Annotated in this window: 51 protein-coding genes (2 of these 51 only partly in view); 24 read left to right on the forward strand and 27 right to left on the reverse strand. The window is 60.7% G+C overall.

Annotated features, from left to right (window positions below; genetic code table 11):
- Positions 1–11 carry the beginning of an AI-2E family transporter gene (locus H045_RS13345; protein ID WP_003238829.1) on the reverse strand. Its footprint begins 1063 nt before the window's first position, so only the first 11 of its 1074 coding nucleotides appear in the window; its start codon is at positions 9–11; its stop codon lies off the left edge, out of view.
- 36 nt (positions 12–47) lie between these two features.
- A complete protein-coding gene (locus tag H045_RS13350) occupies positions 48–1088 on the reverse strand; it encodes a DUF2066 domain-containing protein (protein ID WP_003238830.1) in 1041 nt (346 codons plus the stop codon).
- Between the two features lie 356 nt (positions 1089–1444).
- Between H045_RS13350 and purM the strand changes: the two genes are divergently transcribed.
- The 4 genes from purM to H045_RS13370 all read left to right on the forward strand — a co-directional run bounded on the left by purM (position 1445) and on the right by H045_RS13370 (position 4440).
- The gene (gene purM / locus H045_RS13355; protein ID WP_015372614.1) at positions 1445–2503 is read left to right on the forward strand and encodes a phosphoribosylformylglycinamidine cyclo-ligase; all 1059 of its coding nucleotides are present in this window, start codon (positions 1445–1447) and stop codon (positions 2501–2503) included.
- Entirely contained in the window at positions 2503–3153 is a 651-nt protein-coding gene (gene purN, locus H045_RS13360) for a phosphoribosylglycinamide formyltransferase (RefSeq protein WP_003238833.1), read from the forward strand. Before purM ends, purN begins: the two co-directional genes overlap by 1 nt.
- 8 nt (positions 3154–3161) lie before the next feature.
- On the forward strand, positions 3162–3875 hold the full coding sequence (locus H045_RS13365; protein ID WP_003238835.1) for a DUF3108 domain-containing protein: 714 nt from the start codon (positions 3162–3164) through the stop codon (positions 3873–3875).
- Positions 3876–4251: 376 nt separating this feature from the next.
- Positions 4252–4440 (forward strand): hypothetical protein, encoded by a 189-nt coding sequence (locus H045_RS13370; RefSeq protein WP_003230518.1) that lies wholly within the window; start codon positions 4252–4254, stop codon positions 4438–4440.
- A 98-nt stretch (positions 4441–4538) separates the two neighbouring features.
- On the opposite strand, the gene H045_RS13375 is transcribed toward H045_RS13370, so the two are convergent.
- The 8 genes from H045_RS13375 to H045_RS13410 form a co-directional block, all read right to left on the reverse strand.
- On the reverse strand, positions 4539–5084 hold the full coding sequence (locus H045_RS13375) for a DUF2058 domain-containing protein (protein WP_003230516.1): 546 nt from the start codon (positions 5082–5084) through the stop codon (positions 4539–4541).
- A 25-nt stretch (positions 5085–5109) separates the two neighbouring features.
- Positions 5110–5943: a nucleoside triphosphate pyrophosphohydrolase gene (gene mazG, locus H045_RS13380; protein ID WP_003230514.1), complete on the reverse strand. Its 834-nt coding sequence runs from the start codon at positions 5941–5943 to the stop codon at positions 5110–5112.
- Positions 5944–6084: 141 nt separating this feature from the next.
- Positions 6085–8328, reverse strand: a complete 2244-nt coding sequence (gene relA, locus H045_RS13385) for a GTP diphosphokinase (RefSeq protein WP_003230512.1) — start codon at positions 8326–8328, stop codon at positions 6085–6087.
- A gap of 121 nt (positions 8329–8449) precedes the next feature.
- Entirely contained in the window at positions 8450–9802 is a 1353-nt protein-coding gene (rlmD, locus tag H045_RS13390) for a 23S rRNA (uracil(1939)-C(5))-methyltransferase RlmD (RefSeq protein ID WP_015372615.1), read from the reverse strand.
- The gene (gene cysM, locus H045_RS13395; RefSeq protein ID WP_032869707.1) at positions 9802–10704 is read right to left on the reverse strand and encodes a cysteine synthase CysM; all 903 of its coding nucleotides are present in this window, start codon (positions 10702–10704) and stop codon (positions 9802–9804) included. Before cysM ends, rlmD begins: the two co-directional genes overlap by 1 nt.
- A gap of 107 nt (positions 10705–10811) precedes the next feature.
- On the reverse strand, positions 10812–16748 hold the full coding sequence (locus H045_RS13400; protein WP_015372616.1) for a dermonecrotic toxin domain-containing protein: 5937 nt from the start codon (positions 16746–16748) through the stop codon (positions 10812–10814).
- A 55-nt stretch (positions 16749–16803) separates the two neighbouring features.
- The gene (locus tag H045_RS13405; protein ID WP_015372617.1) at positions 16804–17400 is read right to left on the reverse strand and encodes a tRNA-uridine aminocarboxypropyltransferase; all 597 of its coding nucleotides are present in this window, start codon (positions 17398–17400) and stop codon (positions 16804–16806) included.
- A 3-nt stretch (positions 17401–17403) separates the two neighbouring features.
- Entirely contained in the window at positions 17404–18300 is an 897-nt protein-coding gene (locus H045_RS13410; protein WP_015372618.1) for a LysR family transcriptional regulator, read from the reverse strand.
- Between the two features lie 154 nt (positions 18301–18454).
- Between H045_RS13410 and speB the strand changes: the two genes are divergently transcribed.
- Complete coding sequence (gene speB / locus H045_RS13415; protein ID WP_015372619.1) at positions 18455–19405, forward strand: agmatinase; 951 nt, start codon at positions 18455–18457, stop codon at positions 19403–19405.
- Positions 19406–19560: 155 nt separating this feature from the next.
- Complete coding sequence (locus H045_RS13420; protein WP_015372620.1) at positions 19561–20943, forward strand: sodium:solute symporter family protein; 1383 nt, start codon at positions 19561–19563, stop codon at positions 20941–20943.
- A gap of 50 nt (positions 20944–20993) precedes the next feature.
- On the opposite strand, the gene H045_RS25635 is transcribed toward H045_RS13420, so the two are convergent.
- The 4 genes from H045_RS25635 to H045_RS13435 form a co-directional block, all read right to left on the reverse strand.
- Positions 20994–21116: a PA1414 family protein gene (locus H045_RS25635; protein ID WP_015372621.1), complete on the reverse strand. Its 123-nt coding sequence runs from the start codon at positions 21114–21116 to the stop codon at positions 20994–20996.
- Between the two features lie 163 nt (positions 21117–21279).
- Positions 21280–22722 (reverse strand): NCS1 family nucleobase:cation symporter-1, encoded by a 1443-nt coding sequence (locus H045_RS13425; RefSeq protein ID WP_003230495.1) that lies wholly within the window; start codon positions 22720–22722, stop codon positions 21280–21282.
- A gap of 197 nt (positions 22723–22919) precedes the next feature.
- Positions 22920–23318: a DUF2177 family protein gene (locus tag H045_RS13430; RefSeq protein WP_003230494.1), complete on the reverse strand. Its 399-nt coding sequence runs from the start codon at positions 23316–23318 to the stop codon at positions 22920–22922.
- Between the two features lie 112 nt (positions 23319–23430).
- The gene (locus tag H045_RS13435) at positions 23431–24267 is read right to left on the reverse strand and encodes a CvfB family protein (protein ID WP_015372622.1); all 837 of its coding nucleotides are present in this window, start codon (positions 24265–24267) and stop codon (positions 23431–23433) included.
- Between the two features lie 324 nt (positions 24268–24591).
- Between H045_RS13435 and H045_RS13440 the strand changes: the two genes are divergently transcribed.
- The 3 genes from H045_RS13440 to H045_RS13450 all read left to right on the forward strand — a co-directional run bounded on the left by H045_RS13440 (position 24592) and on the right by H045_RS13450 (position 26630).
- Entirely contained in the window at positions 24592–24771 is a 180-nt protein-coding gene (locus tag H045_RS13440; protein ID WP_003193095.1) for a hypothetical protein, read from the forward strand.
- A gap of 207 nt (positions 24772–24978) precedes the next feature.
- Positions 24979–25701 (forward strand): TorF family putative porin, encoded by a 723-nt coding sequence (locus H045_RS13445; RefSeq protein WP_003230490.1) that lies wholly within the window; start codon positions 24979–24981, stop codon positions 25699–25701.
- A gap of 65 nt (positions 25702–25766) precedes the next feature.
- Positions 25767–26630, forward strand: coding sequence for a DUF6279 family lipoprotein (locus H045_RS13450; RefSeq protein WP_015372623.1), 864 nt, complete (start codon positions 25767–25769; stop codon positions 26628–26630).
- 33 nt (positions 26631–26663) lie between these two features.
- Here the strand turns inward: H045_RS13450 and H045_RS13455 are convergent, their stop codons facing one another.
- Together H045_RS13455 and H045_RS13460 are read right to left on the reverse strand one after the other, a co-directional pair.
- Entirely contained in the window at positions 26664–27065 is a 402-nt protein-coding gene (locus H045_RS13455; protein ID WP_015372624.1) for a hypothetical protein, read from the reverse strand.
- A 181-nt stretch (positions 27066–27246) separates the two neighbouring features.
- Complete coding sequence (locus H045_RS13460; RefSeq protein WP_015372625.1) at positions 27247–28593, reverse strand: DEAD/DEAH box helicase; 1347 nt, start codon at positions 28591–28593, stop codon at positions 27247–27249.
- Positions 28594–28787: 194 nt separating this feature from the next.
- Here H045_RS13460 and H045_RS13465 point away from each other — a divergent pair, with 194 nt between their 5' ends.
- The gene (locus H045_RS13465) at positions 28788–30068 is read left to right on the forward strand and encodes a mechanosensitive ion channel family protein (protein WP_015372626.1); all 1281 of its coding nucleotides are present in this window, start codon (positions 28788–28790) and stop codon (positions 30066–30068) included.
- 43 nt (positions 30069–30111) lie between these two features.
- Here H045_RS13465 and H045_RS13470 read toward each other — a convergent pair whose 3' ends face one another.
- Positions 30112–30978: a carboxylate/amino acid/amine transporter gene (locus H045_RS13470; RefSeq protein ID WP_003230480.1), complete on the reverse strand. Its 867-nt coding sequence runs from the start codon at positions 30976–30978 to the stop codon at positions 30112–30114.
- A 400-nt stretch (positions 30979–31378) separates the two neighbouring features.
- On the reverse strand, positions 31379–31693 hold the full coding sequence (locus tag H045_RS13475; protein WP_015372627.1) for a hypothetical protein: 315 nt from the start codon (positions 31691–31693) through the stop codon (positions 31379–31381).
- A gap of 49 nt (positions 31694–31742) precedes the next feature.
- Between H045_RS13475 and H045_RS13480 the strand changes: the two genes are divergently transcribed.
- The 4 genes from H045_RS13480 (at position 31743) to aqpZ (ending at position 36225) form a co-directional block, all read left to right on the forward strand.
- Complete coding sequence (locus tag H045_RS13480) at positions 31743–32666, forward strand: PA3225 family LysR-type transcriptional regulator (RefSeq protein WP_003230476.1); 924 nt, start codon at positions 31743–31745, stop codon at positions 32664–32666.
- 178 nt (positions 32667–32844) lie between these two features.
- On the forward strand, positions 32845–33408 hold the full coding sequence (locus tag H045_RS13485) for a peptidylprolyl isomerase A (RefSeq protein ID WP_015372628.1): 564 nt from the start codon (positions 32845–32847) through the stop codon (positions 33406–33408).
- Positions 33409–33490: 82 nt separating this feature from the next.
- Positions 33491–35323 (forward strand): ABC transporter ATP-binding protein, encoded by a 1833-nt coding sequence (locus tag H045_RS13490; protein WP_015372629.1) that lies wholly within the window; start codon positions 33491–33493, stop codon positions 35321–35323.
- 200 nt (positions 35324–35523) lie between these two features.
- The gene (gene aqpZ / locus H045_RS13495; RefSeq protein WP_032869702.1) at positions 35524–36225 is read left to right on the forward strand and encodes an aquaporin Z; all 702 of its coding nucleotides are present in this window, start codon (positions 35524–35526) and stop codon (positions 36223–36225) included.
- A gap of 14 nt (positions 36226–36239) precedes the next feature.
- Here aqpZ and H045_RS13500 read toward each other — a convergent pair whose 3' ends face one another.
- Positions 36240–37364 (reverse strand): GNAT family N-acetyltransferase, encoded by a 1125-nt coding sequence (locus tag H045_RS13500; RefSeq protein ID WP_015372630.1) that lies wholly within the window; start codon positions 37362–37364, stop codon positions 36240–36242.
- A 288-nt stretch (positions 37365–37652) separates the two neighbouring features.
- Here H045_RS13500 and H045_RS13505 point away from each other — a divergent pair, with 288 nt between their 5' ends.
- Positions 37653–38975, forward strand: coding sequence for a putative porin (locus H045_RS13505; RefSeq protein ID WP_015372631.1), 1323 nt, complete (start codon positions 37653–37655; stop codon positions 38973–38975).
- Positions 38976–38983: 8 nt separating this feature from the next.
- Here the strand turns inward: H045_RS13505 and H045_RS13510 are convergent, their stop codons facing one another.
- The 7 genes from H045_RS13510 to aceK all read right to left on the reverse strand — a co-directional run bounded on the left by H045_RS13510 (position 38984) and on the right by aceK (position 49046).
- Complete coding sequence (locus H045_RS13510) at positions 38984–39217, reverse strand: anti-sigma factor family protein (RefSeq protein ID WP_015372632.1); 234 nt, start codon at positions 39215–39217, stop codon at positions 38984–38986.
- Positions 39211–39825, reverse strand: coding sequence for an RNA polymerase sigma factor (locus H045_RS13515; protein WP_003230462.1), 615 nt, complete (start codon positions 39823–39825; stop codon positions 39211–39213). The genes H045_RS13510 and H045_RS13515 overlap by 7 nt, the downstream gene beginning before the upstream one ends.
- A gap of 54 nt (positions 39826–39879) precedes the next feature.
- Positions 39880–41001 carry a beta-ketoacyl-ACP synthase III gene (locus H045_RS13520; RefSeq protein ID WP_015372633.1) on the reverse strand — a complete coding sequence of 374 codons (1122 nt, stop codon included), beginning with the start codon at positions 40999–41001 and terminating at the stop codon, positions 39880–39882.
- A 484-nt stretch (positions 41002–41485) separates the two neighbouring features.
- Positions 41486–45397 carry an ATP-dependent RNA helicase HrpA gene (gene hrpA / locus H045_RS13525; protein ID WP_003230459.1) on the reverse strand — a complete coding sequence of 1304 codons (3912 nt, stop codon included), beginning with the start codon at positions 45395–45397 and terminating at the stop codon, positions 41486–41488.
- Between the two features lie 75 nt (positions 45398–45472).
- Positions 45473–46039, reverse strand: a complete 567-nt coding sequence (locus H045_RS13530; protein WP_236277546.1) for a DUF4276 family protein — start codon at positions 46037–46039, stop codon at positions 45473–45475.
- An 8-nt stretch (positions 46040–46047) separates the two neighbouring features.
- Positions 46048–47235, reverse strand: a complete 1188-nt coding sequence (locus tag H045_RS13535; protein WP_041931630.1) for an AAA family ATPase — start codon at positions 47233–47235, stop codon at positions 46048–46050.
- Between the two features lie 101 nt (positions 47236–47336).
- Positions 47337–49046: a bifunctional isocitrate dehydrogenase kinase/phosphatase gene (aceK, locus tag H045_RS13540; RefSeq protein WP_015372637.1), complete on the reverse strand. Its 1710-nt coding sequence runs from the start codon at positions 49044–49046 to the stop codon at positions 47337–47339.
- A gap of 160 nt (positions 49047–49206) precedes the next feature.
- Here aceK and H045_RS13545 point away from each other — a divergent pair, with 160 nt between their 5' ends.
- Both H045_RS13545 and H045_RS13550 read left to right on the forward strand, forming a co-directional pair.
- Positions 49207–50106, forward strand: a complete 900-nt coding sequence (locus H045_RS13545) for a DMT family transporter (protein ID WP_003230456.1) — start codon at positions 49207–49209, stop codon at positions 50104–50106.
- Between the two features lie 53 nt (positions 50107–50159).
- Positions 50160–51725 carry a methyl-accepting chemotaxis protein gene (locus tag H045_RS13550; RefSeq protein WP_015372638.1) on the forward strand — a complete coding sequence of 522 codons (1566 nt, stop codon included), beginning with the start codon at positions 50160–50162 and terminating at the stop codon, positions 51723–51725.
- Between the two features lie 98 nt (positions 51726–51823).
- Here H045_RS13550 and H045_RS13555 read toward each other — a convergent pair whose 3' ends face one another.
- Positions 51824–52516, reverse strand: a complete 693-nt coding sequence (locus H045_RS13555; RefSeq protein WP_003230454.1) for an alpha/beta family hydrolase — start codon at positions 52514–52516, stop codon at positions 51824–51826.
- A 309-nt stretch (positions 52517–52825) separates the two neighbouring features.
- Between H045_RS13555 and ccoN the strand changes: the two genes are divergently transcribed.
- The 7 genes from ccoN to ccoG form a co-directional block, all read left to right on the forward strand.
- Positions 52826–54268: a cytochrome-c oxidase, cbb3-type subunit I gene (gene ccoN / locus H045_RS13560; RefSeq protein ID WP_015372640.1), complete on the forward strand. Its 1443-nt coding sequence runs from the start codon at positions 52826–52828 to the stop codon at positions 54266–54268.
- Positions 54268–54876, forward strand: coding sequence for a cytochrome-c oxidase, cbb3-type subunit II (gene ccoO, locus H045_RS13565; RefSeq protein ID WP_003230451.1), 609 nt, complete (start codon positions 54268–54270; stop codon positions 54874–54876). The genes ccoN and ccoO overlap by 1 nt, the downstream gene beginning before the upstream one ends.
- A 4-nt stretch (positions 54877–54880) precedes the next feature.
- Positions 54881–55066, forward strand: coding sequence for a CcoQ/FixQ family Cbb3-type cytochrome c oxidase assembly chaperone (locus H045_RS13570; protein ID WP_003230448.1), 186 nt, complete (start codon positions 54881–54883; stop codon positions 55064–55066).
- Positions 55063–56067 carry a cytochrome-c oxidase, cbb3-type subunit III gene (ccoP, locus tag H045_RS13575; RefSeq protein WP_015372641.1) on the forward strand — a complete coding sequence of 335 codons (1005 nt, stop codon included), beginning with the start codon at positions 55063–55065 and terminating at the stop codon, positions 56065–56067. Before H045_RS13570 ends, ccoP begins: the two co-directional genes overlap by 4 nt.
- A gap of 122 nt (positions 56068–56189) precedes the next feature.
- On the forward strand, positions 56190–56444 hold the full coding sequence (locus H045_RS13580; protein ID WP_015372642.1) for a type II toxin-antitoxin system Phd/YefM family antitoxin: 255 nt from the start codon (positions 56190–56192) through the stop codon (positions 56442–56444).
- Positions 56444–56854: a type II toxin-antitoxin system VapC family toxin gene (locus tag H045_RS13585; RefSeq protein WP_041931512.1), complete on the forward strand. Its 411-nt coding sequence runs from the start codon at positions 56444–56446 to the stop codon at positions 56852–56854. Before H045_RS13580 ends, H045_RS13585 begins: the two co-directional genes overlap by 1 nt.
- Before the next feature lie 15 nt (positions 56855–56869).
- Positions 56870–57671: the 5' portion of a cytochrome c oxidase accessory protein CcoG gene (gene ccoG / locus H045_RS13590; protein WP_015372644.1), read on the forward strand. It continues 602 nt past the right edge of the window; the window shows 802 of its 1404 coding nt (coding positions 1–802); its start codon is at positions 56870–56872; its stop codon lies beyond the right edge, outside the window.

Consider the following 57671-nt stretch of genomic DNA (forward strand, 5'->3'; position numbering starts at 1 on the left):
GTATCCGCCATACACCACTCCAATTGCTTCTATATAAGGAAGAATATTTACCAACGAAAACGCAGTTGCGCCTGAGGTTCAGGTGCCGCTGCGGGTTGCGTGCCATCGACTGCGGGTGGCTGGACCGGGGCTTCACCTGCGGGCACTTCCTGCAACCTGGCCAGGCTCAGTTGGGTCCGCAATTGATCGGCACTGCCGTTGACGCGATACACAATGCGATTACCGTCCACCCACTGCGGCTGCCCCCCAAAGGGTTCCAGCAGGTGACCCAACGTGGCATAGCGCTCCAGGTTCATGCCCTGCACTTCCAGCAATTGTTCGGTGGTCACGCCCGGCTTGACGGCAAAGCGCGGCGCGAGCTTCTGGCTGACGGCCAGCAGCACTGCGTCGGCGACTGCAGCGGTGTCGGCGCCTTGCGCGGTGCCCTGCTCGCTGCTATCGCCCAGCCACAGCCGCCATTTGGCCTGCCACTGGCTGCCTTCCTGACGCGCGTGCACCGCAAGCAAAGCGTCGGCGCCGTAACGCTCGGACGCGGCGCGCAACGGCGTGGCGTCGGCGCTTTCCAGATTCGGCGCGGTGGCGACCACCTGCTCATTCAGATCACCCAACGGCAGACGCAACGGCAGACCGCGATGCTGCGCGGCACGGCGCAGTGCCTGGGCGACGGTCTGACCATCACCGACCAGGCTGCTGCCTTCGGTGGAATCGTTCAGCCACCAGCCGAGGATCGAGGGGCGGTTGCTGCCCCAGATCGACAGGCCCGCGTCACGCAACGCACGGTCCGTGCTCACCGGGTCGAAATCCACCTGCAGGCTTTCCGGCGGGCCGGCGTCGTAGCCGTATTGCGTGATGATTTGCTGCGGGTCTTTGCGGATCGCCGCCAGGCCCGGGCCTTCGGCGGCCTTGGCGTCGCCGGTCAGGCGTAGCACCAGGGTCTGCACCGCGCGCTGGGTGGCCTGGTCACGCTCCTGGGGCGACTGACTGCTCACAGGTTCGAGTACTTGATAAAGGCCATTGAGGGTTTCGGCATGACTCGCCAGGCTGACCAACGACAAACAGCCCACAAAAAAGAATTTACACAAACGCATGGAAGATTCCCGAACGACAAATTTAGCGGGTGGAACAGACCGCGTGCACCCGATTCAGCCAGGCTGTGACCACAGTGATTGGTAAAACATTCACAGGGCCGCGGTAAGTTTTCGTGCTGTCACAACGATAGCTTGCTCAAGGCTATACCTTAATACGCACCAGGGCAGAGCCGGTGAGCATTTTTTTAATCGGCTTTTTTAGCCTATATGCCCCTGCCCGTCGGCCCGAGGATGGCCGCTGCCCCTCAAGCCTGATAAAATCGCGCGCCTTCGCAGACCGTCAACGTCGAGGCCTTTTCACAAACGCCGCCGTCGGCTCGGTCGTTACCCAGAAATCCCCCCTAAAGGCCTGGATCATGAGCAAGCAACCCTCCCTGAGCTACAAGGACGCCGGTGTAGACATCGACGCCGGTGAAGCATTGGTCGAACGCATCAAGAGCGTCGCCAAGCGCACTGCGCGCCCCGAAGTCATGGGCGGCCTGGGCGGTTTTGGCGCCCTCTGCGAAATCCCGGCCGGCTACAAGCAGCCTGTGCTGGTGTCCGGCACCGACGGCGTGGGCACCAAGCTGCGCCTGGCCCTGAACCTGAACAAGCACGACACCATCGGCATCGACCTGGTCGCCATGTGCGTCAACGACCTGGTGGTATGCGGCGCCGAGCCATTGTTCTTCCTCGACTACTATGCCACCGGCAAGCTGAACGTAGACACCGCGGCACAGGTAGTGACCGGTATCGGCGCTGGCTGCGAACTGTCGGGCTGCTCCCTGGTCGGCGGCGAAACCGCTGAAATGCCCGGCATGTACGAAGGCGAAGACTACGACCTGGCTGGTTTCTGCGTAGGTGTCGTGGAAAAGGCCGAGATCATCGACGGCTCCAAAGTCGCTGCTGGCGACGCCCTGCTCGCCCTGCCATCCTCCGGCCCACACTCCAACGGCTACTCGCTGATCCGCAAGATCATCGAAGTGTCCGGCGCCGACATCGAAAACACCCAACTCGACGGCAAACCGCTGACCGACCTGCTGATGGCCCCGACCCGCATCTACGTCAAGCCACTGCTCAAACTCATCAAGGACACCGGCGCGGTCAAGGCCATGGCCCACATCACCGGCGGCGGACTGTTGGACAACATCCCGCGCGTGCTGCCAAAAGGCGCCCAGGCGATTGTCGACGTGGCCAGCTGGCAGCGCCCGGCAGTCTTCGATTGGCTGCAGGCGCAAGGCAATGTGGACGAGACCGAGATGCACCGCGTACTCAACTGCGGCGTGGGCATGGTCATCTGCGTGGCGCAGGAACACGTTGAAACCGCGCTGAACGTCTTGCGTGAAGCGGGCGAGCAGCCTTGGGTGATCGGCCAGATCGCCATTGCCGCGCAAGGCGCAGCCCAGGTCGAACTGAAGAACCTCAAGGCTCACTGATGCCTGGGACCTGTAATGTCGTGGTGCTGCTTTCCGGCACCGGCAGCAACTTGCAGGCCTTGATCGACAGCACGCGCACCGGCGACAGCCCGGTGCGCATCGCTGCGGTGATTTCCAATCGCAGCGACGCCTACGGCCTGCAACGCGCCAGAGATGCCGGCATCGACACCCGCTCGCTGGATCATCAGGCATTCGACGGTCGCGAGGCTTTCGACACGGCCCTGATCGACCTGATCGACGCCTTCAAGCCCCAACTCGTGGTCCTGGCCGGTTTCATGCGCATCCTCAGCGCGGATTTCGTGCGGCACTACGCAGGGCGCCTGCTCAATATCCACCCTTCCCTGCTGCCCAAATACAAAGGCATGCACACCCATCAGCGCGCGCTGGACGCCGGCGAAAGCGAGCACGGCTGCAGCGTGCACTTTGTCACTGAGGAACTCGATGGCGGACCTCTGGTCGTACAGGCAGTGGTTCCGGTAGAGTCGGGTGACTCGGCGCAGAGCCTTGCGCAACGGGTTCACGCCCAGGAACACAGCATTTATCCACTGGCTGTTCGCTGGTTTGCCGAGGGACGATTGATTCTCGGTGAACAGGGTGCATTATTGGACGGTCAGTTACTCGCGGCCAGCGGCCACTTGATTCGAACTTAGGAGATTTTATGCGTCGCGCCCTGCTCTTCGCTTTTGCGCTGTTCGCCTTGCCTGCCGTGCAGGCAGCAGACCTACACCCTTTCTCCGCCAGCTACACCGCCGACTGGAAACAGTTGCCCATGAGCGGTTCGGCCGAACGCAGCCTGACCAAGAATGACAACGGCTCCTGGACCTTGAACTTCAAGGCTTCCATGATGATCGCCAGCCTTACCGAAACCAGCGTCATTCGTTTCGACAAGGACGCACTACAGCCGGTGAGCTACAGCTTCGAACGTGGCGGCCTGGGCAAATCGAAGAAGGTCAACCTGGACTTCGACCAGAGCGCCAAGAAAGTCACCGGCTTTGAAAACAAGGACCCGGTGAACGTCACCCTGGAAAGCGGCATGCTCGACAAGTCGACTTACCAGTTGGCCCTTCAGCGTGACGTGGCCGCCGGCAAGAAAAGCATGAGCTACCGCGTCGTCGAAGGCACCGACGTCGACACCTATGACTTCCGCGTGATTGGCCCGGAAAAGGTCCAGACCAAGGTTGGCGCCATCGACGCGATCAAGGTCGAGCGCGTGCGTGACCCGTCGCAGAGCAAGCGCATCACCCAGATGTGGTTTGCCAAGGATCTGGGCGGCGTGCTGGTGGCGTTACGTCAGGTTGAGACGGACGGCAAGGAATACAACATCATGCTGCAGGACGGCACTGTCGATGGTCAGGCCATCAAGGGCAGCTGATCGGCAGATTGAACAAAGGAGCCTCGCTGAATGCGAGGCTTTTTTTTGCCTGGCGGGTTTTTGCGGTGAGCCCACTGAAGCCATCGCAGGCAAGCCAGCTCCCACAGTTGGAACGCATTCCCCTGTGGGAGCTGGCTTGCCTGCGATGGCGGTGCAACGATCAACACAGGGCCGCAGGCGCTCGCAAACATGAAACTTCTGTCATAAAACTCCCGCGCCTGCTCTACAAAGCCACGGATTACAAGGCCTGCAGCACTGTTGCGTCTGGTGCAATAAATTGTTGCGCGCAAAAGCTGTTTACTTAGCAAGCTAACAAAACATATAACAAAGGCCTGCGACGACTTGCCGCAGATCCACCCGAGATTGGAGCAAGCAGATGACTGTAAAAGTGACTGAACGCGACGACGAACATATGTCCCATGAAGCCTTGGGCCACGGGATTCATATCTGGGATGTCCATCAACAAGACCTGCTGGTCGGCATGTTTCACAATGAAAGCGACGCTCATAACTACAAGCATGAGCTGGAAACGCTTGAACTGAAACGCCAGGCACAAAGTTCCTGACCCACCGAAATCTCGCAGGCACCCGGCCCCACACAGCAGCTGGCGTGCCCGCAAACAAAAACCCCGCCTTGTGAGCGGGGTTTTTCGTGTCTACAGCCTTACCACATCAGATCGTCCGGGATCTGATAGGCAGCGTACGGATCATCCTCGTCCGGCACCTGGCTTTCGGTAAGGATATTGAGCTGCACGATACGCTCTGGCGCGCGCTCCTGGATCTTCAGCGCCGCTTCGCGGGGGATCACTTCGTAGCTGCCGCCGTGGTGCACGATGGCCAGGGAGCCGTTGCTCAGCTTGTTGCGCATCAGCGTGTTGACCGACAGGCGCTTGACCTTCTTGTCATCCACGAAGTTGTAGTAGTCCTCGGTGGTCAGCTTGGGCAAGCGCGAGGTCTCGATCAATTGCTTGACCTGCGCCGTGCGCGCCTTGGCCTCGGCTTTTTCCTGCTGCTGACGGTTCAGCTCCTGGTCGCGCTTGACCTTCTCGGCATGCGCCTCGGCCGCCAGACGGGCCTGGGTGTCATCCACCTCGGCCTGCCCCTTGTGGACCAGGCGCTGCTGCTTCTGTTTCTCTTTGCCGACCTGCTTGGCCTGCTTTTGGTTGACCAGACCTGCTTTGAGCAACTGGTCGCGAAGGGAAAGGCTCATGGTGCTTACTCACTTAGGCAACTGCTCAACCGCAGCTGGACACATTCTTTTCCTGACGCTTGGCTTCGCCCCACAGGGCGTCCAAGGTTTCGAGGGTGCAATCTTCTATGGGTTGATGCGTTTCGCGCAATGCCTGTTCGATAAATCGGAAACGTCGTTCGAACTTGGCATTGGCGCCACGCAGCGCAGTTTCCGGGTCGACCTTGAGGTGACGGGCCAGGTTGACTGCGGCAAACAACAAGTCACCGACTTCATCGGCGATTGCGGCCGGGTCGTTGTCGGCCATGGCTTCGAGCACTTCATCGAGTTCTTCGCGCACGTTGTCCACCACCGGCAAGGCGGACGGCCAGTCGAAACCGACCTGGCTGGCGCGCTTCTGCAATTTGGCGGCACGGGACAGGGATGGCAGCGCCTTGGGCACATCGTCGAGCAGGGAAAGTTGCTCCGGTGCGTCGGACTGTTCCGCACGCTCCTCGGTTTTGATCTGCTCCCAGCGTTGCTTGACCTGATCTTCACTCAACTGAGGAATATCCAGCGGTGCATACAGATCACCGGTCGGGAACACGTGCGGATGACGACGGATCAGCTTGCGCGTAATGCTGTCGACCACGCCGGCAAACTCGAAACGCCCGTCTTCACGCGCCAACTGGCTGTAATAGACGACTTGGAACAACAGGTCGCCCAACTCGCCTTGCAGATGATCGAAGTCGCCGCGCTCGATGGCGTCGGCGACTTCGTAGGCTTCTTCGAGGGTGTGCGGCACGATCGTGGCGTAGGTTTGCTTGATGTCCCACGGGCAGCCATATTGCGGATCGCGCAGGCGGTTCATCAGGTGCAGCAGGTCTTCAAGTGAATACATCGGTCAATCTCTGCGCGGGTTTTTGAAACGTCGAAAGTCAAATGTGGGAGCTGCCTTGCCTGCGATGCAAGCGACTCGGTACGTCAGTTGCACCACAGTGATGCCATCGCAGGCAAGCCAGCTCCCACAGTCAGTTCACGTTCATGGCGTGCGGTTGCGTCGGGTTTCGATAATGTTTGGCAACTGGGAGATCCGTCCCAGCAACCGCCCCAGCGCGTCCAACCCCGGAATCTCGATGGTGAGGGACATCAACGCGGTGTTGTCCTCCTTGTTCGAGCGGGTGTTCACCGCCAGCACGTTGATGCGTTCATTGAGCAGCACTTGCGACACGTCGCGCAGCAGACCGGAACGGTCGTAGGCACGAATGATGATATCCACGGGGTAGGTGAGCACCGGCACCGGGCCCCAGCTGACCTGGATGATCCGCTCCGGCTCGCGCCCGCCCAACTGCAGCACCGAGGCGCAATCCTGACGGTGAATGCTCACGCCACGGCCCTGGGTGATATAGCCGACAATCGCGTCGCCCGGCAGCGGCTGGCAGCAACCGGCGATCTGCGTCATCAGATTGCCCACGCCCTGGATCTGGATATCGCCGCGCTTGCCGGGCTTGTAACCGGTGGCCTTGCGCGGGATCAGCTCCAGTTGTTCGTTGCCCCGCTCCGGCTCTACCAGTTGCTGGGCCAGGTTGACCAGTTGCGCCAGGCGCAAGTCGCCGGCGCCGAGGGCGGCGAACATGTCTTCGGCGATTTTCATGTTGGCCTTTTCGGCCAGCTTGTCGAAGTCCACCTGGGGCAGGCCCAGGCGCGCCAGTTCGCGTTCGAGCAGGGTCTTGCCGGCGGCGACGTTCTGATCGCGCGCCTGCAGTTTGAACCAGTGGACGATCTTCGCCCGCGCCCGCGAGGTGGTGATGTAGCCCAGGTTCGGGTTCAGCCAGTCGCGGCTCGGCGTGCCGTGCTTGCTGGTGATGATCTCAACCTGCTCACCGGTCTGCAGGCTGTAGTTGAGCGGCACGATGCGCCCGTTGATCTTGGCGCCCCGACAGTTGTGGCCGATCTCGGTGTGCACGCGGTAGGCAAAATCCAGCGGCGTGGCACCCTTGGGCAGGTCGATGGCATGCCCGTCCGGGGTAAAGATGTAGACGCGGTCGGGCTCGATATCCACTCGCAGTTGTTCGGCCAGACCACCGATATCGCCGAGTTCTTCGTGCCATTCGAGCACCTGGCGCAACCAGGAAATCTTCTCTTCGTACTGGTTGGACCCGGCCTTGACGTCGGTGCCCTTGTAGCGCCAGTGCGCGCACACGCCCAGTTCCGCCTCTTCGTGCATGGCATGGGTGCGGATCTGCACTTCGAGCACCTTGCCCTCGGGACCGATCACAGCCGTGTGCAGCGAGCGATAGCCGTTTTCCTTGGGGTTGGCGATGTAGTCGTCGAATTCCTTGGGGATGTGCCGCCACAGCGTGTGGACGATCCCCAGCGCGGTGTAGCAGTCGCGCATTTCCGGCACCAGCACGCGCACCGCGCGCACGTCGTAGATCTGGCTGAAGGCCAGGCCCTTGCGCTGCATCTTGCGCCAGATCGAGTAGATATGTTTGGCACGGCCGCTGATGTCGGCCTCGACGCCGGTAGCCTGCAATTCGGTACGCAGCTGGCCCATCACGTCGCTGATAAAGCGCTCGCGGTCCAGGCGCCGCTCGTGCAGCAGCGTGGCGATCTGTTTGTATTGATCAGGCTCAAGGTAGCGAAAGGACAAATCCTCCAGCTCCCACTTGATATGGCCGATGCCCAGGCGGTGCGCCAGCGGCGCATAGATGTCGAAGACTTCGCGGGCGACGCGGTTGCGCTTTTCGTCGTCAGCGGTCTTCACCGCACGGATCGCGCAGGTGCGTTCGGCCAGCTTGATCAGGGCGACGCGTACGTCGTCGACCATCGCCACCAGCATCTTGCGCAGGTTTTCCACCTGCCCCTGGGTGCCCAGCACCATGGACTGGCGCGGGCTGAGGCTGGCGCTGATGGCAGCCATGCGCAGCACGCCGTCGATCAGCTTGGCCACCACCGAGCCAAAGCGCTGGCCGACCGTGGCCAGCTCAATGTGCCCTTCGCGCACGCCGCGATAGAGCACGGCGGCGATCAGCGAATCCTGGTCGAGCTTGAGATCGGCGAGGATCTCGGCGATTTCCAGCCCGGTGCGAAAGCTCGAAGTGCCTTCAGCCCACAGGTTCTTGGCCGCATTGTCTTGCTGCTCGGACTCACGAGCGAACTCGCAGGCGGCTTTCATGGCCTCACGGTCCAGTGCCGGATCGACACTGATGGCATGGTCGAGCCATGCCTCCAGATTGATACTGCCGTCGGTGTTGATCGGCTGGTGTGCTCTCACCTGTACCATCTTTCTTACCTTCCCTACGACGCACCTTGGATGCGCCGGAATCATCGCCGACCTTGACTGCGAACTCCGTGGCAGCTCAGGGGCCCTGGAGAACGCAGGCCGGTCGGATTAAACGGGCATCCTAGCCCGCTTCAAATAACGCCATGGCCTCGACATGCGCAGTTTGCGGAAACATGTCGAGGATCCCGGCACGTTTTAGCCGGTAGCCCTGCTTGACCAACTCAACCGTGTCCCGCGCCAGCGTGGCCGGGTTGCAGGACACATACACCACGCGCCTGGCGCCAAGGGTGGCGAGCTTGCGCACAACCTCCTGGGCACCGTCACGAGGTGGGTCCAAGAGTACCGCAGAAAAGCCCTGTTTGGCCCATTCTGCGTCAGTCAACGGCTGAGACAAATCGGCCTGAAAAAACTGCGCGTTATGCAAATTGTTGCTGACAGCATTGAGCGCCGCCCGGTCCACCATCGTTTGCACGCCTTCCACGGCGACCACTTCACGCACCTGCCTGGCCAGCGGCAGGGCAAAGTTGCCCAGGCCGCAAAACAAATCCAGCACCCGCTCATCGGCCTGCGGCGCCAGCCATTGCAGCGCCTGGGCGACCATTGCCTCGTTGACCGAGGCATTGACCTGGACGAAGTCTCCCGGCCGGTACGCCAGCTCCAGATCCCAGGCATCCAAGCGAAAACCCAGGGTTTGCTCAGGCTCCACAGGTTCCGGCTTGCCCTCACCCTGCAACCACAACTGGGCGTCATGAAACGCACAAAACTCTTTCAAAACCTGCAGGTCCGCCTCGGACAGCGGCGCCATATGCCGCAGCAACACGGCAATCGAAGGCCCGCTGAACAATTCCACGTGACCCAGCGCCTGAGGCTTGCTCAACCGGCGCAGCATGTTCGGCAGACGCTGCATGATCGGCTGCAAGGCTTGTACCAGCACGGGGCAGTCATCAATACCGACGATGTCCTGGCTGGCCACGGCGCGAAAACCGACCTCGAGTTTTTTTGCCTTGGCGTCCCAGCGCACCGCGACCCGCGCGCGCCGTCGATAGCCGAACTCCGGCCCGCTCAAGGGCGCTGCCCACTCCTGCGGCTCGACACCTGCCACACGGGACAGTTGCTCGGCGAGCATGCGCTGTTTCAGCGCAAGCTGTTCGCCGTGAGGCAGGTGCTGCACGCTGCAACCGCCGCAGCGGCCAAAGTGCACACAGGGTGCCGGGCGACGCAACTCGCTAGCGGTAAATACGCGCTCGGTGCGCGCCTCTACCACCTTGCCGTGAGCGCCCAGCACCCGTGCTTCAACGTCTTCGCCCGCCAACGCACCGTTGACGAACCAGGTGCGACCTTCAAAGAACACAATGCCGCGGCCATCGTTTGCCAGGCGCTCAATGGTCAGGCGCTGCTTCTTGCCCACGGGAATCTGTGGCGCCCGGCTGCCACCCGTCGGTTGGAAGCGCAGGCCTCTCTCGTGCTTGGCCATCAGTTGGGTTCGTCGAAGATGCCGGTCGACAGGTAGCGGTCGCCTCGGTCACAGATGATCGCGACGATCACCGCGTTTTCCACTTCTTTGGACAGGCGCAACATGCCGGCCACCGAACCGCCGGACGACACACCGCAGAATATGCCTTCTTCACGGGCCAGGCGGCGAGTGGTGTCTTCGGCTTCGCGCTGGGCCATGTCGATGATCCGGTCCACCCGCGTCGCGTTGTAGATCTTGGGCAAGTACTCTTCGGGCCAGCGACGAATACCCGGGATCGCCGCGCCTTCCATCGGTTGCAGCCCGACAATCTGGATCGCCGGGTTCTGCTCCTTGAGATAGCGCGAGTTGCCCATGATGGTGCCGGTGGTGCCCATGGAGCTGACGAAATGGGTGACGGTGCCGCCGGTCTGGCGCCAGATTTCCGGGCCGGTGGTGGTGTAGTGCGCCTCGGGATTGTCGCCGTTGGCAAACTGGTCCAGCACCTGGCCACGACCTTCAGCCGCCATGCGCTCGGCCAGATCGCGCGCGCCTTCCATGCCCTGCTCCTGGGTCACCAGAATCAGCTCGGCACCGTAGGCCGTCATCGCCGCCTTGCGCTCGGCACTGGAGTTGTCGGGCATGATCAGAATCATCTTGTAGCCCTTGATCGCCGCAGCCATGGCCAGGGCGATCCCGGTGTTACCCGAGGTGGCTTCGATCAGGGTGTCGCCGGGCTTGATCTGCCCGCGCAACTCGGCACGGGTGATCATCGACAGCGCCGGGCGGTCCTTGACCGAGCCAGCCGGATTATTGCCTTCAAGCTTGAGCAACAGGGTATTGCTGGTTTCACCCGCCATGCGTTGCAAGCGGACCAGGGGCGTGTTGCCGACGCAATCGGCGATTGTGGGGTACTGCAAGGTCATGGCGTATTCGCAATCCAGACTGCGGGGGCGAACATCATACCGGGAAAGGTCGGCAGGCCATATCACGCAAAGTGCGGTACTTATGCCTCAAAGGCATAAGTGCCAAATCAGCCGGTGACAAAATCCGTCCACTCGCGGTCGGTCAGCTCCGCTACCACCGCGCTTTCGGCCGTTAACCTGGCTGCCTGCAGGGTTTGGACATAGCGCAGGTATTCGCCCTCCGTCATCACAGCGTCTGCAACCTTGTTGCTGGCGATCTCCAGCAGCCGATCATAGCCGCGCAGTGCAGCGGCAAATCGGCTGCGGTATTTGCGCTTCAGAAATTCCACCCAATGCTCCTTCTTGCGCAAGTGCAGAGACCAGTTCATGCCGACTTCTTCACGCAGGAGGCGCGTGCGCAGCATATCCACGGAGGCGCCGTCGGGCTGTGCCAAGGGGATGTTGAAGCGTGAAACAAGCACCAGCGGCAGATCAAGGCTGGCCGCCAGAGCGATGCGATAACTGTGGATTCGCGTACAGGCCTGCCAGAGTGTCTGGCCCGGGAAGTGGCGACGGACATGCTCGCTGATGGCGTCCATCCGGCGCAGCGCCCGGTAATAATGCACAAACGCCGGCCCGGCGTTTTGGACGTCCGTGGCAAGCATTCGATAGGGCAGCCTGAGCAATTCCAACTCATGCAGGCTCAACAGCCAACCGTCGATTCCTCCGCTCATGTAACCATAGGGCCGCACGGAGTAAATCTGCTCCCCTCCCCCGTGAAACAAAGCTTCGTCGATCAACCTCCAGACCCGCCGCGTGATGGTTTCACGCAGGGCGCGATGGCCCACATCAGCGAACAGCGAATAATCAGCGATATTGCCCAACAACTCGAAAAAACAGTCCGCCATGGGCTGTTCCTGCAAGGCTGCCCACTCCAGCTGCCGCGCCTGCACGTCGCCAGGGGGCAGCAACGCCAACCAACGATCCGCGCGCTGGTCGAACGAAGCGGCGGGCGCCCACAGCCCGAAATCAACGTCTGGCTGCCCCTGCCGCTCACCGATTCGCCGCAATAGCTGTCGTGCCTGCGGCGAAAGCGGATTACCCCGCAGATTCATCGCCCGATGAACCTGGGGGTAGATGAACAAGTCCGTCTCGGCCAACTCCCTGATTGCATTGTTGCGCAGGTCAAAACTGCGCAGTGTCTGCAGGGTCACGGCGCCACGCGGCAGCCGGTCCAGACCGCAATTGCGCAGGCCCAGCTCACGCAATTGCCTTAACGGATAGAGCGACAGCCGCCGCCCCTGGCCCAGTGGATTGACCGATAAATCAAGGTTCCTCAAACCGGTCAGCGCAGCCAGTCGAAACTCGTCCCGCAGATCAAGCCGGAGCAGATTATTCGAAAGGTTGAGCACCGCAAGGTGAGCCAACCCGTCCATATCCGGCAGATGAGTGAGGCGGTTACCCTTGAAGGAAATCACCCGAAGTCCGGGGAAGCTTTGCAGAAACCGCTCAGGTAATGCGCTCAGAGAATTGCCGTTGACGTTCAGCACTATCACATGGCCGAAGTGGGCCCTCAGTGTCGGCAGGCTTGTCAGCTCCAGATCATCCAGGTTGAGCTCTTCGACAATGCCCGGCGTCAAGCCTTCCTTGGCCCAGCAACGCTGAATCCGGGCCACCGCCAGCGCCCGAGAGCGGACGGATATGGCGTCACTCGCGCCGGCCGATGCGGCATCGCGCCATTGCTGCAGGTCCACGTCGAGCGCACGTTGTTCACGCACCAGATAGTCGATCATTGTAGTGCGCTCGTCGGTCGAGTCACCCGCCTCGCGTAGTAACTGCAGCACCTCATCGTCGCTCTTGGCGGGGTACAACCCGCGCAACCGGGCGATCTGCTCACGCGCTACCGGTCCAAGTTCTTCACCGCCACTGAGGGGGTAACCGATGCGCCCGTCGGCCGTACGTCGCGGCGGGTTGAAGCGTGGCCGACGGTCAATGTCGAACCCAGGCTCAGCGCTCTCGAAGATGTGTCGTTCGCGATCTGCAATACAGCGTAAAAGCTCCTCGGGACCGGCTGCGTGGGTGTAGCCCAACGCCTGGCGTTCAGCCGTCGGCAACGCCGCCAACAAAGCCGTCAAAAACGGTCCGGGGCTTCCCACCGCTAGCCGTTTACCGTTTTCCTGCGGCGTGTACGCCTGGTAGTGATGAGAAACGGGTTCAAGCATTCGCCTGAGTACGGCATCCTCGGGGCCGACGCTGTCAATCAGACGACCTCTTTCCCACACCTCTACGCGCAGGTGGTCAGGCCAGCCCTGGAGGTCCGGCAGCGCACGCATGATCAGCCTGGCGCTGTCCTCATTGGCCGCCAACCTTGTATACAAGCCGTCCACGGCACGGGCTCTGCGCGAATGCTCCAGTGCCCAACGGATATCCAGCGTCAGGCTTAATGGAAGACGCCCTGCCTCCAGGCTTCGCTGCTCTGCCGGGGTGATTTTGTAGACCAGCCTGGTGGCGTCCCATGCCGACAAACCAGGAAAATAACGCTGGAGCACGCGAGCATGAGGGTTTGTCGACGGCAGCGTTTTTTTATGACGCAGTGCCTTGTAGAAATGCCGCTCCATCTGCGGCTTGTCGACATTGACCCTGGCTTCCAACGCCGCCACCTGATCGGCACGCGTGAGACCTGCACGCCCCACCAGCTCATCGGCCAGATCAGGACCTACCTCGCCCAGCACCTCATCAAAAAAATCCCGGCCAGTTTCCACACCGGTCATCACTCGCTGCTGCAGCGTGTAACGCTCAATGGTGTCCACCAGAATCGCCGGCGGGGGTTCGTTGCGCACATGCACCCGCCGCAACATGTCCGGCTTCACTGCGCTGATCTGCTGGATCTGCTCAATGGCGTCCGGCGATAACGCTCGCGTCAAAGGCCCCAGGCGATAAAAGGGTCTTTGCCCATCCCAGGTCAGCGGATTTTCCCATTCATGGCGCCAGGCACCGGCGCCATTGTGGGTCAGTACCGGGGCATACGCGTCGTCCAGGGACGGATGCTGGATGCGCCAGCAGCCGAGCGGCTGGTCTTCGAAAACCTTGAAATACTCGCCCTCGATAAACAGGTAACGGTCCGGTCCCCTTCGGTAAAGACCCAATGCGTCAGGTTCGGGGACGATACCGGTGGTGTCGGCGGTGGTGGCGTAATGCTCAATTTCACGCCGATAGGGGTAGAACGATCCATCAGGCGCACGGTTGCGCAGCATTGCGTGGGCGACCTGATGACGCAGGTCGGCAACGCCCTGCAACGCACTTAGCCCCAGTTGCAGGCGGTCGCCTGCCGAGAGCTGGCTGATGATCGCATCATAAAAGCTGTCTGCTCCCATGAATGTCGCTCCGGTGCGCAGCGCATGATGGTTATATGCCGCAAAACGCCCGCGCAACTGATCGATAACCACCACATTGCGATCCGCAGGCCCCTTGGACACGTAGGGGACCGCTTGCCCGGCGGGGCTGACCACCAATTGTTGGCCGGTCAGGTCGCGCAGCACCCCGTCGGCAAATTCGGTGGCCCAGTGGCAGGTTTGACGGTCGAAGCGTCGCCCGTGAAACAGCCCATCGATGATCTTCTCCCGGCGTGCCACTCCCCGGGCCGCGCGCAACGCCAGGTAAAGCGCCTCGGGTTGCAGTTGCGACTCCAGCAGTTGGGTCTGTTGGTGCTCGGAGAGCGGATGCTCACGCAATACCTCAAGCAATCGCGCCAGGCTAAGGTCGGGGTGCAGCGCGCGCAGTTGGGTAATCACGGCGGGCACCGGAGTGTCCGGCGTAATGCGATCGGGCAGCAAGGCATGTACCGCCACGCTGACCCCGCTGGCCGCCGAACGGCTGAGCTCGGCAAACCGTGTGAGCGCTTCGAACAGGTCGGTTTTGCGGGTCCTGGCTTGCACGGCCAATTGTTGGCCAAGCGCGTGGTCGCCCGCCGGGAAATACTCTGGTAACAGCTCGATGATTGCGCTGGGCAGATGCACGGTGAACCGCTGTGGAGTGCCGTAGGCGAACTGATGGTTTTCCAGTGCGGTCACGCTGACCACGGCGGTTGGCATGACAGAGGCGCCCTTGCTGTAGCGCCGCACCTCCACTCCCTGCTGGTTTGCAATGCTCAGCGAGGTGTGCGCCGGCCAGGCCGGCAGTTGGGTGAGCAACGGCGCGAGCACGTCAACGGCAGCAACCGGCACGGTACGCGTGGAGTCACCGCCCTCGGCAACCCATTCAATCAGCCGATCAACCTGGAACCGCTCGACGGCGTCCACCAGCGAAGCCGAGGGTTGCGCTCCGGCCCATACCTGGCCAAGCGTCTGCTGCGAGGTGGCACTGCTCGAAAGGATCACCTCCGTCGCTCGGGCGGGTGCGTCCGGGGAACCGAGCATTGTTTCGAGCACCTTGCCGGCGCTTGGCTCGCGCTGCTCAGTGGCGCCATGTGCGTCGGATAATCGCCGATACAAACGCTGGTGACGACGCTGCACGCTTTTAGCCAGACGCGTGTGCAAACGCCCGCTGATGAGCAGATCGGCCAGGTCCGCGAAGCCCTGAAGCAAGTCGCCCGGCTCGCCTTGCATCGCCTGACTGCCGCCCTCGACCAGCGCTTGCTCAAGGGCCACGAACATCGCAATGGTGCGCACCCGTCCCAACCCTTTCAAAGCGCCCGGCACTGGAATCAAAAGCACATTGAGGATTTCGAGCGCCAGGGTCTTGAACACCTCGATCAGCGTCGGCATGAAGCCCGGCGTTTGATGGGCCATTTCCTGCAGATTGGCTCGACACCGCTTGATGTAGAAATCGTTGAGACTGACGACGGGCACTTTCTCCACCGTTTCTCTGACATAGCCAATCTTTCCGAGGGTATCGACTGCCGGAATGCTTTGCGCCAATCGGTAAATCAAATGGGCGACCCCTTCAAGGTCGGCAGGCGGCGCAGTGGTCTTGGCGATTCGCTTCAGACGCGCGCAGTCGCGCAGCAACATCATCGGGTACAGCCAGTCGACATCTCCCTGGCGATACGCGCTGTCGAAGGCCACATGAAAATGCTCGCAAGCCCTGCGGTGGCTCTGAAAATGGCGCAAGGCGCCGCCCGGACGACTGGGAAAAAAACTGAACGCCCCCTTGCAGCCAGTGATGGAAAACACCAGGTGGGGAATGCTCAGCCTGTCACCTGGTGGCGGACGCACATAGTGTCCGGTGAGCCCTATGGGCTGAGGCACCCAGCTCACATTGTCGACACCGTGAGGGATAAACAGCAGCATTTCTTCCATCGATCCCCAGCGTGCCTCACCGCTCAACGCACGCTTGACCCACTGATACTTTTCTCGGTCAATACCGCTGGCAGCCGTGTTTTTCAGCGCGTCTATCAGGGCGAAATCAAACTCCGCCTTTGCCAGCCCCATCACACTGTTACCCACTGAGCCGTTGGGCTTGAGCCCATCATCCAAGCGTTGGCGCAACTGCCCACCCAGATCGAGCCTGCGCACCAGCGCAATAAATTCAGCGGCGGTCGCATTGACATGGGCGTCCAGATAACTGGCATCCGCCAGGCCGGTACGGCCCGGATAGCTCCAACCGGTCAGGCCGTCATAGTTCAGGCAGGCCGCGTCCCACAGGCTGAGGCTGGCGACCTTCACCACACCCTCGCCCTTCTCGCCATGGGCTGCGCGCCGCACACGCTGTTCTGGCTGCAGGTAACGGGTATGAATGCGCGTGTTGACGGGATCGATATCCTGCCCGGTCAAGGCCTGCAACTGGGCGCGTAACAACGCCATGGTCTGCTGCTCGAAGGCATGAGTCAGCGCCTTGACGTCTTTTTCCACGCTGCGCTGTGCATCAATCCAGGCTCGTTGCAGGCGCACATAAGCGTACTTTTGCGCGTCGTTGAGCGCGCCAAAAAACACGTCCAGCTTGCCTCGCAGAACATCCAGATTTTGCAAGGCTGACCATTCCGAACGCGTCATCAATGGCGCGTGGCGCTCAGCCACGAACCGGGCCAACGGGTCTTGGGGGACAGGCTGTTGAGTGGGGTCGAGCATTTCGGATATTCCTGAAAAGCCCAGCCTATCCCCTCACTGACGCCACGCCCGGTAGCTATGTAGCGCCGTGGTTTTTTTCGAAAACCGCCGGGCCCATCGCTGCAATCTGCCCTTCGATCAGTGCCTCGAAGGGCTTGAGCAGCGGCTCGAACGACTGCGGCGCTTCCAGCACCTGCAGCGCCTGCACAATCGCCTCCACCGTCGACAGCGCGCCCGGCCCCGGTGCCTTGCGCAATCGATAGCGCGACACGCCGCCCTCAGCGAGCGTGACCCGGGGCAATGCCGCCAACAGCGGGTTGAGATGCAGCAACTTGCGCGCCTTGCGCCAGGTGCCATCGGGCACCACCAGCAACAGTGGCTGGTCGCCCGGGGCGTAGGCCTGCAACGGCTGCGCAGCATCGGCCGGGAACAACAGCCGCGCCTGATAACCGGGCGGATTCAACAAGGTCGCCAAGTCATCGAACACCTCGCCCACGCGCAACTGCGCATTGGTGAGGCCCAATGCGGCGAGCCGGGCGGTATTGAGCGCATGGTTGACCTCGCTCGGATGCTGCAACAGCAACACGCGGGTGCGGCTGTCCAGGCAGGGGATCAGCGCGCACAGGCAATGGCTGGCAGGCCTGAGGCAACGGGAGCATTGGGGTCTGGACATGGGTTATCGAGCCTGGTTGAGCTGCGCCTTGAGCAAGTCGCGGAAGGTCTGGATCAGCGGCTCGCGGCTGCGGCCACGGCGCATGATCATCGAGAACGGCGCCTGGTAACCAAAGGTCGCCGGCAACAGCACGCGCAGGTCGCCCTTGTCGGCCCAGGCCTGGGCATAGTGTTCGGGCAGGTAACCGATATAGGCGCCGGACAGCACCAGGATCAGCTGCGCCTCCATGCTTTCCACGGTGGCGGCGCTGTGCTTGAAGCCATGGCGCGCCAGCTCCGCCTGGCTCCAATAACCGCGTCCGACCATACGCTGCTGGGTGATCACCTGCTCGGGGATACGCCGCTCGTTGAACAAGGGATGACGCGTGCTGCAATACAACCAGTGCTGCTCGCGGTACAGCGGCATGTAGATCAGCCCGCTCATGCGGTTGGAGAAGGCGCCAATGGCCAGGTCCAGGCGGTTGTCCTGCACGCCGAGCTGCAGCTCGTAAGGACTCATCACCGACAAATGCAGATGCACTGCCGGGTGTTCGAGGCTGTAAGCGCCGATCACTTCAGCGAACGGCAGGGCCTTGTCGCTGACCGTGGAGTCGAGCACACCGAGCCTGAGGGTGCCACGCAATTCACCCTTCAACGCGGCGGCGTATTGTTCGAAGCCTTCGAGCTCGCCGAGCAGGCGCAGGGTTTCCTGATGAAACAGTTCGCCCTTGCTGGTGAGGCTGAAGCCGCCTCGGCCACGATGGCACAGCACCAGGCCCAACGCCGCTTCCAACTGGCTCATGTAGGTGGAGATGGCCGAGGTGGACAGGTTGAGTTCGTGCTGGGCAGTGGCGAACCCCTGGTGCCGCACGACGCTGACGAAGATGCGCAGGAGTTTCAGGTCGGGCAAGGCGCTGGCCATGGAGTCTCCAGAGGCACACACAATTGAAGCGAGTTTACCCCCCGGGTATCAGTTTAGAAAAATCTGAACTAAGTATTTGCCGCTGCCGATTCTTCCCCTCGTTCGCTTTTCGCAGAATCGGCCCCCTGACAGACAAAAACGATGAGGCACTCCCGTGGACAAGACTTTCCATCAACCACTGGGCGGCAATGAAATGCCGCGCTTCGCCGGCATCGCCACCATGATGCGCCTGCCGCACCTGCCAACGGCCAGAGGCCTGGACGCTGCTTTTGTCGGCGTGCCGCTGGATATCGGCACCTCGCTGCGCGCCGGCACCCGCTTCGGGCCGCGCGAAATCCGCGCCGAATCGGTGATGATCCGCCCCTACAACATGGCCACCGGCGCCGCGCCGTTCGATTCGCTGTCGGTGGCGGACATAGGCGACGTGGCGATCAATACCTTCAACCTGCTGGACGCCGTACGCATCATCGAACAAGCCTACGATGAAATCCTCGAATACAACGTGATTCCCCTGACCCTGGGTGGCGATCACACCATCACGCTGCCGATTTTGCGGGCCATCCACAAGAAACACGGCAAGGTCGGGCTGGTGCACATCGATGCCCACGCCGACGTCAACGATCACATGTTCGGCGAGAAAATCGCCCACGGCACTACCTTCCGCCGCGCTGTCGAGGAAGGCCTGCTCGATTGCGACCGCGTGGTGCAGATCGGCCTGCGCGCTCAGGGCTATACCGCCGAAGACTTCAACTGGAGTCGCAAGCAGGGCTTTCGCGTGGTCCAGGCCGAAGAGTGCTGGCATCAGTCTCTCGCGCCTTTGATGGCCGAGGTGCGCGACAAGGTCGGCGGCGGCCCGGTGTACCTGAGTTTTGACATCGATGGCATCGACCCGGCCTGGGCGCCTGGCACCGGCACTCCGGAAATCGGCGGGCTGACCACCATCCAGGCGATCGAAATCATCCGTGGCTGCCAGGGCCTCGACCTGATTGGTTGTGATTTGGTAGAAGTTTCACCGCCCTATGACACCACCGGCAACACCTCGCTGCTGGGCGCCAACCTGCTGTACGAGATGCTCTGCGTGCTGCCCGGCGTGGCGCACCGCTGATATGCGCACTCATGAGGCAAACAATAAAAACAGCTCTCACGCACTGACCGCCAACGGGATCGCAGATCCCAAGGCACCTGATCCTTGCTTCGCGTATTTGCGCAGCCGTCTGCCGCCAGCTCGCCCACAAAAAATATAATTGGAGAACCGCCGTCATGGCTTTGGATTTATTCGTCGTACTTATCTACGCCGCCGGCATGCTCGTGCTCGGCTATTACGGCATGCGCCGCGCCAGAACCCACGAAGACTACCTGGTGGCCGGGCGCAACCTGGGCCCGTCGCTGTACATGGGCACCATGGCCGCCACGGTGCTGGGCGGCGCGTCCACCGTCGGCACCGTACGCCTGGGTTACGTGCACGGCATTTCCGGCTTCTGGCTGTGCGCGGCGCTGGGCATGGGGATCATTGCGCTGAACCTGTTCCTGGCCAAGCCGCTGCTCAAGCTGAAGATCTTCACCGTTACCCAGGTCCTGGAAAAGCGCTACAACCCCATGGCGCGCCAGGCCAGCGCGGTGATCATGCTGGCTTATGCGGTGATGCTGGGCGTGACGTCGGTGCTGGGAATCTGCACCGTGCTGCAGGTGCTGTTCGACTTGCCCTTCTGGAGTTCATTGCTGCTGGGCGGTGGCGTGGTGGTCGTGTATTCGGCTATCGGCGGCATGTGGTCACTGACGCTGACCGACATCGTGCAGTTCGTGATCAAGACCGTCGGCCTGATGTTCATCCTGCTGCCGATCTGCCTGTACCGCGTCGGTGGCTGGGATGAACTGGTAAACCGGTTGCCTGCGTCGAGCTTCAGCTTCACGGCAATCGGCTGGGACACGATCATCACCTACTTCATGATTTACTTCTTCGGCATCCTGATCGGCCAGGATATCTGGCAGCGGGTGTTCACTGCCCGTGACGAAAAGGTCGCCCGGTACGCCGGCACGTTCGCCGGTTTCTACTGCATCGTCTATGGCTTGGCCTGCGCCCTGATCGGCATGGCGGCGCATGTGCTGATCCCGGACCTGGATAACGTCAATAACGCGTTTGCCGCCATCGTCAAACTGTCGCTGCCGGACGGCATCCGCGGCCTGGTGATCGCTGCGGCCCTCGCGGCAATGATGTCGACCGCCAGCGCCAGCCTGCTCGCAGCTTCCACCGTTCTCACAGAAGACCTGCTGCCACGGCTGCGCGGTGGCAAACAGTCGAGCCTGGGCATCAACCGCCTGTTTACCTTGCTGACCGGGGCGGCTGTGCTGGGAATCGCGTTGGTGGTAAGTGACGTGATCAGCGCTCTGACCTTGGCCTATAACCTGCTTGTGGGCGGCATGCTGATCCCGCTGATGGGGGCGATTTTCTGGAAGCGTGCGACCACATCAGCGGCCATTGCCTCGATGGCGTTGGGCTTTATGACCGCGCTGGTGTTCATGTTCAAGGATGGGCTGGATGCGAACACGCCGATCTACTACAGCCTGGCGGTGGGGCTGGTGACGTTTTTGGCGGTGAGCCTGCTGTCGCGTAAACCGGAGTCGGTTGTGGCTCGCACGGTTTAATGCCCGCCACAAAATGAATGTGGGAGCAGCCCTGCTCCCACTCAGAATGCTTACCGGCGACGCGGACGACGCTGCTCGTCATCGGTGCGGATGGGCACCGGTTGCAAGGGCGGCTCGATCAAGCCAAGTGCAACGCCGAGGTCATGGAGCCAGTTATGGATTTTCTCTTTCATGGTTGCCCCCCTTGAGGGTGTGCGAGTCGGCGGATGTATGTCGCCGTTTCCTACACTGATAGTAGCCCTAAGTCCTACGTAATGCTTGAACGAAACCACAACTAATCTATTACTGAATGGATCTGGATCCTGACCGTTCGTTCAAACCATCACGCGCGGCCGGTCAGCCCGCAACCATCGGGGCGCCAACGCGCACCTGCTCACGGCGCGCCAGGACCAGAAAAAACAGGCCGCCCAGGAAGCACCCGGTAAACCAGGCGAAGTTGGCCATCCCCTGCAGTGCCGGTGTGAACGTGATCGCGACCCCCACCAGCGTCGCCGGCACCAGCGCTTTTACCGCCGTCCAGTTCACGCCGCCGTCGAAGTAGTAGCGCCCGCTCGGGCTGTCATCGAACAGTGCGTCCACATCGATTTTCTGTTTTTTGATGAGGTAGAAGTCCACCAGCAGAATCCCGAACAACGGCCCGATGAATGCCGCGAGGATATCCAGGGTGTAGTGGATCATCAGCGGGTTGTTGAACAGGTTCCAGGGCGTGATGAAGATCGACGCTACCGCCGCGATCATTCCACCGGCGCGCCAGCTGATTTTGCTGGGCGCGACATTGGCAAAATCAAACGCCGGGGACACGAAATTGGCGACGATGTTGATGCCGATGGTCGCGGTGACGAATGCAAAGGCGCCCAGCAGCACCGCCATGTCGTTGTCGATGCGCGAAACGGTGGCAATCGGGTCATGCAGCATTTCACCAAACACCGGCAAGGTGCCCGAGACGATCACTACGGTTACCAGAGAGAACGCCAGGAAGTTGATCGGCAGGCCCCAGAAGTTGCCGCGCCTTACATCCTGCATGCTGCGGCAGTAACGGCTGAAATCGCCGAAGTTCAGTGTTGGCCCGGAGAAGTAAGACACCACCAGCGCGGTCGCCACGATCACCTGACCGAATGCCTGCCAGCCCGACAGTGACTTTTCGGCCAGGGTGAAGCTGATGTTGCTCCAGCCCGCTTTCCACACGATCCAGCCGGCCAGGGCGAACATCACCGCGTACACCACCGGCCCCGCCCAGTCGATAAAGCGACGGATCGACTCCATCCCGGCCCAGAATACCGCCGCCTGCAACACCCACAACGTCAGGAAACCAAACCAGCCCAGGTAAGACAGGCCTGCGAAGTGCGGCTCTGCATACACCGCCATTTGTGGGAAAAAGCGCAGCACCACGATGATCAGGGCACTGGACGCCAGATAAGTCTGAATGCCATACCACGCCACCGCAATCAGTCCGCGAATCACTGCGGGAATATTGGCCCCAAACACGCCGAAAGCCAGCCGGCAGATCACCGGATAGGGCACTGCGGCTTGCTGGCTCGGCTTTGCCACCAGATTGGCAATCAACTGCACGATACAAATGCCGGCCAGCAACGCGATCAGCACCTGCCAACTGGCCAGGCCCAGTGCAAACAGGCTGGCGGCGAACACGTAGCCGCCGACGCTGTGCACGTCGCTCATCCAGAAGGCGAAGATGTTGTACCAGGTCCATTTCTGCGGCAGCGGGCCCAGGTCCTGGTTATACAGGCGTGGGCTGTAGCCGTTGGGCAATTGTTCGGTCATCGCTGGGCTCCTCGAAATACCGGCCTGCGCATCCATAACGGGTGCATACGGGAGGCGGCATGGTTTGTATACGAGGTAGTCAGCAGATTGCGTGCCAATAGCACACAATCCCCCTGCAACAGCGCTCCAGAGCAGTACACGGAACCTTAACTGCGGGCGCCGCGCTCAACAACGGTGCACATTAATTGTGTACACAATCAGCGGCGCACTCGTTGTGCACACAGGTAGCCGATCGTGCAACAGGTTGCCGTCAGGAAAGTGCCCCAGGCCATGTCCATCACCGCAAGGCCGGCAGACCAGCCTTGTAAGGTGGCCCAGTTGCTCAGGTCGTAAGTACCGTATGCCACCAGTCCGAGCAAGGCGCCCATGCGCGCGGCGCGCTGCCAGCTGGTGCTGGGCAGTACCACGAACAGCACGCAACCCATGACATAGAGCACATAGAACAACGCGGCAGGCAGCACGCGTGGCTGATCAAGCATCAGCGGGCCTAGCAGGGATTTGTAGGTAGGGCCCATGAGCACGCCAAGCCACAGGCCGTCGAGAATCAGGAAGGCAACGAGGGTGCCGAGGCAGGCAAACAGCGTTTTCTTGGACATAACGAAGGACCCGGTAGGAGCGAGCTTGCTCGCGAAAAGTTTTCAGGTACATCGCACGGGCGGATGTTCCTTTTTCGCGAGCAAGCTCGCTCCTACAAAGAGCAAACCCTACTCAGCTAAGTTCAATGCGATCCGCGTGAATCACGATCTGACCCTGCTTGTAGAGCGCACCAATCGCTTTCTTGAAGTTGCCCTTGCTGACGCCGAACAAGTTGCTGATAACCGCAGGATCACTTTTATCGCTGACCGGCAACGTGCCGTTGTTGTCACGCAACTTGGCGAGAATCTTGGAGTTGAGGCTCGACGCCGCTTCGTGGCCGACCGGCTGCAGGCTCAGGCTGATGTTGCCATCGGCGCGAATTTCCTTGATGAAGCCTTTCTCTTCCTTGCCCGGGCGCAGGAATTTGAACACTTCGTTCTTGTGAATCAGGCCCCAGTGTTTATTGTTGATGATCGCCTTGAAGCCCATGTCGGTCGCCTCGGCCACCAACAGGTCGACTTCCTGGCCTACCTGGTAATTGGCCGGCGTCTTGTCGAGGTAGCGGTCAAGCCGCGCAGTGGCAGTAATGCGCCGGGTGTGTTTGTCGAGGTAAACGTGCACCACGCAGTACTCGCCGGCGGTCAACTGGCGCTTTTCTTCCGAATACGGCAGCAACAGATCCTTGGGCAGTCCCCAATCAAGGAACACACCAATACTGTTGACTTCAACGACTTTCAAACTGGCGAATTCGCCCACCTGAACTTTGGGTTTTTCCGTCGTGGCGATAAGTTTGTCATCGCTGTCCAGATAGATGAAAACGTTAAGCCAGTCTTCATCTTCACTGGGAATATCCTTGGGGATATACCGATTGGGCAAGAGGATTTCGCCATCCTGCGCACCGTCCAGGTACAAACCGAAGTTGGTGTGTTTAACCACTTGCAAGCTGTTGTAGCGCCCGACTAAAGCCATTTCCAAATACCCTCATTACGTGGGCGGCATTCTACCCGAGTTGAGACCGGCACGCGCGTGACCGGCGAAAATCGCGGGTGGGCATGGCGTCCTACTAGCGCAGGCCGCTCGTCTGATCATTCGGCTGAATCCTGGCGAGCTGCCTGACGCCCCTACGACCTGATGAACTGATTTAAAACAGTAAGTTAGCCGTTTAATTCGGCGATTAACGGCCGTTGATTACCGGCGTTAATCTCAGTCTCCGGGGGATATTTGCCAAGCAATTGTCAAGTATTTCCTGTACGATGCCTGGCCAAGTTAATTCTCTACAGGTTAGTGGCCGCCATGCGTGTAAAAGCATCCAACAGCAAAGCAAAGCCAGCTCCCGCGGTTGAAACCAGCGAATCGATCAACAGCCAGATTGCTGCTTTCCTCAAGTCCGGCGGCGAAATCCAGCAAATTGCCAAGGGCGTGAGCGGCCAGACTTTCGGCCCGTCCAAGCAGATCAGCCTGGGCAAGAAGTAACACCCGCGCAGCACATCTGGTCCCTATGCGTCTTGCTCTCAAGGCGCTAGGACTGGAATCCGAGACACCCTCCAGCTTCACCTCAAACTGCGCTAATCGACGAACGGGGCTCCCCGCTGGTCATTCGCCGTTATGCTTGCACACGTCTAGCGCGGGCATCTGCCCGACTTTTTCTGTCACTGCTCCTCGCTTTTCATGGAGTGAAGCATGTTCAAACCATGCATTTTTCTGGTCAGCGCCCTGGCCGCCAGCCCCCTCGCCGAAGCGCATATCTTCCAGCGCGAATGGGGTGACTTCGACCTCAAGTTGGGCACCACGCCGAGCCGTTCCATGGCCCAGGGCCTGGTCAAGCCGACCTCGCCGGGCAGCGACTCTTTCCATGGCGGCCTGGATTTGAGCCACAACAGTGGCCTGTATTTTGGCCAGTTTTCGCCGAACATGGGGCTTTCGTCTTCCCGCGACCTCGAAGTCGACTCGTATATGGGCTTCAAACATCCTTTCGACCAGACCCTGGGCTACGAAGTCGGCCTGATCCACTACAGCTACCCCACCCTCAGCCCACTGGACAGCCAGGAGTTCTACGGCGGTCTCAACCTGCTCGGCAACCGTTTCGGCGCCTCCTTCAGCAATGATCCCGACCGTCAGGACAGCACGCTGTTTGCCGACCTCAGCGGCACCCAGCCCTTCGGCATCGGGGTGAGCATGAAGTACACCACCCATCAACTGGGCACCCCGGTCTCGGTAGACAGCGGCTCGATTCGCAGCTTCAGCGACTGGTCGGTACAGTTTTCCAGAGCGTGGAAAGGCATCGATCTGGACCTCATCTACAGCGATTCCAGCCTGAGCGGCGGCGACTGCTCGGCCTACTCCGGGCACAACTCGCAATGCGATGGCCTGTTGACCTTGAAGGCCGCGCGCTCGTTTTATTGATCGGCTGAACTGTCGCGCCCCGCGCAGGTTCAGATACGTGACCCCCTCTGCGCAAGGACTCGCCCATGCTAAGCCGGCTCAAACTTCTGGTGGTACTGCTGACGCTCAGCCTGGTGCTCGCCGGCTGCAATCGTGTGGGCCTGGCCTACCGCAATCTCGATGTGATCATCCCCTGGACCCTCAACGATTACCTGGACATGAATGCCGGGCAGAAGAGCTGGTTCAACGACACCCTCAAGCAGCACCTGGCCTGGCATTGCACCACGCAGTTGCCGGGTTACCTGGATTGGCTGGATCGCTTGCAGCAGATGGTTGACGACAATCAGGTCACCGACGCAGCGCTGCAAGCGCGCACCGTCGAAGCCAAGCAGGCGATTGCCGACATCGCGCGGGAGATCACGCCGTCGGCGATTCAACTGCTGCAGGGGCTGGATGACCAACAGGTCAAGGAAATGAACGACGCGCTGGCCAAGGACCTGCGCAAACGCCAGGACGAATACCTCAAACCGCCGCTGCCCCAGCAGATCAAGGAGCGCGCCGAGCGCATGAACAAACGCCTGGACGCCTGGATGGGACCGCTCAGCGCCAGCCAGCAAAGTCGCGTGATGGCCTGGTCAACCGAACTGGGTGATCAGAACACCGCCTGGATCGGCAACCGTGCCCATTGGCAGGCCCAGTTCATTGACGCCCTCAAGCAACGCCAAAGCGCCGACTTCCCGCAGAAAGTGCAGCAATTGCTGGTGGAGCGTGAAAGCTTGTGGACGCCGCAATATCGCGCCGCCTATGCACAAACCGAGGCGGCTGCGCGCAGCCTGATCATGAATTTGATGGCGCAGAGCACCGAGCAGCAACGCATCAAACTCACGCAAAAAATCGATGGCGTTCGTAGTGACTTCAAAGCATTGAAGTGTCTGAAGGCTGTTAACTGAGTGCGGGAGGGAGCAAGCCCCCTCCCGCATAAATCAGATCGCGCCGCCAGCAATGGCAGCTTTGGAAGCCACCTCATCGAATGTAGCTTCATGCAGCGCGTCTTCCTGCTGGTCCAGCACATGACGCGGGTGATGCTCGCCAGGAATGGAGCTGTCGATCAGCGACAGCAGGCTCGAGCCCCGTGGCGTCAGGATAAAATTCTCGCCATTGCCGCCCTCTGCCTCCGGACGCGATTCAATAAACCCGCGCTCGAGCAACAGCGCTTCATAACCTGCAGCGGTGTCTTTCAGTGCATCAAGGTTGCCAACCGACTCGCCTGCCATGGCCTTGCCTGCGGCTTCCTGCGCGGCGTATTTACGCGGAGCGAAGCTGCCCTCGCCGTTCTGCACTTCGTGCAGCAAACGTTCGATCAAATCCCAGCTGTAAGTCGTCATCCTGATTCCTCCTGCGAGCCGTTGAAAGGTAGCCCGTAAGCGTGTGACCCGCAGCGTGACGCTGCGTTCAGCTCAATGGACGGACGCAACTTTCCTGAAATTCCCAGACGTTCCACGCGGCAACCCCCAACATCGCGCATAAAAAAACCGGACAGTGTCCGGTTTTTTTGTTGCTACAGCGTTATTCCGCAGCCGGTGCTTGCGGCTTGCGACGCTTGAGCGGTGCCATGCCGTCTTTGCTGACGAGCGACAGGTTGTCGGTCTTTGGGCGATTGGCGATCTTGCGCTTGGTCGGCGACTTGGCGCCGGCTTTCTTCTTGTCGCCCTTGGCGTCGGTTTTTTTCTTCTTCACGCCAACGGCCTTGCCCGACGCCTTGACCTTCTTCGGCCCGGTGTAGGTGCCTTTGACTTCCTTGATGGTGCGGCGCTCGAACGACTGCTTGAGGTAGCGCTCGATGCTCGACATCAGGTTCCAATCGCCGTGGCAGATCAGCGAGATCGCCAGGCCATCGTTGCCGGCACGCCCGGTGCGGCCGATACGGTGCACGTATTCGTCGCCGCTGCGGGGCATGTCAAAGTTGATGACCATGTCCAGACCATCCACGTCCAGACCACGCGCGGCAACGTCAGTGGCCACCAGAATTTTCACGCCGCCCGCCTTGAGGCGGTCGATGGCCAGTTTGCGGTCTTTCTGGTCTTTCTCGCCGTGTAGCACGAACGCCTTGTATTCCTGAGCCACCAGGCGACCGTAGATGCGGTCGGCAGCGGCACGGGTGTTGGTGAACACGATGGCCTTCTGATAGGTCTCGTTGGCCAGCAACCAGTTGAGGATCTGTTCCTTGTGCACGTTGTGGTCAGCCATGACGATCTGCTGACGCGTCGTCGCGTTCAGGTCGCTGACGTTGTTGACCTGCAGGTGCTCGGGGTTGTTCAGGACCTTGGCGACCATGTCGCGCAGGGTCGAGCCGCCGGTGGTGGCGGAGAACAGCATGGTCTGCTGACGGTTGACGCACTCACTGACCAAACGCTGCACGTCGTCGGCAAAGCCCATGTCCAGCATGCGGTCAGCTTCGTCGAGCACCAGCACTTCGACTTCCTTGAGGTCCAGATTACCGGCGTTGAGTTGCTCGATCATGCGGCCCGGCGTGCCGATCAGAATGTCCGGCACCTTGCGCAGCATGGCGGCCTGGACCTTGAAGTCTTCACCGCCAGTGATCAGGCCGGACTTGATGAAGGTGAACTGCGAGAAGCGCTCCACTTCCTTCAAGGTTTGCTGGGCCAGTTCGCGGGTAGGCAGCAGGATCAGGGTCTTGATGCTGACCCGCACTTTGGCCGGGCCGATCAGGCGATTGAGAATCGGCAGGACGAACGCAGCGGTCTTGCCACTGCCGGTCTGCGCCGTCACCCGCAGGTCACGCCCTTCGAGCGCGAGCGGAATGGCCGCTGCCTGCACAGGCGTTGGCTCGACAAATTTAAGCTCGGCCACGGCTTTGAGCAGGCGTTCGTGCAGGGCGAATTGGGAAAACACGGGTGCTACCTCGAAGAAATACAAAATATCAGCTGCATAGGGTAACGGTTTCGGGCGTCCAAACCGAGTTTCTTTACGCGGACAGTGCGAATCAGACGCTTTTTTGTGAGTGTATTTGTCCATGGCGTCAACTTCAGCCCACTTAAATGCTCTAATCGCCCTCGTCTTGTCTTACAGAGGAATCGGCTTTACCCATGGATATCAAACAGCTGTGGCGCAACGTGCAAGACCTTTGGGGCACCCTCGACGAGCATCCGCTGCTGCATTCCAGCCTCGGCCTGCTGGTATTGCTGGTGGTGGCCCTGCTGCTCGGGCGCGTGGCGCGTTACCTCATCCTGCACGCGGTCAAGCTGCTTGGCCGGCAACCGGCTCTGCACTGGCTCAACGACCTGCGGCACAACAAGGTCTTCCATCGCCTGGCGCAGATGACACCCTCCCTGGTGATCCAGTTCGGCCTGTACCTCGTGCCGAACCTGGGCAAGACCGCCATCCTGTTTATCGGCAACGTCGCCCTGGCGATCACCATCCTGTTTCTGACGCTGGCCGTGAGCGCCCTGCTCAACGCGCTGCTGGACATCTACGCGCGCACCGAACACGCGCGCACCCGCTCGATCAAGGGCTATGTGCAGTTGACGAAAATGGTGTTGTTCGTGTTTGCCGCGATCATCATCGTTGCCACCCTGATCGACCGCTCGCCGCTGTTGCTGCTGTCCGGCCTGGGTGCCATGTCGGCGGTGATCCTGTTGGTGTACAAGGACACCCTGCTGTCATTCGTCGCCAGCGTGCAGCTCACCAGCAATGACATGCTGCGCGTGGGCGACTGGATCGAAATGCCGCAGGTCGGTGCCGACGGCGATGTGGTGGACATCACCCTGCACACGGTCAAGGTGCAGAACTTCGACAAGACCATCGTCTCCATCCCCACCTGGCGCCTGATGTCCGAGTCGTTCAAGAACTGGCGCGGCATGCAGGCCTCGGGCGGACGCCGTATCAAACGCAGCCTGTATATCGATGCCAGCGGCGTGCGTTTTCTGCGCGATGACGAAGAAGTGCGCATGACCCAGGTGCACTTGCTCACCGACTACATCAGCCGCAAGCAGGCCGAACTCAAGGCCTGGAACGAAGCCCAGGGTAACAGCGCACAGCTGTCGGCCAACCGTCGCCGCATGACCAACCTCGGCACCTTCCGCGCCTACGCCCTGGCTTATCTGAAAAGCCATCCGGACATTCAGCCGAACATGACCTGCATGGTGCGCCAGATGCAGACCACCGCCCAGGGCGTGCCACTGGAAATCTACTGCTTCACCCGCACCACCGCGTGGGCGGATTACGAGCGGATCCAGGGGGACATTTTTGATTACCTGTTGGCGGTATTGCCGGAATTCGGCTTGAGTTTGTATCAGCAGCCAAGCGGCAACGACCTGCGAGCCGGCGTGTTCAGCCCACTGCCTGCCCCGGAAAACAGCGCTGTCTAGGCTTTTATCTCAAGGTGGGAGCCAGCCGCTCCCACCCATTGAATCAGGCATGCGCCGGCGCTGTGCGAATGCCAAGTCGGCTGATCCACACCGCGCCCAGAATCACCAGTCCACCCAGCGCCAGGCGCCCCAGCGGCTCATGCTGGTTCCAGATCAGCAGGTTCAGCAACAGCCCCACCGGCACATGCAGATTGTTGACCACCGCCAGCGTGCCGCCATTGACCAGACACGCGCCCTTGTTCCACCAGTACATGCCCAGCGCGGTGCTGACCAGGCCCAGGAACAGCAACACGCCCCACTGCAACGGTGCCTGCGGCAGAAAGTCGGACTTGCCGAACAGCAGGAACGCCGGCAACACCACCAGCAATGCGCCCAGGTAGAAATAACCGAAACGCCGGTAGTGCGGCTGATCGCTCGGATAACGCGCCACCAAATGTTTGTACATGACCTGCCCGGCGGCGTAGGTGAAGTTGGCCAGTTGCAGCAGCAGAAAACCCATCAGGAAATTCGGCGTGATCTGGTCGAAGCGAATCACCGCCGCGCCCGCCACCGCCACCAGTGCCGCCACCAGCGCCCAAGGGTTGAAGCGCCGATTGAGAGCATCTTCGATCAGCGTCACATGCAACGGCGTGAGGATGGTGAACAGCAGCACTTCCGGGACCGTCAATACGCGAAAGCTCAGATACAGGCAGACGTAGGTCACGCCAAACTGCAGCGCGCCGATCACCAGCATGCTGCGCATGAAGGCCGGCTCTACCGAGCGCCAGCGGGTAAGCGGGAGAAAGATCAAGCCGGCCAACACCACGCGCACCAGCACCGCGAAGTAGCTGTCGACGTGACCGGCGAGGTATTCGCCGATCAAGCTGAAGGAAAATGCCTGAATCAGGGTGACAACCAGTAGATAGCCCATGCGCGCCTCGTTTCGAATGGGCGGGACATTAAAGGTTTTCGGCGTTTGAAGAAACTCGGGGCAAAAAAAACCCGACCTCGCTAAAGCGGCAGTCGGGCAGGAGCACTCAGGAGCAACAAGTGCAAAGGGAGGTTCTTACGCGTACTTGAAGGGTTTGCGTGGGGCCATATAAACAGCGCGCGATTATCTGACGATTAAAGGATCAGGCGGCCGGAGCTGACAGTGCCCTGCTGACCGCTGCATTCGATGATCAGAACGTTGCAGAAGCGCTTGTAGGCCTCGTCTGCAAATTATGTAAGTCCCTGGAGCGCATGCTAACCATGGCTAACTCGATAAAAAAGCGCAAAAAACTGCTATAAACCATCTATAAATTTGTTTATAAGCACAGGCATGCGCTGCTTTATTTCGGACTGCAGGCCAGGGCAATGCGCATCTTGATGATCGCGCGGTTGAACTTGACGGTGGTGTTGGTGTTTTTGCCGGCCGGCACCGTGACCGTACGGCGACGCGGCGACTCGGGACCGTTGGTGAAAATGACCGAACACACCGCGTCGTTGTGACCGTAGTTGCTCAACTGGATCGAAACGATGTCGGCGTCGACATCAGACGCCGTGTAATCGATGCTTACGCCTTCGATTTTCTTGCTCACATCGATGGGGTAGGCAAACGCACTGATAGGCAGCAGCGCCAGCAGCGCACAACACAATTTTCTCATTCGGCAGTCTCCAATAAGGACTGTCAGCTTAGGACAAGAGGAACCCATCTTGAAAGCGCCCCGCGTTACCCTTGATCAATGGCGCACGCTGCAGGCCGTGGTCGACCACGGTGGCTTCGCCCAGGCCGCCGAAGCCCTGCACCGATCGCAGTCCTCGGTGAGTTACACCGTGGCGCGCATGCAGGACCAGCTCGGCGTGCCGCTATTGCGCATCGACGGGCGCAAGGCCGTACTCACCGACGCCGGTGAAGTGCTGCTGCGCCGCTCACGCCAACTGGTCAAGAACGCCAGCCAGCTCGAGGACCTCGCCCACCACATGGAACAAGGCTGGGAAGCCGAAGTGCGCCTGGTGGTGGATGCCGCTTACCCCAATACGCGGCTGGTGCGCGCGCTGACCGCGTTCATGCCGCAAAGCCGCGGCTGCCGCGTGCGCCTGCGCGAAGAAGTGCTGTCGGGCGTCGAGGAACTGTTGATTGAAGGCGTGGCCGACCTCGCGATCTGCAGCTTCAGCATTGCCGGTTACCTGGGCACCGAACTGAGCGACGTGGAGTTCATTGCCGTCGCCCACCCCGACCATCCCCTGCACCGCATGAATCGCGAGTTGAGCTTCCAGGATCTGGAAAGCCAGATGCAGGTGGTGATTCGTGACTCCGGGCGCCAGCAGCCGCGCGACGTGGGCTGGCTCGGCGCCGAGCAGCGCTGGACCGTCGGCAGCCTGGCCACCGCCGCCTCCTTCGTGGGCAGCGGTCTGGGCTTTGCGTGGCTGCCCCGGCATTTGATCGAACGCGAAATCGCCGAGGGCGTGCTCAAGCAGCTACCCTTGGAACAGGGAGCCAGCCGTCACCCCACGTTTTATCTGTACTCCAATAAGGACAAACCCCTGGGACCGGCCACGCAAATCCTGGTTGAATTGCTGCGCAGCTTTGACACGGCGCCGCTGGACGCGCCTTTTGCCGCCCCCCGGCAAAGCTGAAACAGCGCTCACCCGGGGCCCAAGGCTGGGCAAACAACCACAAACGTGATTATCTCGCCCGCTCGACAGAAACGACGGGCCGGGATGCACAGGAACAACGCGCCAGGATGACCTGTCCTAACCCTGTCCCAGCGCCGAACACGACCACTCGACATCACCACTCAGGATCACTGACCCCATGCTGAAAAAAATTGCCTTCTTTGCCGGTTCCGTACTGTTTGCCGCCAACCTGATGGCGGCCCAGCCGGCCAAGGCCCCCCATGTTTTGATCTCCACCACCAACGGCGACATTGAAATCGAACTGGACCCGGTCAAGGCGCCGATCAGTACCAAGAACTTCCTGGCCTACGTGGACAAGGGCTTCTACACCAACACGATTTTCCACCGTGTGATTCCGGGCTTCATGGTCCAGGGCGGCGGGTTCACCCAGCAGATGTCGCAAAAGCCGACCGAAGCACCGATCAAGAACGAAGCCAGCAACGGCCTGCATAACGTCCGCGGCACCCTGTCGATGGCGCGCACCAATGACCCGAACTCGGCCACCAGCCAGTTCTTCATCAACGTCGCCGACAATGCCTTCCTGGATCCTGGCCGCGACGCCGGTTACGCGGTATTCGCCAAAGTGGTCAAGGGCATGGACGTGGTCGACATCATCGTCAACTCCCAGACCACCACCAAGCAAGGCATGCAGAACGTGCCAATCGACCCTGTCCTGATCAAGTCGGCCAAGCGCATCGACTAAGGTTTGCAGGGAGTTCCGTGCGCGGCCCACAAGGCCGCGCGCGCATTTGAAAGGAGAGCCCGCCCGGCGGGCGTCAACCCCAATGCTCTATCGTCGTTTTGAACAACTGATCGACATCTTCCGCGACGCGCCCAGCGCCGCCCCGCCCGATAAAGTCCTGTCTTTTTACCTCTACTACCTGCGTCAGGTGTGGCCGCATTTCGCCGCCTTGTTGGTGGTGGGCCTGATCGGCGCATTGATCGAAGTCGCACTGTTCAGCTACCTGAGCCGCATCATCGACCTGGCCCAGGGCACGCCGCCCGCCGACTTTTTCCAGGTGCACAGCACTGAGCTGATCTGGATGGCCGTGGTCGCCCTGCTGCTGCGCCCGATTTTCGGCGCGTTGCACGACCTGCTCGTGCACCAGACCATCAGCCCCGGCATGACCAGCCTGATCCGCTGGCAAAACCACAGCTATGTGCTCAAACAGAGCCTCAATTTCTTCCAGAACGATTTCGCCGGGCGTATCGCCCAGCGCATCATGCAAACGGGCAACTCACTGCGCGACTCCGCCGTGGCGGCCGTGGACGCGATCTGGCACGTGGCGATCTACGCCATCAGCGCTCTGGTGCTGTTTGCCGAAGCCGACTGGCGCCTGATGGTGCCGCTGGTGACCTGGATTGTCTGCTACAGCCTGGCGCTACGCTACTTCGTGCCACGGGTGAAGGAGCGCTCGGTAATTTCCTCCGAGGCGCGTTCCAAGCTGATGGGCCGCATCGTCGACGGCTATACCAACATCACCACCCTGAAGCTGTTCGCCCATACCCAGTCCGAGCAGGAATACGCCAAGGAAGCGATCATCGAGCAGACCGAAAAAACCCAACTGGCCAGCCGCGTGGTGACCAGCATGGACGTGACGATCACCCTCATGAACGGCTTGCTGATTGTCACCACCACCGGCCTTGCGTTGTGGCTGTGGACGCACTCGCTCATCTCGGTGGGCGCGATCGCCCTGGCCACCGGCCTGGTGATCCGCATCGTCAACATGTCCGGCTGGATCATGTGGGTGGTCAATGGCATTTTCGAAAACATCGGCATGGTGCAGGACGGCCTGAAAACCATCGCACAACCTCTGGCCGTGATCGACCGCGACAACGCCCCGCGCCTGCATGTACCCCATGGCGAGGTGCGCTTCGAGCAGGTGGATTTCCACTATGGCAAGCAGAGCGGGATCATTGGTGGCCTGAGCCTTGAGATCAAGTCCGGGGAAAAGATCGGACTGATCGGCCCATCGGGCGCGGGCAAGTCAACGTTGGTCAACCTGCTGCTGCGCCTCTACGACCTGCAAGGCGGACGCATCCTGATCGACGGCCAGGACATCGCCGAAGTCGCCCAGGAAACCCTGCGCGAGCAGATCGGCATGATCACTCAGGACACCTCGCTGCTGCACCGTTCGATCCGCGACAACCTGCTGTACGGCAAGCCCGAGGCTACCGACGAAGAACTCTGGGCCGCGATCCACAAGGCGCGCGCCGATGAGTTCATCCCGCTGCTGTCGGACGCCGAAGGCCGCACCGGGCTCGACGCGCATGTGGGTGAGCGCGGCGTCAAACTGTCCGGCGGGCAGCGTCAACGCATCGCCATCGCCCGCGTGCTGCTCAAGGACGCGCCGATTCTGATCATGGACGAAGCCACCTCGGCACTGGACTCGGAAGTGGAAGCGGCGATCCAGGAAAGCCTCGAAACCCTGATGCAGGGCAAGACCGTGATCGCGATTGCGCACCGCTTGTCGACCATCGCCCGCATGGACCGCCTGGTGGTGCTGGAGAAGGGCCGGATTGCCGAAAGCGGCAACCATGCGCAGCTGCTGGCACACGGAGGGTTGTACGCGCGGTTGTGGCAGCACCAGACCGGAGGGTTCGTCGGCATCGACTGAATCTCCCACAATTGATCGCCTCATTCAGCGGCATTTGCCTCACACACCCGCAACCACAGGCCTGCGGTATTTTTCCGCGGCCTGGATTTGTAGCAAAACCGTGCTGTAATCAGTGCAGTGCCCAGATGGGCGCTGAAGTAAATCTGCAGGGAGCATCATTGATTTACTGATTAGATAGAGATCTATCAAGGACGGGTTGCATGTCTTTGTTCAAACGTTCAGTCACAGAGGGGTTGGGTACGTTTTGGCTGGTGTTGGGCGGTTGCGGGAGTGCGGTGTTGGCCGCAGCGTTTCCTGCAGTCGGGATTGGCCTGTTGGGCGTTGCCCTGGCGTTCGGGCTGACGGTACTGACCATGGCGGTTGCGATCGGCCCTATCAGTGGCTGTCACCTCAACCCGGCGGTATCGGTGGGGCTGGTGGTGGGCGGAAGGTTTCCGGCGCGGGAGTTGCCAGCCTATGTTGTCGCCCAGGTCATCGGCGCAGCAGTCGCCGCCGCATTGTTGTACTTCATTGCCAGCGGCAAGCCAGGATTTGAACTGGCCGGTGGTCTGGCTTCCAATGGCTATGGCGAGCATTCACCGGGTGGTTATTCACTGGTGGCGGGGTTTGTCTGTGAGCTGGTGATGACCACGATGTTCGTTGTGATCATCCTCGGCGCCACCGACAGCCGCGCACCCAAGGGCCTGGCGCCGATTGCCATCGGTCTGGCCCTGACGCTGATCCACCTGATCTCCATCCCCGTCACCAACACTTCGGTCAACCCGGCGCGCAGTACCGGGCCAGCCCTGCTGGTGGGCGGCTGGGCGATCCAGCAGTTGTGGTTGTTCTGGCTCGCGCCAATCCTGGGCGCGGTGATCGGTGGCGTGGTGTATCGATGGCTTGGCAAGGGGAAGCCAGGCTGAGCAAGCGTGTGGTTTCAGCCCTGCCGATACGGCAGGGCTGTCCGGGCCTCTTCGGCATACGCCAGAATCCCCGCACGCTCCCGCTCCAGGAAATCCTCCACCGCATTCTTCAACCCCGGATGGCGCAGGTAATGCCACGAGCGGGTGATCACCGGCTCGAACCCGCGAATCAGTTTGTGCTCGCCCTGGGCGCCAGCATCGAAGCGTTGCAGGCCTTCGGCGATGGCGTAGTCCATGCCCTGGTAGAAACAGGTCTCGAAATGCAAACGGTCGAATTCGGCCAGACAGCCCCAGTAACGCCCGTAGAAACTGTCCCCACCAATCAGGCTGAACGCCATTGCCACCGGACGTGAACCCTGCTTGGCCAGCACCACGCGGATCATCTGAGGCATGCGCTCGGCCAGCAGGCTAAAAAACGCGCGCGTCAGGTAAGGTGCCTGGCGGCGTACCGCGTAGGTGTTGGCGTAGCAGGCGTAGACGAAATCCCATTGCGCTTCGCTCAGTTGATGACCGTGCAACCACTCGAACTCGATGCCCTGCCCTGCCACCTGTTCGCGTTCCTTGCGCATCTGTTTGCGCTTGCGTGAACTCAAGGCGTCGAGGAAGTCCTGGAAGTCGCGGTAGCCACGGTTCTGCCAGTGAAATTGGCAACCCAGGCGCTGCAACCAGCCCGGCTGCCGGGCCAAGGCGTCATCGGCCAACCCGTCGGTGAAGTTGATATGCGCACTGGAGAGCCCTTCGATTTCCAGGTAGCCCGGCAGGCTGTTGAGCAGCTCGAAACCGTCCTCGGCGCTTGCCGCCAACAGGCGCGGCCCGCTGACCGGGCTGAATGGCACCGCCATGAGCAGCTTGGGGTAGTAGTCGATGCCGGCACGCGCGCAGGCATCGGCCCAGCCATGGTCGAACACATACTCGCCATAGGAATGCCACTTGCGATAACCGGGCAAGGCCGCCACCAACCGATCGCCCTCCCAGTGCAGCAGGTGTTCAGGCTGCCAGCCCGATTGCGGGCCCAGGCTGGCGCTGTCTTCCAGCGCGCTTAAAAAAGCATGCCGAACGAACGGCTGGCCCTCGGGCACCAGGGCATCCCACACCGACGGGGCGATTTCGGACAGGTTGTCCAGACGTTGCAACGGCATCGGTATCCTCACTGGCTGTTGGCGTAGAAGCCTGGCGAGTATCGCTCATCACGGCAACCGTTCACACCTCGAAAACACGCGGACAGGGCTCTAGACCAATAGTTCCGCGCGCCCAGCATTTGTCATCAAGATGAAATCACCTAGCCACCACTCCGTCATAAACGGAAGTGATACTGGCCGAGTTTTTTAGAGCATCTGATTCTAACCAAATAGCCGTTTTACCCGTCCGTCATCGGGCGTTCGTGTCCTGGAGGGTCTGTTCCCTCCTCCTCACTTTCGGAGATTGATATGCGTCTTGCTTCCACCAAAACTGCGGCGGTCCTGTGCGGCGGCCTGTTACTGGCCCTCAGCGTGCCGGCCAGCGCTGCAGTCGACGCTAAGTTGCTCGATATGCTCAAGGCCAACGGCCAGATCACTGCGGCGCAGTACACCGAACTGCAAACCGAACTCGCCAAAGACCAGAAAGAACAGCAGATCGCCCGGCAGGCTCAGCAAGAGAGCAATGAGCAGATCGCCGCCACCGCGAAAAAGACCAACGACCTGAGCACGTTCGACCAGAAGCTGGCCTGGGCCGCCAAGACCCAGTTCAAGGGAGATGTGCGGTTCCGTCAGGAAACCATCAAGATCGACGGCGAACCCAACAACGGCGGGCGTGACAAGGACCGTCAACGTATCCGTGCGCGCCTGGGCGCCTACACCGAGATCAACCCGCAAGTGGACACCGGCATCCGCATTGCCACCGGCGGTGGCGACGATGCGCGCTCCACCAACCAGGACCAGGACGGTTACTTCAACAAGAAATCGATCTGGCTGGACCTCGGTTATATCGACTACCACCCGGACCAGATCAAGAACCTGCACGTGATCGGCGGCAAGATGCTGCAACCTTGGGTAAGCATGGGCGACGTGATCTGGGACAGCGACATCAACCCCGAAGGCCTGGCAGTCACCTATAAATACCCATTGGGCAGCAACGCCGAACTGTTCGGCAGCCTGGGCAACTACAACCTCAAGGACAACGTTGACGGCGACGGCGTGCAGTTTCGCCACGACCTGCGCCTGACGTCCGGCCAGTTGGGTACGCGTTTCTCGATCACCGACAACCTGAAAATGACCCTGGGCGGCAGCGTCTACGCCTACCAGAATGACCGCGACAGCCGCTGCACGACCACCACCACGCCTTGCGCGCTGGCGGTCAACGGTAACTCGGCCGACAACGAATTCCGCCTGTACGAAGGCTTCGCCCAGGCGGACATCGGCGGCCTGGCCGTGCCCCTGGCGTTCTACGGTCAGTACGTGAAAAACAACGATGCCGTGACCGATCAGGACACGGCGTGGCTGGTGGGGGCCAAGACCAAAGTGTTCGGTTTCAACCTGGACTACAACTATCGCGATGTTCAACGTAACGCGGTGGTCGGCGCCTTTACCGATTCGGACTTCGCCAATGGCACCACCGGCTCGCGCGGTCACAAGATGAAGGTCAGCTACGACATCGACAAGAACTTCGCCCTCGGTGCCACCTACTTCCTGACCAAGGCCGACTTCGCCAGCCGTACGCAGCGTGATGCCAACACCAACACCCTGCAGCTGGATGCTGAAGCCAAGTTCTGATAACCCCGCTACCCGCCCTTGCGCCGCTCGGCAGCCAGCCGTTCGGCCAGGGCATCCACCTCTGGCACCGGTGCCTGCGGCATCTTCCTCAGTGTCGCCTGCACCAGGCGCATCTGACGGATAAAGCGGCGGCAGTTCGGGCAGAACATCAAGTGATGACGTACCAGCAGACGCTCGCGAAAGGTCAGTTGCCCATCGAGGTAGTCGCTGGAACGCGCCACTTGTTCTTTACAGGTCAACATTCTCCCGTTTCCTCAAAGTGCTCCACCGCGGCGAAGACCTTCAGCCGCGCTCGGTGCAGCAGCACACGGACATTCGAGAGCGAAAGTGTCAGAAGATTACAGATGTCTTCCAGCTCCAGGCCCTGGCGTTCGCGCAGCACCAGCACGCTGCTCTGCAAGTCCGACAAACTCAGTAACGTATGCTCCAGGCAATTGCGCAATTCATCTTCGCTCAACAAGGCTTCCGGGGTGTCCTGATGCCAGGCATACGGGGCGACGGCCCAATGACCATCGTCGGGGGAAAAACGCTCTGCGCCAATCGTGCCATGGGGCGAAGGCAAATCGTCGAGCAGCACTTCGCGACGGTTCTGCTTGTAGCGGCCCTTGGCGGCGTTGGCCGTGATGGTCAACAGCCACGTCTTGAGGCTGGACCGGCCTTCGAACTTGCCGAGATTGCGCACCACCGACAGCCAGGCGTCCTGCACCACCTCATCGGCGTGGCGCTGACCAACGATGGCATACGCCACGGCGCGCATGGCGCTCTGGTAGGCGGTGACCAATTCCTTATAGGCCTGCTGCTCTCCCTTGAGCAGGCGTTCAAGCAGATCCGCATCGTCCGCTGCAGCCATTGAAGACCTCGACATTTCCGATAAATCGCGCCAATCACGCGGCAGGCTGACGCATCAGCGCTTGCGCAGGATCACGCTGCCGATCGAATAGCCGGCACCGAAGGAGCTGAGCACGGCAACAGAGCCTTTGGCCAGGTCGTCCTGATTTTTGTGAAACGCAATCACCGACCCTGCGGAACTGGTGTTGGCATAGGTATCGAGAATCACCGGCGCTTCTTCTACCGTGGCTTCGCGGCCAAGCAGTTTCTTCACGATCAGATGGTTCATGCTCAGGTTGGCCTGGTGCAGCCAGAAGCGTTTCACGTCACTCACGTTCAACTGGTTTTCTTCCAGGTGCACGCCGATCAGTTCGGCCACCATCGGGCACACATCGCGGAACACTTTGCGGCCTTCCTGTACGAACAGCTTGTCCGGCGCGCCGATGCCCTCCTCGGCGGCGCGGTTGAGGAAGCCGAAGTTGTTGCGGATGGTGTTGGAGAACGTGGTCAGCAGCTTGGTGCTGACTACCTCGAACTGATGCTCGGAGGTCGCAAGGTCGGCGCGCTCGAGCAGCACGGCGGTGGCCGCGTCGCCGAAGATGAAGTGGCTGTCGCGGTCGCGGAAATTCAAGTGACCGGTGCAGACTTCCGGGTTGACCATCAGGATCGCCCGAGCCTGGCCCAGCCGGATGCTGTTGGCGGCGTTCTGGATGCCGAAGGTGGCCGAGGAACATGCCACGTTCATGTCAAAGCCGAAGCCTTCGATGCCCAGGGCTTCCTGCACTTCAATGGCAATGGCCGGGTAGGCGCGTTGCAGGTTGGAGCAGGCGACGATCACGCCGTCGATATCGGCGGCGGTCTTGCCGGCACGCTGCAGAGCCTGTTCGGCGGCGGCAACGGCCATCTGGCAGAGCACCGACCACTCGTCATTGCTGCGCTCGGGCAGCCGCGGGGCCATGCGTTGCGGGTCAAGGATGCCATCCTTGTCCATCACGAAGCGACTCTTGATACCCGACGCCTTCTCGATAAAGGCCGCGCTGGACTCGGTCAGGGCCTGCACGTCACCGCGCTCGATGGCGGCGGCGTTGTCGGTGTTGAACTGATGCACGTAAGCATTGAAAGACTGCACCAGCTCTTCATTGGAGATGCTGTTGGCCGGGGTATACAGGCCAGTGCCGCTGATGACGACGTTATGCACGGTCGTTCCTCTGGATAGGTCAGGCAGAAGGTATTGGTACCTTAGTACCAAACGGTAAGTCGTTTGATTCCATCCAGTGGCATCAAACTGGCATCGCTTTATTCCATCGCGTCGCAGCCCTTGCGACGATCCCGGTATTTATGGGCGCGAAGTTTGCCACAAACCCGGGAATTTGGCGCCACATCTCAGACAAGCGCCGTTTTAAATGCGGGAAGCTCCGCCTTGGCGCTGTCGCGCAACAAACTGGCGAGCGGGCTTGTTGAGGGAGCTGGCTTGTTGTGGCGAGCGGGCTTGCCCCGCGTTGGGGTGCGAAACACCCCCAATCCAGCAACACGCGGTGTACCAGATACGGCTCAGCGCCTGGTTTGGGGGCTGCTGCGCAGCCCAACGCAGGACAAGCCCGCTCGCCACAGGGAATCTGCGCTTAACTGAACGGCATCAGGGCAAGCCCGCTCGCCACGGAGGGTCATGTGCACTCGGCGGATCAGGGCTCTACCTGGCTCCACTGCTTGCTCAGGCGCTTGTCGGAGATCGGTACTTTGGTCCCCAACTGCTGGGCAAACAACGACACCCGGTACTCCTCCAGCCACCAGCGGTAGAGTGCCAGCTGCGGGTCGCGCTTGCCTTCCTGGGCGTGCTTTTTCAGACGATTCTCATACTGGGTCCAGACACCTCCCAGCTCGGTGCTCCACACCCGATCCTTTTGTACCTGGCCCGGCAGTTTCTCCAGGCGTTGCTCGATGGCCTTGAGGTAGCGCGGCAGTTCCTTGAGCCATTGCGCCGGGGTTTCCCGCACGAACCCTGGGTAGACCAGGTGGCTCAACTGCTGCTTGATATCGTTCAGCGCCACGGCCTGGGTCAGGTCGATCTTGCCTTTGAAGCGCTTCTGCAGACCATGCCAGAGCTTGAGCACCTCCAGGGTCAGGCGCGCCAGGCGTTCGGCGTGTTCGGTCCAACCGCCACGCGTGCGCTCGGCCAAGGCTGCCAGCCCGGCACCGTCGCGCGGCAGGCTGGCTTGGCCTTCGAGCACGCAGCTGTCGAGGCTGGCCAGCAGAATGTCTTCCACCAGCGCATCGATGCGCCCCAGGTCGCGATACATCAGGCCAAGCTCGGTCAGGCCGGGCAGCTTGCCGCGCAGGAACTTCGCCGGTTCGGCCAGTTGTTGCAGCAACAGACGCTGCAACGCGCGGCGATGCTGGAACTCGGCTTCGGCGGCCGTCGAGAAACGCCCCTCCTTGACCGTGCCGTTTTCCTCCACCAGCGCCGGATATACCGTCATCGACAGGCCGGCGATCTGCTGCTGGGTCTTCTCGGCCACCGCCGCAAAGGCCTTGGCCTGCACCGGCTCCTGACTTTTTGCGGTTTGCGGCACGGCCAATGCGGCCTGGCTGGCTTCGGCGAAACGCGCGGTCAGCTCGGCCAGGTCGCGGCCTTCGCCGAGGAACTTGCCCTGGCCGTCGACCACTTCCAGGTTCATCCTCAGGTGGCTGTCCACCTGCTGCGCCGCCTCGGCCCAGGCTTCATCGCTGACCCGCGCACCGGTCATGCGCAGCAGTTCGCGTCCCAGCGCCTGGGGCAGCGAGCCCTGGCCGAATTCGATGCGTTGCAACGCGGCCTTGACGAAATCCGGCACCGGCACAAAGTTCTTGCGCAGCGCCTTGGGCAGGTTGCGCACCAGGGCAATGCACTTGGCCTCGATCACCCCCGGCACCAGCCACTCCAGGCGCTCCGGCGGCAAGGCCGGCAACAGCGGCGCCGGCACGCGCAGGGTCACGCCGTCGCGTGGGTGGTTGGGTTCGAAGTGATAACTCAACGCCAGGGCCAGGTCGCCCAGGTGCAGGGTGTCCGGGTAATGCGCAGCGGTGACTTCACTGGCCTCGCGGGCCAGCACGTCCTCTTCGCGCATGATCAGCAATTGCGGGTCTTTCTGGCTGTTGATTTTGTACCAGCTGTCGAAGGTGGCGGTCTGATGGATCTCCGCCGGCAGCCGCGCATCGTAGAACGCGTACAGGGTTTCTTCATCGGCCAGAATGTCACGCCGGCGCGCCTTGGCTTCCAGTTCGTCGAGTTGCTCGAGCAGTTGCTGGTTGGCCGTGAGGCACTTGGCGCGGGACTGAATCTCGCCGCGCACCAAACCTTCGCGGATAAACAGCTCGCGCGACACCACCGGGTCAATCGGCCCGTAATGCACCGGCCGGCGCCCGACCACGATCAGCCCGAACAGGGTGATCTGCTCAAACGCCACCACCTGGCCGCGCTTCTTCTCCCAGTGCGGCTCGAAGTGGTTTTTCTTGATCAGGTGCCCGGCCAGCGGCTCGATCCAATCGGCGTCGATCTTGGCCACCATGCGCGCATACAGCTTGGTGGTCTCCACCAGCTCGGCGGTCATCAACCATTGCGGGCGTTTTTTGCCGATGCCCGATGACGGATGAATCCAGAAGCGCCGCTGGCGCGCACCGAGGTAATCGCCGTCTTCGGTCTTCTGTCCGATCTGGCTGAGCAGGCCCACCAGCACCGCCTTGTGCAGTTTCGGGTAGTCGGCAGGCTCTTTGTTGAGGGTCAATTGCAGGTCGCGGCAGATCAGGCTCAACTGGCGATGGGAATCGCGCCATTCGCGCAGGCGCAGGTAGTTGAGGAAGTGCTTGCGGCACCAGTTGCGCAACGGGCTGGCAGTCAGCGCCTGGCGCTGCTCTTCAAAGCCGCGCCACAGATTGACCAGCCCGGCGAAGTCAGAGTCCGGGTCTTTCCACTGGGCGTGGGCCTGGTCGGCGGCCTGCTGGCGCTCCGGCGGGCGCTCGCGCGGGTCCTGGATCGACATGGCGCTGGCCACGATCAGCACTTCCTGCAAGCTGCCGAGCTTGGCCGCTTCCAGCAGCATGCGGCCCATGCGCGGGTCCACCGGCAGACGCGCCAGCTGGCGGCCCAGCGGCGTGAGCTGGCTGTTGCGGTCCACCGCCGACAGCTCTTGCAGCAGGTTGAAACCGTCGCTGATGGCCTTGCCGTCCGGCGGCTCGATAAACGGGAAATCGGTGATCTCGCCCAGGCGCAGGTGCAGCATCTGCAGGATCACGGCGGCAAGGTTGGTGCGCAGAATCTCCGGGTCGGTAAATTCCGGGCGGCCGATAAAGTCCTCTTCGCTGTACAAGCGAATGCAGATACCCGGCTCGACCCGGCCGCAACGGCCTTTACGCTGATTGGCGCTGGCCTGGGAAATCGCCTCGATCGGCAGGCGCTGCACCTTGGCGCGGTAGCTGTAGCGGCTGATGCGCGCGGTGCCGCTGTCGATCACGTAGCGAATGCCCGGCACGGTCAGCGAGGTTTCCGCGACGTTGGTCGCCAGCACCACGCGCCGCCCCGGATGGGACTGGAAAATACGCTGCTGTTCGGCCGGCGACAGGCGCGCGTACAGCGGCAGGATTTCGGTGTGCTTGAGCTGGGCCTTGCGCAGCATTTCGGCGGCGTCGCGAATCTCGCGCTCTCCGGGCAAAAACACCAGCACATCGCCGGGACTGCGCCGTTCGCTGCGCTCATAGGCAGCGACTTCATCGAGGGCGGCGAGGATCGCCTGGTCGACGGTCAGGTCGTCCTCGACGCGGTTGCCCTCCTCGTCCTGCTCCAGGGTGAGCGGCCGGTACCAAGTGTCCACCGGGAAGGTACGGCCGGAAACTTCAACAATCGGCGCATCGTCGAAATGCCTGGAAAAGCGCTCCAGGTCGATGGTCGCCGAGGTGATGATGACTTTCAGGTCCGGACGGCGCGGCAGCAGGGTTTTCAGGTAACCGAGCAGAAAATCGATGTTCAGGCTGCGTTCGTGGGCTTCGTCGACGATGATCGTGTCGTAGCGTTCCAGATAGCGGTCGTTCTGGGTTTCCGCCAGCAGGATGCCGTCGGTCATCAGCTTGATCAGGGTATTGGAATCGCTCTGGTCCTCGAAGCGCACCTGATAACCGACCAGCGCGCCCAATGGCGTGGCAAGCTCTTCGGCGACTCGACTGGCCACGCTGCGGGCGGCGATCCGGCGCGGCTGGGTGTGACCGATCAGGCCGTACTGGCCGCGACCGATTTCCAGGCAGATTTTCGGCAACTGGGTGGTTTTGCCCGAACCGGTCTCGCCGGCAATGATCAGCACTTGATGCTTGTTCAGCGCGGCCTTGATTTCATCGCGCTTGGCGGCAATCGGCAGGCTGTCGTCGTAGCGAATCACCGGCAGACTGGCGCGCCGCGCGGTCACCTGGGCGCAGGACGCCTGCATCCGCGTGACCCATTGCGCCAGCTTCTCCTCATCGGGCTTCTTGCGTAGCTCAAGCAACTGGCGCCGCAAGCGGTGGCGGTCGGCGAGCATGGCGTGGTCGAGGTTTTTCAGCAGTTGGTCGATAGCGGGCGCTTGGTCAGTCATCAGGTACGTAAAAGTCTTCATTTGAAAGTGGCGGGTCGGGCAATGCAACTTACAATACTGGGGATGTCTTGATCCTCAAAGAGCAAGAAGTTCACCCTCTAAACGTTTGATACCTTGCACAAGATTCCGAAAGCTATCAGAGCGTGCGTTATCAATATCAAGGTAGCGTCCTATCTCACGAGAACTTCCTATTTTTTCGTACGTTTGCTTGCTTAAAACCTTCAACTCATGACTGGGCGACGTTAAATAATCTGGACTTCTAAATTTTGCGACATGCTGTTTATTACTGAGTCCCTTAAGACCCAAAGCCGTTTCGACCGCTTTAAGATCGGCCAGATAAAAAGTTTCAAGCTCACGACATGCCACACGCACCAAACTTGCGTCCCCACGGCCCGAAGCATTGCATTTCTCGATCAATCGAGCTTTTAAATTAATACAACTGGGATCGCTATCCTGATCTCGCATGACAAGAAAACGGGCGTATTCATTCACATACCCTTTTATTCTCATGGTCATGCGCTTCTCGAGGTCTTGTTTACCCTCGAAGGCAATCAATCTAAATTCTATTTTTTCATCCAACACTCGGGGAAGAAATGTTTCCAACATAACCTTGGCAGAGCGTTCTTCCAGCAGAATAACCAACTCTCTTCTCATTGAGGGTCTGCTCCGTCGAAAAAGCCCTGCTTCCATAAATAACCAAGCTGATCACCCTCTGCCATATAAGCGCATATTTGAGGATCATCTTTCGCTCTGCGCACTTGTGTCCCACCCTCCTTTTTTACGAGCCAACATACTTCGTCCAAGTCAGCCGCATTTAAAAAATCCGGAGAATGCGTTGAAACCAGAACCTGACCGCCGCGCAAGGCGTAACCTCGAAACTCTTCAGCCAACTCCTGCATCAAGGTTGGATAAAGCTGATTTTCCGGTTCTTCGACACATAACAGCGGGTGAGGCACTGGATCATGAAGCAGCACCATGTATGCGAACATCTTGATGGTACCGTCCGAGACATAACGGTCCAAAAATGGAGTCTTGAACGCGCCGTCCTGAAACCTTAGCGTCAAGTAGCCATCGGCCGTCAATAGCGGTTCAATTGTCTTTACGCCAGGGACTCGCCTGGACATCGTCTCAAGTATTTTCTTGAACTGCTCTGGATGCTGCTCGTACATATATCGCGCGACCAACGGAAGATTGTCTCCAGATTCCGATAAGTGTTCGGAATCCCCAGAGGGTTCTTTTCTGCCACGAGCAGAGCTAATATGAAAGTCGGAAACGTGCCACTGTTCAATCAATTGCCTGAATGCATTAGCGGCTTTGAATTTCTCAAACTGCCCCAGTCCCTTGATGGCTAAAGTATCTGATGCAACCGATTGATACTCGCGATCCAATTCTTCATCCGAGCGCTGAAAATCTTCTTCGTTAGTTATTGCAAAGCCCTGACCATTTTCAAAATCAAGAAAACGATACGGACTACCATAACGCCCACGCTTATAACGAAGAATCTCACGCTTGACGTAAGGAATATTATTCCGATCGCCGATTTCAAGCGAGTAAGTAACCAGACGATTAACACCCGCAATAGGCATTCGATACTGGATCTCTATCAGAATGGTATCTCCGTCACTGTCTCGACTGAGTACTTCGCGAAAACGCCCACGACTGTCCAATGCTTGCCTGACATTCCCCTTCAGACAATCGTGTAAAAATCCAAAAACGTCAAAAAGTGATGTCTTGCCAGCACCATTCGCGCCAACAACAATCAAGAACGGCGGAATATCTTTTAAATGTACGTCACGGAAAACTTTGAAATTTTTTAGCCGAATCGATTCGATTTTCATTGATACCTCGACCATCCGAGCTGTCGTGTGATGAGTAGTCGGGCATTGTCACAGACCACAAAAATAATTGCCAATCATCCCCTATTTCGGCTGTTACAGCCCTATTCAGCGTCAATTCCCCTGCGCCGATAGGGAAACACATCGATAACCTTGCCCTCGCCAATAGCCTTCTGCAGCCCTTTCCAGTAGTCGGCATCGTACAACTCGCCATGCAGCTCATCGAACAGCTTGCGCTGGCCGGCATCGGCAAACAGGAACGGCGGGAATTCTTCCGGGAACACGTCCAGCGCGCCGATGGAATACCAGGGCTCGGAGGCCATTTCGTCTTCCGGAGTACGTGGCGCGGGAATGTGGCGGAAGTTGGCTTCGCTGAGAAAACAGATTTCGTCGTAATCGTAGAACACCACGCGACCGTGGCGGGTGACGCCGAAATTCTTGAGCAGCATGTCGCCGGGGAAGATATTCGCCGCCGCCAGTTGCTTGATCGCCAGGCCGTAGTCGTCCAGCGCTTCGCGCACCTGGGCAGGGTTGGCGCGTTCCAGGTAGAGGTTGAGCGGGGTCATGCGCCGCTCGGTCCAGCAGTGGCGAATCAGCACCGTGTCGCCTTGCACCACGACGGTACCGGCGGCCACCTCCAGTAGTTCGGTCAGGCAGTCGGGGTCGAACTTGCTCAGCGGGAAGCGGAAATCGGCGAACTCCTGGGTGTCGGCCATGCGCCCGACGCGGTCGACGCTTTTGACCAGGCGGTACTTCTCGATCACCGTGGCGCGGTTGACGTTCTTCGACGGCGAGAAACGATCCTTGATGATCTTGAACACGGTATTGAAGCCCGGCAGCGTGAACACGCTCATCACCATGCCACGCACACCGGGGGCCATGATGAAGCGATCATCGGTACTCGCCAGATGGTTGATCAGCGCGCGGTAGAACTCCGACTTGCCATGCTTGTAGAAACCGATGGAGGTGTACAGCTCGGCGATATGCTTGCCCGGCAGGATGCGCCGCAGGAAGGCGATGAAGTCGGCCGGCACCGGCACATCGACCATGAAGTAGGAGCGGGTGAACGAGAAGATGATCGACACCTGCGCTTCGTCAGTGATCAGCGCATCGATCTGGATGCCACGCCCTTCGCGGTGCAGCAGCGGGATCACCAGCGGCCATTGTTCGTCGTGCGTGTAGAGGCGCCCCACCAGGTACGCACCCTTGTTGCGGTAAAGCACCGATGAAAACAGCTCGACGTTCAGGTCCGGGTCCTTGCAGACCCAGTCCGGCAGGCTCTCACGCAATTGCGCCTGGAGACGGCGCATATCGCCGGGCAGGTCGGCGTAGGGCTCGCTGAAGCAGAAGTCGGCGAAGACCTGCGTCAGCAGGTCCGACAGGTTGCCGGCCGGCGTATAGAGGCGGGTTTGCGCCGCCCTCGCCTGGCGCTGAGGCGGCCGCGTGGTGTGGATGAACATGCAGGCGTCGCTGATCAGGTCATGACTGAACAAGCCGCAGAAGATCGAGTTGTACCAGGTCTCGGCCAGCTCATCGTCAACGCGCAGGTCGATCAGGCCGATGTAGGCGCTCTTCACTTGTGGCCAGTTGCTGCTCTGCAGCAACTGGGTGCTGTCGACGCTTGCCCGCAGGCGCGCCGTCACTTCGGCAACTTTCTCTTCATACAGGTTGATCCGCGCCGCCGACGCCGCCTGCCCCTGCTGCCACTGGGCCTTTTCGAAACGCTCACGGGCGCCATCGGTGATCCGACGAAAGTGCTCACGGTAATCGTCGAAGCCGTCAAGCAGGGTGCGGGCAATGGCGAGGGCAGACATGGGAGAACCTCGAACGGGCATCGGGAAGCCCTGAGCTTAGCGACTCAACGAGGTTCATGAGAAGACTTCAAACGCCGGTGGTGCGGTTCTTCGTTTAAAGCGATTGTGTCAGGCCGCCCACTGGGCAACACTCGCCGCCTTAGTGAAGTAGGAATTTCCCGTGAGACCTGTCGACACCCTGTACTTGCTGGGCCTGGCTGCCATCTGGGGCGCGAGCTTTCTGTTCATGCGCATCATCGCGCCGGAAATCGGCAGTGTGCCGACAGCGTTTTTCCGTGTGTCGATCGCCGCCGCCGGCTTGCTGGTGATGCTCACGCTGATGCGCGTGCGCTGGGATTTCCAGGGCAAATTCAAAACCGTACTGCTGCTGGGCGTGATCAACTCCGGGATTCCCGCCACGATGTACTCGGTGGCCGCCCAGGTACTGCCGGCGGGTTACTCGGCGATCTTCAACGCCACCACGCCGCTGATGGGCGTGTTAATCGGTGGTGTGTTTTTCAGCGAACGCCTGACCCGCTCGAAATTCGCCGGGGTGTGCCTGGGCCTGTTCGGCGTCGGTGTGCTGACCCGTGCCGGGCCGGTGGCGTTTGACCTGCCACTGCTGACGGGTGCGCTCGCGTGTCTGCTGGCGACCACCTGCTACGGGTTTGCCGGGTTTCTGGCGCGGCGCTGGCTGGACCGGCAAGGCGGGCTGGACAGCCGTCTGTCCGCATTGGGAAGCATGCTCGGCGCCACCCTGTTTCTGTTGCCGCTGTTCGCCTACAGCACCATTAGCCATCCCCCGGCGAGCTGGGGCGGCTGGCAAGTGTGGACGTCGCTGCTGGGATTGGGGCTGGTGTGCACGGCGTTTGCCTACGTCCTGTATTTTCGCCTGCTGACCGCCATCGGCCCGGTGAAGTCGATGACCACAACCTTTTTAATCCCGCCATTCGGCGTGCTGTGGGGCGCGCTGCTGCTGGATGAGCCGTTGTCGATGGCCCATGTATATGGCGGCGTGTTGATTGGCGGGGCGTTGTGGCTGGTGCTGCGGCCACAGCGGATTGTTGCAAAAATAATCTAAATAAACCTCGAATACGGCCGATAACACGCGAAAGCCTCACGGATTGAACTGCCATGCGTAATAACCAGCCCGTTACCCAGCGCGAACGTACCTTCCCTGCCCAGCAACGGTTGATCTCCACCACAGATGCCAAAGGGGTTATCACCTACTGCAACGACGCTTTCGTCGAGATCAGTGGGTTCAGCCACGACGAACTGATGCGCGCACCGCACAACCTGGTGCGTCACCCGGACGTTCCGGCGGCCGTCTTCGCGCACATGTGGACCACGCTCAAACAAGGCCTGCCATGGATGGGCATCGTCAAGAACCGCTGCAAGAGCGGTGATCACTATTGGGTCAACGCCTATGTGACGCCGGTCTTCGATGGCAGCCAGGTGATCGGCTACGAGTCGGTGCGCGTCAAGCCCACCGCCGAGCAGATCCGCCGGGCCGAAGCGCTCTATCAACGCATCAACCAGGGCAAGTCGGCGATTCCCCGGCGCGATAAATGGCTGCCAGTGCTACAGGACTGGCTGCCGTTCATCCTGGTCAGCCAGTTGAGTTTCATGATCGGTGTATCGCTCAATTCCCACTGGGGCTTTGCCCTGGCGGCAGGGTTGTCGGTGCCGTTGGGCCTGCTGGGCCTGCGCTGGCAGCAGCGCGGCCTCAAGCGCTTGCTGCGCCTGGCCGAGCAGACCACCTCCGACCCGTTGATCGCGCAGATGTACACCGACAGCCGTGGCGCCCAGGCGCGTCTGGAAATGTCGATCCTCAGCCAGGAAGCCCGTCTTAAAACCTGCCTCACGCGCCTGCAGGACACGGCCGAACATTTGAATGCCCAGGCACTGCAATCCAACACCTATGCGCACAACAGCTCCAGCGGCCTGGAACGTCAGCGCGTGGAAACCGAGCAGGTGGCCACGGCGGTCAACCAGATGGCGGCGACCACCCAGGAAGTCGCCAGCCACGTGCAGCGCACGGCGGACGCGACCCAGGAAGCCAATCGCCTGACCGGTCGCGGTCGCGACATCGCCGGGGAAACCCGCGAGGCGATTCAGCGCTTGTCGGTGGCGGTGGGCGAAACCGGCGTGACCGTGACCCAGTTGGCCAAGGACAGCGATGAAATCGGCGGCGTGGTCGACGTGATCAAGGGCATTGCCGACCAGACCAACCTGCTGGCACTGAACGCCGCCATCGAAGCGGCGCGTGCCGGTGAGATGGGCCGAGGGTTTGCCGTCGTGGCGGACGAAGTACGCCAACTGGCGCAACGCACCACCGAGTCCACCGGGCAGATCCATGCCTTGATCGCCAAGCTGCAACAGACCGCCAACGCCGCCGTGCAGACCATGGACGCCGGGCGTCGTCAGTCCGAAGAAGGCGTGACACGGGTGACGGAAGCGGACCAGGCACTGGTGGGCATCAGCGAAGCGGTGGCGCACATCACCGACATGACCACCCAGATCGCCGCCGCGACCGAAGAGCAAAGCTCGGTGGCCGAGGAGATCAGCCGCAATATCAGCACCATTGCGTTACTGGCGGACCAGACCTCGGAGCAGGCGATGAACTCGGCGCAGTTGAGCGAAGAGCTGACCCATACGGCCAATTCCCAGTATTCGCTGGTGGAGCGTTTCAACCGGTAATCGCTATCGGGAGCAATCCCCCGCCCACCTTTACGGTGTTCACACGTTTTTATGGGTGAACACCGTAGAGGTGGGAGGGGCTTGCTCCCGATGAGGCCCTAACAACCTCCGAGAAACTCAACCACCCTCACCGCCGCAGCCTCCAGATGCTGCTCATGACTGAACCCCGACGCCTTCAGCGGCTTCAAGTCATGGTCCCCCGCCACCAGCCACATCACCTCGATGGCCGGCGACAACGCATACCCCTCCACTGCCGTGCGATTGCCCAGCGCATCGCGCTCGCCCTGCACGATCAAGGCAGGTGTCTTCAACGCCGCCAAATGCTCGACCCGGGGTTTTTCCGGTTTGCCCACCGCGTAAAACGGATACCCCAGACACACCAGCCCGTCGGCCGCCAACTCATCGGCCAGCAAACTGGCCATGCGCCCGCCCATGGACTTGCCGCCAATCGCCAGTTTGCCAGCGACATGGCATCGCACCTCGGCATACACCTCACGCCAGGCCTCGAGCAGTTTCGGCGCGGGGTTCGGCGGGCGTTTGCCGCCGTCCAGTCGACGCTGGGCCATGTAGGGAAACTCAAAGCGCACGACGTTAACGCCATGCCCGGCAAGGCGTGCAGCCATGTCGTTCATAAACCCGGAGTCCATCGGCGCGCCGGCGCCATGGGCCAGGATCAAGGTGACCGCATCCCCTGACGCGCCGTGAGCGGCGGCATCCCACAACCAGCCGCGCTCCTGCACACGTTGTGCCCACTGATTACCGTCAATACTTGCCTTGTGCCGTTTGCCCACGCTCGCCTCGCTATTGAGTCAGTCTGTCGCTCGTGAACCTTACAGCAAGACCGTCCATCACCCCATGCAGGCCCCACCCACACCGCGCCTGCAACGCCAGGTTTGCGTGCAGAACAGGCGCGGAAATATTCCTGTCCACTTGATCAGCTTTCAATTTCGGATATTACCCCTACACTCAGCACGGAAAAGCCGCAGAATCTGGCGTTCAACCTGGTTGAAGGCGGTGATCACATGCGTTGCAATGGCCTCTCGCTTTCTCCATACTGCGGCCGTTTTATCCATAAAAATACTAAATCGTGGAACCCCGGAATGAGCACAGCCACTCGCCCGACTGCTTATAACTACAAGGTCGTCCGTCAGTTCGCCATCATGACGGTGGTCTGGGGCATCCTCGGCATGGGGCTCGGCGTGTTCATCGCCTTGCAACTGGTCTGGCCGCAATTGAACTTCGATCTGCCCTGGACCACCTTCGGTCGCCTGCGCCCGTTGCACACCAATCTGGTGATCTTCGCTTTTGGTGGCTGTGCGTTGTTTTCCACCTCCTACTACGTGGTGCAGCGCACCTGCCAGGCGCGCCTGATCAGCGACAGCCTCGCCGCGTTCACCTTCTGGGGCTGGCAAGCCGTGATCATCAGCGCCATCGTCAGCCTGCCGCTGGGCTACACCACCACCAAGGAATACGCCGAACTGGAATGGCCGATCGCCATTTTGCTGGCGATCGTATGGGCGGCCTACGCGGCGGTATTCTTCGGCACCATCGTCAAGCGCAAGACCCGGCACATCTATGTCGCCAACTGGTTCTACGGCGCGTTCATCCTGGTGACAGGGATGCTGCACATCGTCAACCACGCGTCGTTGCCGGTCAGCCTGTTCAAGTCCTACTCGGCCTATGCCGGCGCGACGGACGCGATGATCCAGTGGTGGTACGGGCACAACGCCGTCGGCTTTTTCCTCACCACCGGTTTCCTCGGGATGATGTACTACTTCGTGCCCAAGCAGGCCGAACGCCCCATCTATTCCTATCGCCTGTCCATCGTGCATTTCTGGGCGCTGATCACCCTGTACATCTGGGCCGGCCCCCACCACCTGCACTACACCGCATTGCCCGACTGGGCGCAGTCCCTGGGCATGGTGATGTCGATCATTCTGCTGGTCCCCAGCTGGGGCGGCATGATCAACGGCATGATGACCCTGTCCAGCGCCTGGCATAAGCTGCGCACCGACCCGATCCTGCGTTTTCTGGTGGTGTCGCTGGCGTTCTACGGCATGTCGACGTTCGAGGGGCCGATGATGGCGATCAAGACCGTCAACGCGCTGTCCCACTACACCGACTGGACCATCGGCCATGTCCACGCCGGAGCCCTGGGCTGGGTGGCGATGATTTCCATCGGCGCGCTGTACCACATGATCCCCAGACTCTACGGCCGCACGCAGATGCACAGCATCGCGCTGATCAACAGCCACTTCTGGCTGGCCACCATCGGCACCGTGCTCTACATCGCCTCGATGTGGGTCAACGGCATCACCCAGGGCCTGATGTGGCGGGCGATCAACGATGACGGCACGCTCACCTTCTCCTTCGTGCAAACGCTGCAGGCCAGCCATTCGGGCTATGTCGTGCGGGCCGTGGGCGGGGCGATCTTTGCCAGCGGCATGCTGCTGATGGCCTACAACGTCTGGCGCACCATGCGCGCCTGCGACCCGGTACAAGCCGAAGCCGCCGCCACCATCGCCGTTGCGGGAGCGCACTGATGAAACATGAAGTCGTCGAGAAGAACATCGGCCTGCTGGCCTTCTTCATGGTCATCGCCGTGAGCATCGGCGGGCTGACCCAGATCGTCCCGCTGTTTTTCCAGGACGTGACCACCAAGCCCATCGAAGGCATGAAACCGCGCAGCGCACTGGAACTGGAAGGCCGTGACGTGTACATCGCCAACGGTTGCGTGGGCTGTCACTCACAGATGATTCGTCCGTTGCGCGCCGAAACCGAGCGCTACGGCCACTACTCGGTGGCCGGCGAAAGCGTGTGGGATCACCCGTTCCTGTGGGGTTCCAAGCGCACCGGGCCGGACCTGGCGCGGATCGGCGGGCGTTACTCGGATGACTGGCACCGCGCGCACCTGTACAACCCGCGCAATCTGGTGCCGGAGTCGAAAATGCCGGCGTACCCGTTCCTCGTCGAAAACACCCTCGACGGCAAGGACACGGCGAAGAAGATGCAAGTACTGCGCACCCTGGGCGTGCCCTACACCGACCAGGACATCGCCGGCGCAGCCGCCGCCGTGAAGGGCAAGACCGAAATGGACGCACTGGTGGCCTACCTGCAGGGCCTGGGCACCCTCATCAAGAGCAAGCGGTGATCGCATGGATATCGGAATGATTCGTGGCCTGGGCACCCTGGTGGTCATGGTGGCCTTCATCGGCCTGGCGTTGTGGGTGTTCAGCCCACGGCGCAAGGCTGAGTTTGACGAGGCCACCCTGCTGCCCTTCGCGGATGACCCGCAGGCGCTCCGGCACGTCGAGCAAACCATCAGGGATGACAAGCAATGAGTACGTTCTGGAGCCTGTACGTCAGCGTGCTCAGCCTGGGCACCCTGTTCGCTATCACCTGGCTGCTGCTGTCGACCCGCAAGGGCCAGCGCAGCGAGCAGACCGACGAGACCGTCGGCCACTCGTTCGACGGCATCGAGGAATATGACAACCCGCTGCCCAAATGGTGGTTCATGCTGTTCATCGGCACCCTTGTCTTCGCCGTCGGTTACCTGGCGCTGTACCCGGGCCTGGGCAATTGGCAGGGCCTGCTGCCGGGCTACAACTACCTCGACAACGACCGGCAGACGCCCTTCGCCAACGGCAAGACCGGCTGGAGCTCCGTGCATGAATGGGAAAAGGAAATGGCCCAGTCGCAGGCGAAGTTCGGACCGATCTTCGCCACCTTCGCCGCGATGCCGATCGAGGACGTGGCCCGTGACCCGAAGGCCTTGAAGATGGGCGCTCGCCTGTTCGCCTCCAATTGCTCAGTGTGCCACGGCTCCGATGCCAAGGGCGCCTACGGCTTCCCCAACCTGACCGACGCCGACTGGCGCTGGGGCGGCACGCCTGACGCCATCAAGGCGTCCATCCTGAAAGGCCGCCAAGCGGTGATGCCGGGCTGGGCCGCCGTCATCGGCGAGCAAGGCGTGGCCGACGTGGCAGGTTTTGTGCTGAGCAACCTCGACGGCCGCACCCTGCCCGAAGACACCAAGGCCGACGTGGCCAATGGCGCAAAACTGTTCGCCGCCACCTGCACGGCCTGCCACGGCCCGGCCGGCAAAGGCAATCCCGCCATGGGCGCGCCGGACCTGACGCACCCGGGTGCATTCATCTACGGATCAAGCTTCGCCCAGCTGCAACAAACCATCCGCCATGGCCGCCAGGGCCAGATGCCCGCGCAGGAACAACTGCAGGGCAATGACAAGGTGCATGTGCTGGCGGCGTATGTGTACAGCTTGTCCCATGGCGATGAGAAAACTGAGGAGCACGTCAAACCCGTCGAAGCCCCCGCACCGTGAACGCTGAACGAAGACTTCGTTTTTTCTGCCCTGGATGCAGACCGTTCATAGCCTCAGGCTTGTTCACCACAAAGCAAAAGTAGTAACGTGCCTACATCAAATTCAAGAAAGGGGAACGCCCCATGACTATCACGACGATTTCCAGCCGCGAATTCAACCAGGACACAAGTGGTGCCAAAAAAGCGGCCCGCCAGGGTCCGGTTTTCATCACCGATCGCGGCAAGCCTGCTCATGTGCTGCTAAGCATTGAGGACTACCAGAAACTGACAGGTCTCAACGCCGATATCGTTGACCTGTTGGTGATGCCGGAAGCGGCCGATATCGACCTCGACACCAGGCGCGCCGTGATCACTCATCGACCTGTGGACCTCTCTTGATGTATTTGCTCGACACCAACGTCATCTCCGAACTTCGTAAACCCTGGGCAGACGCGAACGTGGTCGCCTGGGCCAAAAGCATTATCGCAACGCGCATGTTCATCTCGGCGATCACATTAAAAGAGCTGGAAACAGGCGTACTGCGCATGGAGCGACGAGACCCGGCGCAGGGCAAGGTGTTGCGTAGCTGGCTAAAGCGCCACGTGATGCCGGCATTCGATGCCAGAATCCTCCCCGTTGACGCAGCCGTGGCATTGCGTTGCGCCAACCTGCATGTGCCCGACCAGGCCAACGAGAGTGACGCATTGATTGCCGCGACTGCGCTGGTACATGGACTCACGGTGGTCACCCGTAACATCAGTGACTTCCAATCCAGCGGCGTTCCACTGATCAATCCATGGGACCAATGACCGGCCGATGCCATGATGAGCAACCAGATACCGGTACATGACGTCACCCCGCCCGAGAAAACCGTTGATCTCTACGCGTCACGAGAGAAGATCTACACGCGCGCGTTCACCGGCCTATTTCGCACTGTGCGCATGCTGGGTGGCGGCGCATTGCTCCTGCTGTATTTCGGCACTGTCTGGCTCGACTGGGGTGGCCATCAGGCGGTGTGGTGGAACCTGCCGGAGCGCAAGTTCTTCATTTTTGGCGCCACCTACTGGCCCCAGGACTTCATCCTGCTGTCGGGCATCCTGATCGTCGCGGCGTTTGGCCTGTTCTTCATCACCGTGTACGCCGGGCGAGTGTGGTGCGGCTATACCTGCCCGCAAAGCGTGTGGACGTGGGTGTTCATGTGGTGCGAAAAGCTCACCGAGGGCGACCGCAACCAGCGTATCAAACTGGACCAGGCGCCGATGAGCGCCGGCAAATGTCTGCGCAAGTTGACCAAGCACACGCTGTGGCTGTTGATCGGCCTGGTCACTGGCCTGACCTTCGTCGGTTACTTCTCGCCGATCCGTGAACTGATCGTGGAGTTCTTCACTGGCCAGGCCGATAGCTGGGCGTATTTCTGGATCGGTTTCTTCACCCTCGCCACCTATGCCAACGCCGGCTGGTTGCGCGAGCAGGTGTGCATTTACATGTGCCCGTATGCGCGTTTTCAGAGCGTGATGTTCGACAAGGACACCCTGATCGTCTCCTACGACCCGCGCCGTGGCGAAGTGCGTGGCCCGCGCAAAAAAGACAGCGACCACAAGGCTCAGGGCCTGGGCGACTGCATCG

The organism is Pseudomonas poae RE*1-1-14 (genome assembly GCF_000336465.1).
In the GTDB taxonomy this organism is placed as follows: Bacteria; Pseudomonadota; Gammaproteobacteria; order Pseudomonadales; family Pseudomonadaceae; genus Aquipseudomonas; species Aquipseudomonas poae.

Excerpts from the sequence above, each read along its gene's own strand:
- H045_RS13350 (WP_003238830.1), bottom strand. The coding sequence starts at position 1,088 with ATGCGTTTGTGTAAATTCTTTTTTGTGGGCTGTTTGTCGTTGGTCAGC.
- purM (WP_015372614.1), top strand. The coding sequence starts at position 1,445 with ATGAGCAAGCAACCCTCCCTGAGCTACAAGGACGCCGGTGTAGACATC.
- purN (WP_003238833.1), top strand. The coding sequence starts at position 2,503 with ATGCCTGGGACCTGTAATGTCGTGGTGCTGCTTTCCGGCACCGGCAGC.
- H045_RS13365 (WP_003238835.1), top strand. The coding sequence starts at position 3,162 with ATGCGTCGCGCCCTGCTCTTCGCTTTTGCGCTGTTCGCCTTGCCTGCC.
- H045_RS13370 (WP_003230518.1), top strand. The coding sequence starts at position 4,252 with ATGACTGTAAAAGTGACTGAACGCGACGACGAACATATGTCCCATGAA.
- H045_RS13375 (WP_003230516.1), bottom strand. The coding sequence starts at position 5,084 with ATGAGCCTTTCCCTTCGCGACCAGTTGCTCAAAGCAGGTCTGGTCAAC.
- mazG (WP_003230514.1), bottom strand. The coding sequence starts at position 5,943 with ATGTATTCACTTGAAGACCTGCTGCACCTGATGAACCGCCTGCGCGAT.
- relA (WP_003230512.1), bottom strand. The coding sequence starts at position 8,328 with ATGGTACAGGTGAGAGCACACCAGCCGATCAACACCGACGGCAGTATC.
- rlmD (WP_015372615.1), bottom strand. The coding sequence starts at position 9,802 with ATGGCCAAGCACGAGAGAGGCCTGCGCTTCCAACCGACGGGTGGCAGC.
- cysM (WP_032869707.1), bottom strand. The coding sequence starts at position 10,704 with ATGACCTTGCAGTACCCCACAATCGCCGATTGCGTCGGCAACACGCCC.
- H045_RS13400 (WP_015372616.1), bottom strand. The coding sequence starts at position 16,748 with ATGCTCGACCCCACTCAACAGCCTGTCCCCCAAGACCCGTTGGCCCGG.
- H045_RS13405 (WP_015372617.1), bottom strand. The coding sequence starts at position 17,400 with ATGTCCAGACCCCAATGCTCCCGTTGCCTCAGGCCTGCCAGCCATTGC.
- H045_RS13410 (WP_015372618.1), bottom strand. The coding sequence starts at position 18,300 with ATGGCCAGCGCCTTGCCCGACCTGAAACTCCTGCGCATCTTCGTCAGC.
- H045_RS13420 (WP_015372620.1), top strand. The coding sequence starts at position 19,561 with ATGGCTTTGGATTTATTCGTCGTACTTATCTACGCCGCCGGCATGCTC.
- H045_RS25635 (WP_015372621.1), bottom strand. The coding sequence starts at position 21,116 with ATGAAAGAGAAAATCCATAACTGGCTCCATGACCTCGGCGTTGCACTT.
- H045_RS13425 (WP_003230495.1), bottom strand. The coding sequence starts at position 22,722 with ATGACCGAACAATTGCCCAACGGCTACAGCCCACGCCTGTATAACCAG.
- H045_RS13430 (WP_003230494.1), bottom strand. The coding sequence starts at position 23,318 with ATGTCCAAGAAAACGCTGTTTGCCTGCCTCGGCACCCTCGTTGCCTTC.
- H045_RS13435 (WP_015372622.1), bottom strand. The coding sequence starts at position 24,267 with ATGGCTTTAGTCGGGCGCTACAACAGCTTGCAAGTGGTTAAACACACC.
- H045_RS13440 (WP_003193095.1), top strand. The coding sequence starts at position 24,592 with ATGCGTGTAAAAGCATCCAACAGCAAAGCAAAGCCAGCTCCCGCGGTT.
- H045_RS13445 (WP_003230490.1), top strand. The coding sequence starts at position 24,979 with ATGTTCAAACCATGCATTTTTCTGGTCAGCGCCCTGGCCGCCAGCCCC.
- H045_RS13450 (WP_015372623.1), top strand. The coding sequence starts at position 25,767 with ATGCTAAGCCGGCTCAAACTTCTGGTGGTACTGCTGACGCTCAGCCTG.
- H045_RS13455 (WP_015372624.1), bottom strand. The coding sequence starts at position 27,065 with ATGACGACTTACAGCTGGGATTTGATCGAACGTTTGCTGCACGAAGTG.
- H045_RS13465 (WP_015372626.1), top strand. The coding sequence starts at position 28,788 with ATGGATATCAAACAGCTGTGGCGCAACGTGCAAGACCTTTGGGGCACC.
- H045_RS13470 (WP_003230480.1), bottom strand. The coding sequence starts at position 30,978 with ATGGGCTATCTACTGGTTGTCACCCTGATTCAGGCATTTTCCTTCAGC.
- H045_RS13475 (WP_015372627.1), bottom strand. The coding sequence starts at position 31,693 with ATGAGAAAATTGTGTTGTGCGCTGCTGGCGCTGCTGCCTATCAGTGCG.
- H045_RS13485 (WP_015372628.1), top strand. The coding sequence starts at position 32,845 with ATGCTGAAAAAAATTGCCTTCTTTGCCGGTTCCGTACTGTTTGCCGCC.
- H045_RS13490 (WP_015372629.1), top strand. The coding sequence starts at position 33,491 with ATGCTCTATCGTCGTTTTGAACAACTGATCGACATCTTCCGCGACGCG.
- aqpZ (WP_032869702.1), top strand. The coding sequence starts at position 35,524 with ATGTCTTTGTTCAAACGTTCAGTCACAGAGGGGTTGGGTACGTTTTGG.
- H045_RS13500 (WP_015372630.1), bottom strand. The coding sequence starts at position 37,364 with ATGCCGTTGCAACGTCTGGACAACCTGTCCGAAATCGCCCCGTCGGTG.
- H045_RS13505 (WP_015372631.1), top strand. The coding sequence starts at position 37,653 with ATGCGTCTTGCTTCCACCAAAACTGCGGCGGTCCTGTGCGGCGGCCTG.
- H045_RS13510 (WP_015372632.1), bottom strand. The coding sequence starts at position 39,217 with ATGTTGACCTGTAAAGAACAAGTGGCGCGTTCCAGCGACTACCTCGAT.
- H045_RS13515 (WP_003230462.1), bottom strand. The coding sequence starts at position 39,825 with ATGGCTGCAGCGGACGATGCGGATCTGCTTGAACGCCTGCTCAAGGGA.
- hrpA (WP_003230459.1), bottom strand. The coding sequence starts at position 45,397 with ATGACTGACCAAGCGCCCGCTATCGACCAACTGCTGAAAAACCTCGAC.
- H045_RS13535 (WP_041931630.1), bottom strand. The coding sequence starts at position 47,235 with ATGAAAATCGAATCGATTCGGCTAAAAAATTTCAAAGTTTTCCGTGAC.
- aceK (WP_015372637.1), bottom strand. The coding sequence starts at position 49,046 with ATGTCTGCCCTCGCCATTGCCCGCACCCTGCTTGACGGCTTCGACGAT.
- H045_RS13550 (WP_015372638.1), top strand. The coding sequence starts at position 50,160 with ATGCGTAATAACCAGCCCGTTACCCAGCGCGAACGTACCTTCCCTGCC.
- ccoN (WP_015372640.1), top strand. The coding sequence starts at position 52,826 with ATGAGCACAGCCACTCGCCCGACTGCTTATAACTACAAGGTCGTCCGT.
- ccoO (WP_003230451.1), top strand. The coding sequence starts at position 54,268 with ATGAAACATGAAGTCGTCGAGAAGAACATCGGCCTGCTGGCCTTCTTC.
- H045_RS13570 (WP_003230448.1), top strand. The coding sequence starts at position 54,881 with ATGGATATCGGAATGATTCGTGGCCTGGGCACCCTGGTGGTCATGGTG.
- ccoP (WP_015372641.1), top strand. The coding sequence starts at position 55,063 with ATGAGTACGTTCTGGAGCCTGTACGTCAGCGTGCTCAGCCTGGGCACC.
- H045_RS13580 (WP_015372642.1), top strand. The coding sequence starts at position 56,190 with ATGACTATCACGACGATTTCCAGCCGCGAATTCAACCAGGACACAAGT.
- H045_RS13585 (WP_041931512.1), top strand. The coding sequence starts at position 56,444 with ATGTATTTGCTCGACACCAACGTCATCTCCGAACTTCGTAAACCCTGG.